The sequence below is a fragment of the Pseudomonas fluorescens genome, from assembly GCF_000968015.1.
In the GTDB taxonomy this organism is placed as follows: Bacteria; Pseudomonadota; Gammaproteobacteria; order Pseudomonadales; family Pseudomonadaceae; genus Aquipseudomonas; species Aquipseudomonas fluorescens_W.
In genome coordinates this window covers 109582-167252 of sequence record NZ_LACH01000014.1, presented here as the reverse complement: position 1 = coordinate 167252, position 57671 = coordinate 109582, and the positions used below count along the sequence as shown (strand labels likewise).

Below are 57671 nucleotides of genomic sequence, written 5' to 3'. Positions count from 1 at the left end.
TCATCATGTCCGTATGGTACGTAGGCTCACAGACAAGTGTTACGTGCATGCGTTGCAACGTTTTACAGCGCAATTCCCGAATTCCCGACGAAACACGCCAGGTAGTGGCGCAAAGCTAGCATTTTACCCGGTTCTGCAAATCATTCCTTTGGCTGATTTGGCTGGCGTCCAAGCGCACTAAAGTGCTTACTTTCAGCCACGACCGTGCAGTCAGAAAAGGGACTCTTATGTTGCAGACTCGCGTTATCCCCCCAGCCGAAGGCGCTTACCAGTATCCGCTGCTGATTAAACGGCTGCTGATGTCCGGCGCTCGTTATGAAAAAACCCGCGAGATCATTTACCGCGACCAGTTGCGCTATAGCTACCCGACCCTGATCGAACGGGTCGCAAGGTTGGCCAACGTGCTGACGGCGGCCGGCGTCAAGGCCGGGGATACCGTGGCGGTGATGGACTGGGACAGCCATCGTTACCTGGAATGCATGTTCGCCATCCCGATGATCGGCGCGGTGATCCACACCATCAACGTGCGCCTGTCACCGGAACAAATTCTCTATACCATGAACCACGCCGAGGACCGTTTTGTGCTGGTCAACAGCGAGTTCGTCGGATTGTACCAGGCCATTGCCGGGCACCTGACCACGGTAGAGAAAACCCTGCTGCTGACTGACCTTCCGGAGAAAACCGCCGACTTGCCGAACCTCATCGGCGAATACGAGCAGTTGCTGGCCGCGGCGAACACTCAGTACGACTTCCAGGATTTCGACGAAAACTCGGTCGCGACCACGTTCTATACCACCGGCACCACCGGTAATCCCAAAGGTGTGTACTTTACCCATCGGCAACTGGTGCTGCACACCATGGGTGTGTCGACCATCATGGGCGCCATCGACAGCGTGCGGTTGCTGGGCACCAACGACGTCTACATGCCGATCACCCCGATGTTCCATGTGCACGCCTGGGGCTTGCCGTATGTGGCGACCATGCTCGGGCTCAAGCAGGTCTATCCCGGTCGCTATGACCCTGAGTACCTGGTGGAGCTGTGGCGCAAGGAGAAGGTCACCTTTTCCCATTGCGTGCCGACCATCCTGCAAATGGTCCTCAATTCCAAAGCTGCGCAAGGCACGGATTTCGGTGGCTGGAAAATCGTCATCGGCGGCAGTGCGCTGAACCGTGCGCTTTACGACGCGGCCAAGGCCAAGGGCATTCAACTGACCGCCGCTTACGGCATGTCGGAAACCGGGCCGTTGGTGTCGTGTGCACACCTCAACGATGAGCTGATGGCCGGCACCGAAGACGAACGCACCACGTACCGGATCAAGGCCGGTGTGCCGGGGCCATTGGTGGAGGCGGCGATCGTCGACACCGACGGCAACTTCCTGCCCGCCGATGGCGAGACTCAAGGCGAACTGGTGCTGCGTGCGCCGTGGCTCACCGAGGGCTATTTCAACGAACCGCAAAAGGGCGCCGAGCTCTGGGCCGGAGGCTGGCTGCACACCGGTGACGTAGCGACCCTGGACAGCATGGGGGTGATCGACATTCGCGACCGGATCAAGGACGTGATCAAGACTGGCGGCGAGTGGATCTCCTCCCTGGACCTTGAAGACTTGATCAGCCGCCACCCTGCGGTACGCGAAGTAGCAGTTGTGGGCATCGCCGATCCGCAGTGGGGCGAACGTCCGTTCGCGCTGCTGGTGATCCGCGAAGGCCATGTGATCGGGGCCAGGGAACTGAAGGAACACCTCAAGCCGTTCGTGGAACTGGGGCACCTGAGCAAGTGGGCCATCCCGAGCCAGATCGCCCTTGTTACTGAAATTCCCAAGACCAGTGTCGGCAAACTCGACAAGAAGCGTATTCGCGTCGACATCACCGAATGGCAAGCCAACAACAGCACCTTCCTCTCGACGCTTTAAGCGTCACTTGGCGTGCCCGAAAGGGCACGCCAGCCCCACCAAGCAAGCGCTTGGCTTGTCAAATCCGAATTTTCAGCCATCCTAGACGGGCCGACGGGTGTCGGCTTGGCAAAGGACTGTTCCAGAGTGGCTGGCAGCTGCAAATCACACTTTAGAGGGATCAAGCAGTACTACCTGCTGGCTATAGTCCGCTCAAGGATTTTTAAGAACGGAGCAAACGCACAAACGGGGGCGATGCAACTTTGGAATGACTTAGGGACTTCTTGGCTCCCAGTCATCCACAGCGTTTTTAGAAGTGCTCACTGCCATAACAATAATGCACATGGAGTAGCGTCGATGACATCAGTAAACCAGTTCTGGCGCCGGGCAAAACTGCCCCTGGCGGTCAGTCTTGCCTCTACGCTCGCCGGGCCAGCATTCGGCGTCAGTTTCAACGTTGGTGAAATCGAAGGTCAGTTCGACTCGTCCCTGTCGATCGGTGCCAGTTGGTCTACTGAAAATGCCAACAAGAATCTCATCGGCGTCAACAACGGCGGCCGTGGCCTGTCCCAGACATCCGACGACGGTCACCTGAACTTCAAGAGCGGCGAAACGTTCTCCAAGATCTTCAAGGGCATCCATGACCTTGAGTTGAAATATGGCGATACCGGCGTTTTCGTCCGTGGCAAATACTGGTACGACTTCGAACTCAAGGACGAAAGCCGTCCGTTCAAGGACATCAGCGACAGCAACCGCAAAGAAGGCGCCAAGTCCTCCGGCGGCCAGATCCTCGACGCCTTCGTCTACCACAACTACTCCGTTGCCGATCAGCCGGGCTCCGTGCGTCTGGGCAAGCAAGTAGTGAGTTGGGGTGAAAGTACTTTCATCGGCGGCGGTATCAACTCGATCAACCCGATCGACGTGTCCGCGTTCCGTCGCCCCGGTGCCGAGATCAAGGAAGGCCTGATCCCGGTCAACATGTTCTACGTGTCCCAGAGCCTCACCGAGAACCTCTCGACCGAAGCCTTCTACCAGCTCGAATGGGACCAGACTGTTGTCGACAACTGCGGCACCTTCTTCTCGCAACCGGACGTGATTGCGGATGGCTGCGATAACAACCTGGCCGTACTGCGCACCCGTAACGGACTCAACAGCGCACTGACGTCTGCAGGGCTGCCGGCTTCGCTGCGTAATGCCACCATCAACACCCTCGCTGCCAGGGGCGTGACCTGGGGTGACCCGGATGAAGGCGTAATCGTTCGTCGCGGTCCGGATCGCGATGCCCGTGACAGCGGTCAATTTGGCGTGTCCTTCAAATACATGTTCGATCCGCTGGACACCGAGTTCGGCGCCTACTTCATGAACTACCACAGCCGTGCGCCGATTTTCAGCGGCAAAGGTGCTCCGGCGAGCGCTTATAGCGCGGCGGGCCTGGTGGGCTCGCTGGTGGCCAGGGGTGTTCCTCTCGCTGTCGCGCGTAACCTGGCACCGACCTTGTTGCCATTGAACGTGGCCGGTAACTCCAGCTACTACGTCGAGTACCCTGAAGATATTCGCCTGTATGGCTTGAGCTTCTCTACCACGTTACCGACAGGTACTGCGTGGAGTGGTGAAGTCAGCTACCGGCCGAATGCTCCGGTTCAGCTCAACACCACCGACATTCTCTTTTCCGGTCTGACACCTCTGAACCCTAACGTTTCCGTACTCCAGGGTACGCCAGGGGCGGATCAAAAAGGCTATCGCCGCAAGGAAGTGACCCAGCTCCAGACGACCCTTACTCACTTCTTCGACCAGGTGATGGGCGCCGAGCGACTGACCCTGGTGGGCGAGGTCGGCTTTACTCACGTTGGTGGTCTGGAAAGCACTAACAAAGCGCGTTACGGCCGTGACCCGAGCTACGGCCCTGGTCCATTGCCAAATGGTCAGTGCGTGGCATTGAACACCTCTACCCTGGCAGGCGGACCGCAAAACAACGTGAGTCGCTACTGCGAAAACGACGGGTTTACCACCGCAAACTCCTGGGGCTACCGCGGTCGTGCCATCTGGGAATACAACGACGTATTCGCCGGTGTGAACCTCAAGCCGAACGTGGCCTGGTCTCATGACGTGGAAGGCTACTCGCCTGGCCCTGGCGGCAACTTCGAGGAAGGTCGCAAAGCAGTGAGCCTGGGCGTCGATGCCGAGTACCAGAACACCTACACCGCGAGCCTGGCTTACACCAACTTCTTTGATGGCAAGTACACCACCGTCGATGACCGCGATTTCGTTGCGCTCAGCTTCGGCGTGAACTTCTAAGCACTGCATTATCAGGACGAACACACCTATGAAAATAACAAAGAGTCTGTTCCACGTCGGTGTTCTGGGGCTTTCGCTGCTGGCGACCGGCGTCATGGCGGCGGTCCCTGCGGCCGAAGCGGACAAACTGGGCAAGAGCCTGACCCCGATGGGCGCCGAGATGGCGGGCAACGCTGACGGTTCGATCCCGGCCTGGAAGCCGATGGCGAAAAACGCCGGCACCGCCGACAGCAAAGGTTTCCTGTCCGACCCGTTCGCCGGTGAAAAACCACTGTTCACCATCACCGCGCAGAACGTCGACCAGTACAAGGACAAACTCGCTCCCGGCCAGTACGCGATGTTCAAGCGCTACCCGGAAACCTTCAAGATGCCGGTCTACCCGTCCCATCGCGGCGCGACCGTGCCGGATGCCGTGTTTGCCTCGATCAAGAAAAACGCCACCGCCACTAACCTGGTGTCCGGCGGCAACGGTCTGGAGAACTTCGAAACCGCAGTGCCATTCCCGATTCCGAAGACCGGCGTCGAAGTCATCTGGAACCACATCACCCGCTATCGCGGTGGCAGCGTGACCCGTCTGGTGACCCAGGCCACGCCGCAGCCGAACGGCTCGTACAGCCTGGTGTACTTCCAGGACCAGTTCGTGTTCCGCGACAAAATGAAGGATTACGATCCGGCGAACCCGGGCAACATCCTGTTCTACTTCAAGCAGAAAGTGACCGCGCCGGCACGTCTGGCCGGTGGTGTGCTGCTGGTGCACGAAACCCTCGACCAGGTGAAAGAGCCACGTTCGGCGTGGGTCTACAACGCCGGTCAGCGTCGTGTGCGTCGCGCACCACAAGTGTCCTATGACGGGCCGGGTACCGCAGCCGATGGCCTGCGTACCTCCGACAACCTGGACATGTACAACGGTGCACCGGATCGTTACGACTGGAAGCTCGAAGGCAAGAAAGAGATGTACATCGCCTCCGACAGCTACAAGCTCGACTCGCCGCAACTCAAGTACGACGACATCATCAAGGCCGGTCACATCAACCAGGACCTGGCTCGTTACGAGCTGCGCCGGGTCTGGCATGTGGTGGCTACCTTGAAGGAAGGTCAGCGTCACATCTACGCCAAGCGTGACTTCTACATCGACGAAGACACCTGGCAAGCGGCCGTGATCGACCACTACGACGGTCGTAATCAACTGTGGCGTGTGGCGGAAGCTCACTCCCAGAACTACTACAACGTTCAAGTGCCGTGGTACACCCTGGAAACCTTGTACGACCTGCAATCGGGCCGCTACCTGGCGCTGGGCATGAAGAACGAAGAGAAATCGGCGTATGACTTCGGCTTCACCGCCACCACCAGCGACTTCACTCCGGCGGCTCTGCGCCAGGATGGTGTTCGCTAAGCTGCCCTGAACAGAGGCCGCATCCTCGAAAAACGCCCCGACTGGTTCGGGGCGTTTTTTTTTGAATTTCATAACGATCGCTGTAGCAGCTGTCGAGCTTGCGAGGCTGCGTTCGGCTGCGCAGCAGTCATAAAACCATGCAACGCGGTCTGTCAGACAAACCGCGTGCACCGAATTTGCGAGGACTTCGTCCTCGAACGCAGCCTCGCAGGCTCGACAGCTGCTACGAGGGCGGTGTGACTGTCGGGTTTGCTCGACACTTCTGCTTGTATTCTTTTTGTAGCCATTTGTAGCAATAACCTTCATTCCCTCTTCGTTTACCGCTAGGCTGCGGACATCTGCAACGCCGCCAACCGCCATTCAAACAAGAGCCGGCCATGACTGATCTGTCCCCACATCCGGGCCCTGCAAACATCGCCGTCGCGGCACTGGACGGGCGTTTTTTTCGGCCTCCGTTGCCCGACGGCCATGTGCTGCGGCCTCGTCTGTGCGAGCGCCTGAGTGCGGGCCTCGGTGGCAGATTGTTGCTGGTCAGCGCACCGGCGGGGTTTGGCAAGAGTTCGTTGGCGGTAGAGTTCTGTCAGGGCTTGCCGGCTCACTGGCAAAGTCTGTGGCTGGGGTTGAGTCCGCGAGACAGCGATCCCGGACGTTTTCTTGAGCGATTGCTCGAAGGCCTCCAGGACTTTTTTCCGCAACTGGGCAGCCAGTCCCTGGGCCTGCTGAAAATGCGCCAGCGGCACCAGCCGTTTGCCTTTGAAGAATGGCTGGACGGTTTGCTCGATGAGTTGGCCGTGCACCTGTCTGCGAGTACGCCGCTGCTGTTGGTGCTGGATGACTACCATCTGGCGCAGGGCCCGGTACTCGATCGCTGCCTGCAATTTTTCCTCAATCACCTGCCTGACGGCTTGCTGGTCATGGTCACCAGTCGGCAGCGGCCGGACTGGCATCTGGCGCGCCTGCGGCTGTCGCGGCAACTGCTCGAGTTGAATGAGCAGGACTTGCGCCTGACTCACGATGAAGCCCTGACCCTGCTTGATCGGCACAGCAGCTCCTTGCGCGGCGAAGCGCTGGAGAACCTGATCCAGCGCAGCGAAGGTTGGGTCGCCGGGCTGCGTTTCTGGCTGCTGGCGGCGTCTGAAGCGGGCTCCCAGGGTGCTTTGCCGCAGGCCTTGCATGGCGGGGAAGGGCTGATCCGCGATTATCTGCTCGAAGAAGTTATCGATTGTCTGCCCGCCGAGGTGCAGTCATTCCTTTACGACACAGCACCTCAGGAACGCTTTTGCAGCGAACTGTGCGACGCCGTTCGCGAAGCCCATGACAGTGCCGAGATCCTGCGTTTTCTGTTGGCCCACCAGGTGTTCCTGGTGCCACTGGATGAGAACGGTCACTGGTATCGCTACCACCATTTGTTTTCCGATCTGTTGCGCACCCGGCCTACCGCGCAAGCGATGGTGCCGGCGGCCAGCCTGCACTTGCGCGCCTGTCGCTGGTTCAATGCCCAGGGGCTGCTCGATGAAGCGGTTGAGCAGGCGTTGCGCGCCGGGCACCTGGACGTCGCGGCGAACCTGGTGCAGAACCTCTCCGAAGAACAACTGCTGGCCGAACAGAATGTCGGCATGTTGCTGCGCTGGAAAATGGATTTGCCCGACAGCCTGCTGATCAGCACGCCACGGCTGATCGTGCTGTACAGCTGGGCGTTGGGGCTGGCGTGTCAGCTGGACGCCGCCGAGGAGCTGGCCAGTCATTTGAGCCGCTTCCTGCCGGCCCCATCGGCCACTGCGCAGAAATCCATGCTGGCGCAATGGCTGGCCCTGAGCGGGATCATCGCCCGCGGGCGCGGCAATCGTGAGCTGACGCTGCTCTACTGCACCGAAGCGCAGGAGAGCTTGCCCGCCAAACGCTACGGGCAACGCCTGATGTGCCTCTCGACCCTGTCCAACCTGGCCATTGCCGACGGCGATTTGTGGCGTGCGCGCGGGTTGAACCGTGAGTCTCTGGAGTTGGCGCAACGGGTCGGCAACCCGCTGTTCGAAGCGCTGGCCCATTACGACCGCGCTCGTGTGCTGCAAGCTCGAGGGGAAATCCTTCGTGCGCTGGATGAAGTGCGTCAGGGGTTGCAACGCCTGCAACGGTTATCCTCGCAACGGCTGTATGCCGTACGCGCCCGTCTGACTTTGTACGAAGGCTTTTTGTTAGCCCTGCGCTTGCAGCCCCAAGCCGCGCGGGCACGCTTGCAAGCCGGTTTGAATGAAGCGCGCGCCTGTCGCGATATCAGCGTATTGATCGGTCATTGCGTGATCGCCAGGCTTGAGGGCAACAGCGGCGAATTCGCTAAAGCCTTCGCTGAACTTGCCGAAGCTGAGCGCCTGATGCACATCTGGGACGTGCCACCGATCTACTACCTGGCGATGATCACCCTGGTCAAATGCGAACTTTGGCTGGCTCAGGGGCGTACCGATCTGGCCGAAGCCTGGCTCGCTCGCTTGGGCCAGACCTACAACGGCGAACACGCCGCAGCCCCTCCGGAGTTCCATCCGCAACTGCCGCTGCATATCGAGTTGCAGCAAGCCTTGCTGGAGGTCATTCAGGGGCAGCCGATGCTGGCCGAAGGGCGATTGAATGCATTGCTGGAGCATGGGCAGCAAACCGGCAGGCAGTTGCTCAGCGTGATGGCACTGACTCAGAAAGTGACGTTATTGCTGGGGGGCGGACGCGAACCCGAAGCCCGAAAGGCCCTGAGTCAGGCACTGGACGCGGCGGCGGGTGGAGTGCTGCAACCGTTTGACAGGTTGTTGGCTGAGCATTCGGACTGGCTGCGCGGACAACTTCAACTCGGTGCGCCGACGCCCGTTTCACAGAGCCTTTCAGAACAACTTCCGACAGTGACAGCACGTCTCGCAGTGGAGTCATCCACCGCGGCGGAGCAACTCAGTACGCGGGAAATGGCTGTCCTGCGATTGATCGCCCAAGGCTGTTCGAATCAGGAGATCAGCGATCAGTTGTTTATTTCGCTGCACACGGTGAAAACCCATGCCAGCCATATCAACAGCAAGCTTGGGGTTGAACGGCGCACGCAGGCGGTCGCCAGGGCGAAAGAGTTGGGTGTATTGCAGTAATCGCCGTTTGAAGACCTCCGAAACAAGTTGGGCCTTGCGATCAGAGGTTTTCGGTCATTTTTCCTCTGAGACAGTCACTCCGGAGGTCTGCCCCACGTCGATGGAGTGCTTCAGGATCGACAGTAAGCCGATGGAGCAGTCATCTTCGGTTTTACTGGCAATGGACTGTTGCAAGTTGTCACCCAACACGTCCCTCATTTTTTTTCTGGGCAACGTTGCATTCCACTCCAGCAGCTCTTGGATCGCCGGGGCGGGGACGCCGCTGGATTTGTCATAGAGGCTTTCTGCGGTGCCGTCGCTCATGATCGCGAAGCCAGTCGTGGCTTCGATTTGCCCACGGTACAACTTGAGCTGCGACGCTGCTTTATGGTCAGTCAGAAACAGGGGGGTATTGGCGAGCTCGCCATTTTCTGGATAAGAAAGGGCCTGAAGTTGTCCGTCCGCATCAACGCTTGCGATGACACCATTGCCCAATTGGCCTGCCAGGTAACGGCCTCGTGAGTAAGCGACGAACGACAAGGAACAAGCCAGGTCGTTGATATCGCCGCCAAGCTTTGCAGATTTGCGTCTGAACGCGTCCAGGCAGCGATTAACCAGTCGCTGAGCTGCCTTCGCGTTGTGTTTGTCCATGTTTTGCCAGAGGCTTTCAAAGTTTTTGCAGACAAAGGCCAGGGTGGCCGTGACCGCTACTTGGGCGCCGATGTCGGATCTGGCTCTGGAGTCAGCCCCGTCGGCCAATGAAATGCACGTCACTTCGTTGGACTCTCTGGCCGCGACGTAGTCCTGGCTAGGCGTTTGAGTCTTGAGGTGCGAGCGTCCTGCCACAAACGCGCAGGCCGTTTTACAGCTGAGGTCTTCTGGCATGGGATTATCCTTGTTGGGAATAGGGTGGTTTGCCTGGCAGCCCGGTGGTGCCGTCGTTTGCTTGAGCGCGAAGATCGGTGTGGGCGATAAAGAGCAGACCATTCTTGCCGCGAATGCGGTTGATAATGCCCGGTCCAGAAAAAGGACGCTTTTATCGACGAGGGGGGCGTCGGCTTCCTTCCGTCTTGGTTCAAAATAGGCGCGGCGCGAGGATAACCTATCAATTTTGCGCATCACAACCGCAGTACCCAGCCTTGGCACCAGGATTAAACCCATGCAAACCCCGAATACAGCCCTCATCCGCGAAACCTTCCCCGTCGGACCCTTGCAGTGCAACTGCACGATCATCGGCGATCCGATCACCAAAAAAGCCATCGTGGTCGATCCGGGCGGTAATCACGAACTGATTCTCGCGCGACTCGACGCACTGGGCCTGAAGGTGGTCAGCATCATTCATACCCATGCGCACCTCGATCACTTCCTGGCGTCCGGTCAGTTGAAGGAGAAAACCGGCGCAACCCTGCATTTGCACAAAGAAGATCAATTTCTGTGGGACAACCTGGAGATGCAGTGCCAGATGTTCGGTGTGCCCTACACGCCGGTGCCGCCGCCGGATCGCTGGTTGGCCGATGATGAAGAACTGGCCTGCGGATGCGGCGTGGCATTGCACACGCCGGGTCATACACCGGGTTCCATGAGCTTTTGGTTTTCAGAGGCTAAGCTGCTGATTGCCGGTGACACGTTGTTTCGTCGCGGGGTAGGGCGCACGGATTTGTGGGGTGGCGATCAGGCGACCATCGTGCGGTCGATCAAGCAGCGGCTGTACACCCTCGACGAAGAAGCGACGGTAGTCACCGGGCATGGTCCGGACACACGTCTGGGCGATGAAATGCGCGAGAACCCTTTTGTGCGGGCGTGATTTCTAACGTTGTGAGGGGCGTGGCGGAATTATTTTTATCCGCAATGATCCAACGCCCGCTAAGGTTTAATGCCTTGTCCGTTGCACCACAGAATGCAAAAAGTAGGAGCTCTACATGTTCACCAAGCAGCGTTTGATTATTGTCGCTACGGCTGTGGCCTTGCTGTCTGGCTGCGCCTCGCCTAACCCTTACGACAACCAGGGCCAGGCCGACGGTGGTTCCACGGGCATGAGCAAAACCGCTAAATACGGTGGCCTCGGCGCTCTGGCCGGTGCTCTGGCCGGTGCCGCCATCAGTCACGATAACCGTGGCAAGGGCGCGCTGATTGGCGCTGCGGTGGTGGGTGCTTCCGCTGCCGGTTACGGTTATTACGCCGACCAGCAAGAGAAAAAGCTGCGCGCCAGCATGGCCAACACCGGAGTGGAAGTGCAGCGCCAGGGTGACCAGATCAAACTGATCATGCCGGGTAACATCACCTTCGCCACCGATTCGGCGAACATCGCGTCGGGCTTCTATCAACCGCTGAACAATCTGGCGGGCTCGCTCAAGGAGTTCAACCAGAACCAGATCGAGATCGTCGGCTACACCGACAGCACCGGCAGCCGCCAGCACAACATGGACCTGTCCCAGCGTCGCGCCCAGAGCGTGGCGACTTACCTGACGTCTCAGGGCGTTAGTGGTGCCAACCTGTCGGCTCGCGGTGCCGGGCCGGATAACCCGATTGCCAGCAACGGTGATGCCAATGGCCGGGCGCAGAACCGCCGGGTCGAGGTCAACCTGAAGGCGATTCCGGGTCAGGAGTATCCGCAGCAGTAAGCGTGTTCCCTTTACTCACCTGACTGAACCCCAGGCGTAAAAAAAAGCCCGCCCGATCCTCAACAGATCGGGCGGGCTTTTTTGTATCGCCAGTTCGGTCCCCTTCGCGAGCAAGCTCGCTCCCACAGGGATTTGTGTGCTGCCACTTTCTTGTGATCGACACAAAACACTGTGGGAGCGAGCTTGCTCGCGATGGGGCCAGAACTGGCAACTAAGCAATCAGCGACAAAAAAGCCCCCGGACAATCACTCATCCGGAGGCTTTTTGTGTCGCGCGAAACCTGATTACTTCTTCAGGCCGTAATGCTCATCGAGCATGCCCGGCGCGTTCGGGGCTTTGGGGGCGTAGTCGCGAGGCGGCTCCTGATTGCGCGGTGGCGTCAGGCGTTCACGTGGGGCAGCTGCCGCATCCGCGTGCAGCGAGGCTAGCAAGCGTTGACGAGTCTGCTCGTCCAGGGCCAGACGGTTGGCACCCTCGGCGAGATGATCCTGCACTTCCTGATAGCTCGCAGTCAGTTTCTTGACCAGCGTTGCAGTGCTGTTGAAGTGGGTGACCACCTCGTTCTGATAACTGTCGAAACGTTCCTGAATGTCATCCAGCTGACGTTGAGTGCTGCTAGGCGCGGCATTCGGCACCAGGCGAGCGATCAGGAATCCAATGGCGACACCCACAACCAGGGCAAGAGTCGGTAACAACCAAACTAAGAGCGAGTGTTCCACGAGTCCTTCCTCTATAAACGGCTTTGCTTTACGTTAACGGCTCGAACCTGCGCTGTATACCGCGATTCACTCGCAATAGATTGGCACAGACAATTTGCTAGACGAGTCGACCCGATTCGAGGTCACGGAGTTCCTTCCTTGCTTATGCGCGAAACCCCTGTAGTGATTGATGGCCCGGTCGGCCAACTGGAAGCCCTGTATTTGGAAAACAAAGGGCTTGATAGCGAGCAGCCCCGCGGCCTGGCGCTGATCTGCCATCCGAACCCGGTGCAGGGCGGCACCATGCTCAACAAAGTAGTCTCGACCTTGCAGCGCACCGCGCGCGACGCCGGTTTGATTACTTTGCGTTTCAACTATCGCGGCGTCGGTGCCAGTGAAGGCACGCACGACATGGGCACGGGAGAAGTCGACGATGCTCAAGCGGTCGCCGAATGGCTGCGGGCCAAGCATCCAGACTTGCCGTTGACCCTGTTCGGTTTCTCCTTCGGCGGTTTTGTTGCCGCCAGTCTCGGCGGACGCCTGGAAGCGAAGGGTGAACAGCTGAAACATTTGTTCATGGTCGCGCCCGCTGTCATGCGCCTGGGCGATCAGGATCAACTGCCGCAACACGGCGAGCTGACCCTGATTCAGCCTGAAACCGACGAGGTCATTGATCCGCAGCTCGTTTACGAATGGTCCGACAAGCTCGAACTCCCCCATGAGCTGCTGAAAGTGGCAGAATGCGGACACTTTTTTCATGGCAAGCTGACCGATCTCAAGGATCTGATCCTGCCGCGTCTTTCGAATTGATTGCAGTCTGACAAGCGATTACCCATGACGACTCGTACCCGTATCCTCACCGGCATCACCACCACCGGCACGCCGCACCTGGGCAACTACGCCGGTGCCATCCGCCCGGCGATCGTCGCCAGTCGCGACAGCAATGCCGATTCGTTCTACTTCCTGGCCGACTACCACGCCCTGATCAAGTGCGATGACCCGCTGCGCATCCAGCGCTCGCGTCTGGAAATCGCCGCGACCTGGCTGGCCGGTGGCCTGGATGTGGACCGCGTGACCTTCTACCGTCAGTCCGACATCCCGGAAATCCCAGAGCTGACCTGGCTGCTGACCTGCGTTGCCGCCAAGGGCCTGCTCAACCGTGCCCATGCCTACAAGGCCTCGGTGGACAAGAACGTCGAAACCGGCGAAGACCCGGACGCCGGCATCACCATGGGCTTGTACAGCTACCCGGTGCTGATGGCCGCGGACATTCTGATGTTCAATGCCCACAAGGTGCCGGTCGGTCGTGACCAGATCCAGCACGTGGAAATGGCCCGTGACATCGGCCAGCGCTTCAACCATCTGTTCGGTCAGGGCAAAGAATTCTTCACCATGCCCGAGGCGCTGATCGAAGAAAGCGTCGCCACGCTGCCAGGCCTCGACGGCCGCAAGATGTCGAAGAGCTACGACAACACCATTCCGTTGTTCAGCAGCGCCAAGGAAATGAAAGACGCGATTTCGCGGATCGTCACTGACTCCCGCGCACCGGGCGAAGCGAAAGATCCAGACAACTCGCACCTGTTCACCTTGTTCCAGGCGTTCGCCACCCCGGCGCAGTCCGACGAGTTCCGCAGCGAACTGCTGCAAGGCCTGGGTTGGGGCGAGGCGAAGAATCGTCTGTTCCAGCTGCTGGACAATGAGTTGGGCGAGTCCCGCGAGCGTTATCACCAGCTGATCGAACGCCCGGCAGACCTGGAAGACATCCTGCAGATCGGCGCCAAAAAGGCCCGTTCTGTGGCGACACCGTTCCTTCACGAACTGCGTGAAGCGGTTGGCCTGCGCTCTTTCGTCGCTCAGACCCAGGTCGCGACCACCACCAAGAAGAAAGCCGCGAAAGCCGCGCGTTTTGTCAGTTTCCGCGAAGACGACGGCAGTTTCCGCTTCCGTCTGCTGGCGGCCGACGGCGAGCAACTGCTGTTGTCGCGCAACTTCGCCGACGGCAAAACCGCAGGTCAGGTGACCAAGCAGCTGCAATCCGGCCAGCCTCTGGATGTGCGCAGTGAAGACTTGAGCTTCAGCGTCTGGCTGGAAGGCGAGTGCGTTGCCGACAGCCCGGCCTTTGCTGACAGCGCCGCTCGCGACGTCGCCATCGACACCTTGCGAGTTGCTCTGACGCCGGTTCAGGAATAAATCAGCGGCTCGGCCCGACCAAGGGCCGATTGCCATTCCCACGGGCCGTCGCTACAGTGTCGGCCCGTTTTTGTTGCCTTGCTAACGAATTATGACGCCCCTAGAACGATATCAAGCTGATCTGAAACGCCCGGAATTCTTCCATGACGCCGCGCAGGAAACTGCGGTGCGCCACTTGCAGCGCCTGTACGACGATCTGGTCGCGGCCTCGCACAGCAAACCGGGTCTGTTCGGCAAACTGTTTGGCAAGAAAGACGCGGCACCGGTCAAGGGTCTGTACTTCTGGGGCGGCGTTGGCCGTGGCAAGACCTATCTGGTCGACACCTTCTTCGAAGCACTGCCGTTCAAGGAAAAGGTCCGCACTCACTTCCACCGCTTCATGAAGCGCGTGCACGAAGAGATGAAGACCCTTGGCGGTGAGAAAAACCCGCTGACCATCATCGCCAAGCGCTTCTCTGACGAAGCCCGGGTGATTTGTTTCGATGAATTCTTCGTGTCCGACATCACTGACGCGATGATCCTCGGCACGCTGATGGAAGAGCTGTTCAAGAACGGCGTGACCCTGGTTGCGACCTCGAACATCGTGCCGGACGGTTTGTACAAGGACGGCCTGCAACGTGCGCGCTTCCTGCCGGCCATTGCGTTGATCAAGCAGAACACCGAGATCGTCAACGTCGACAGCGGTGTCGATTACCGTCTGCGTCACCTTGAGCAAGCTGAGCTGTTCCACTTTCCGCTGGATGAAGCGTCCCACGAAAGCCTGCGCAAGAGCTTCCGCGCCCTGACGCCGGAATGCACGGCAGCCATCGAAAACGACGTGCTGATGATCGAGAACCGCGAAATCCGTGCCTTGCGTACGTGCGATGACGTGGCCTGGTTCGACTTCCGCGAACTCTGCGACGGCCCGCGCAGCCAGAACGATTACATCGAACTGGGCAAGATCTTCCACGCCGTGTTGCTCAGCGGTGTCGAGCAGATGAGCGTCACCACCGACGACATCGCCCGACGCTTTATCAACATGGTCGACGAGTTCTACGACCGCAACGTGAAGCTGATCATTTCCGCCGAGGTCGAGCTCAAAGACCTCTACACCGGCGGTCGCCTGAACTTCGAGTTCCAGCGCACGCTCAGCCGTCTGCTGGAAATGCAGTCCCACGAATTCCTGTCCCGGGCGCATAAGCCGTAGGACGTTCCGGAAATGAAAAAGGGCCTGCAAATGCAGGCCCTTTTTTACATCCAGAATTCACCGCAAACCCTGTAGGAGTGAGCCTGCTCGCGATAGCGTCCGTCCATACAGCATTGATGTGGCTGACACACCGCTATCGCGAGCAGGCTCACTCCTACATGGGTTTTGTGTGTGGATAGAGAACTACGCAGCTTGTTGGAATTGCTGTCGATACTGGTTCGGCGACAGTTCAGTGTGCTGGCGGAACAGCCGAGCGAAGAAACTCGCATCGTCGTAACCGACTTCATAACTGATGGTCTTGATGCTCTTGCGGCTGCCGGACAGCAAGCCCTTGGCCGTCTCGATGCGCAGGCGTTGCAGGTAATGCAGCGGCTTGTCGCCGGTGGCGGTCTGGAAGCGCCGCATGAAATTACGAATGCTCATGCCGTGTTCGCGAGCCACGTCTTCGAAGCGGAATTTGTCGGCGAAGTGTTCTTCGAGCCAGTGCTGGATCTGCAGGATGATCACATCCTGGTGCAGCTTCTGACCGCCGAAACCGATCCGTCCCGGCGAGTAGCTGCGCTGCACTTCATAAAGAATGTCTCGCGCCACGGCCTGGGACACGTTGGCGCCGCAGAAGCGTTCGATCAGGTAAATGTAAAGGTCGCAGGCCGACGTGGTGCCGCCCGCGCAATACAGGTTGTCGGCGTCGGTCAGGTGTTTGTCCTGATTGAGCTGAACCCGTGGGAAGCGTTCGGCAAACGCATTGAAGAAGCGCCAGTAAGTGGTCGCTTCCTTGCCGTCGAGCAACCCTGCCTCGGCCAGCCAGAACACCCCGGTGGCCTCGCCGCACAGTACCGCGCCGCGAGCATGTTGCTGACGCAGCCAGGGCAGGACCTGTGGATAACGTTGGCAAAGGGTGTCGAAATCGTCCCAGAAGGCTGGAAGGACAATGATGTCGGCGTTTTCCAGGCCGCCGTCCACCGGCATGATCACGTCACTGAAGCTGTTCACCGGTTTGCCGTCGGGGCTGACCAGACGGGTTTCGAACGCCGGAGTCAGGCCTTGGCCCAGTTGTTTACCGTAACGCAGGCTGGCCAGGTGAAAGAAATCCTTGGCTTGCATGAGGGTGGAAGCGAAAACCCGGTCGATAGCCAGGATGCTGACGCGCCGCAAGGGCGTGGAGACTTGGTTAGACATAATTCAACTTTATTCTTATAGGGGAAAGTGGTCACCAGACGGCTGGATCGTCTTATTTTTTGTCGGATGTGTCCAGTGTCCTGTATCAGATGCAGGGCATAGTCTCTGAAGGTCAATTCCGGCTAACAATAACGACAGGTGCCGCATGATCCCCAGAACCTTGTTCAGTTCAGAGCACGAACTTTTTCGCGACAGCGTACGAACGTTCCTCGAAAAAGAGGCCGTACCGTTCCATGGTCAGTGGGAAAAACAAGGCTATATCGACCGCAAACTCTGGAACAAGGCAGGGGAGGCGGGCATGCTCTGTTCGCATCTGCCAGAAGAGTACGGCGGTCTGGGGGCGGACTTTCTCTACAGCGCGGTGGTGATCGAAGAGGTCGGTCGTCTCGGCCTGACCGGTATCGGTTTTTCCCTGCATTCGGACATCGTCGCACCTTACATCCTGCATTACGGCAGTGAAGCGCTGAAACACAAATACCTGCCGAAACTGGTGTCTGGCGAGATGGTCACGGCGATTGCCATGACCGAGCCGGGTGCCGGTTCCGACCTGCAAGGGGTAAAAACCACCGCGGTGCTCGATGGCGACGAGTATGTGATCAACGGTTCGAAGACGTTCATCACCAACGGCTATCTGGCGGACCTGGTGATTGTTGTGGCCAAGACCGATCCGAAGGCCGGCGCGAAAGGCACCAGCCTGTTTCTGGTGGAGGCCAACACCCCAGGCTTCGCCAAGGGCAAGCGTCTGGAAAAAGTCGGCATGAAGGCTCAGGACACCTCGGAACTGTTCTTCCAGGACGTGCGGGTGCCCAAGGAAAACCTGTTGGGGCAGGCCGGGATGGGCTTTGCGTACCTGATGCAGGAATTGCCTCAAGAGCGTCTTACCGTTGCCATCGGCGGGCTGGCTTCGGCTGAAGCTGCGTTGCAATGGACGCTGGAGTACACCCGCGAGCGCAAGGCTTTCGGCAAGGCGATCGCCGACTTCCAGAACACCCGCTTCAAACTGGCGGAGATGGCGACCGAGATTCAGATCGGTCGGGTCTTCGTCGATCGCTGTCTGGAACTGCACCTGCAAGGCAAGCTGGATGTGCCGACGGCGGCGATGGCCAAGTACTGGGGCACTGACCTGCAATGCAAGGTGCTCGATGAGTGCGTGCAGTTGCATGGCGGTTACGGTTTCATGTGGGAATACCCGATCGCCCGGGCGTGGGCGGATGCGCGGGTGCAGCGGATTTATGCGGGGACCAATGAAATCATGAAGGAGATTATTGCGCGGTCGCTTTGACCTTGCGGTGACTGTTAGGCCGCCATCGCGAGCAAGCTCGCTCCCACAGGGATTGCGCAAAACCTGTGGGAGCGAGCTTGCTCGCGATGGGGTCTATGAATCAATCAAGGTGCCGGGTTCGGGTGATCCTTGTGAATCGCCTCGATGCCCTCCAGTACTTCATCCGACAGCTTCAGCTCGAAGCTGGCGATGTTGCTCTCCAATTGTTCCATGGTTGTCGCGCCAATGATGTTGCTGGTCACAAATGGCTGCTGAGTGACAAACGCCAGCGCCATTTGTGCCGGGTCCAGGCCGTGTTCACGCGCCAGTGCCACATAACGGCTGCACGCTGCTTCCGACTGCGGGTTGAAATAGCGGCTGAAGCGGCTGTAGAGGCTCAGGCGGCCTTTAGGCGGACGCGCGCCACCTTCGTACTTGCCCGACAGGAAACCGAACGCCAGCGGCGAATAGGCGAGCAGACCGCACTGTTCGCGGATGGCGATTTCCGCCAGGCCGACTTCGAAGCTGCGATTGAGCAGGTTGTACGGGTTCTGGATCGACACCGCGCGCGGCCAGCCACGGGCTTCCGCAATGGCGAGGAAGCGCATGGTTCCCCATGGCGTTTCATTGGACAGGCCGATGTGGCGGATCTTGCCGGCCTTGACCTGTTCGTCCAGCGCTTCGAGGGTGTCCTCCAGTGGCGTGAGGTTGGCTTCGGTCTGGTGTTTGTAACCGAGCTGACCGAAGAAATTGGTGCTGCGCTCCGGCCAATGCAACTGGTAGAGGTCGATGTAGTCGGTCTGCAAGCGCTTGAGGCTGGCGTCCACGGCTTCGGTGATGTGCTGGCGGTTGTGTCGCAGGTTTTTGTCGCGGATGTAGTCGATGGTGTTGCCGGGGCCGGCGATCTTGCTGGCCAGGATCCAATCGGCGCGATCACCACGGCTTTTGAAGTAATTGCCGATGTAGCGCTCGGTGGTGGCGTAGGTTTCGGCCTTGGGCGGCACCGGGTACATCTCGGCGGTATCGATGAAATTGATCCCGGCACTCTTGGCCCGTTCAATCTGGGCGAAGGCTTCAGCCTCGCTGTTTTGCTCGCCCCAGGTCATGGTTCCGAGGCAGATGGCGCTCACGTTCAGATTGGTTCGGCCTAGCTGTCGATAGTCCATCGGATGCTCCTTGGGCAAAACAATCATAAAAGCAGGTTGAATTATTTTTCGCAATCTGCATAATTGCGCACCTCTTTCTGCAGTGGAAGTGATGCGCCGCCGCCGAAGAATCTTGCCGTTGAACGGACGCGCCGACCCGAGCCCCCGAAAGCGTCTGTATCCGGCTGCCTTTGACTTGTCAAAGTACGCACTATTCAGTAAGATCCGCCGTCTAATTTACAGGGCGGCCCCTGAGGCTATAAAGAATGAAAACTTTTACTGCTAAACCGGAAACAGTACAGCGCGACTGGTTTGTCGTCGACGCTGCAGGTCAGACCCTGGGTCGTCTGGCCACCGAAATCGCGAGCCGTCTGCGTGGCAAGCATAAAGCTGAGTACACTCCTCACGTTGACACCGGCGATTACATCGTCGTTATCAATGCCGAGCAGATTCGTGTAACCGGTGCTAAAACCACCGACAAAATCTACTACTCCCACTCCGGTTTCCCGGGCGGCATCAAGTCGATCAACTTCGAAAAGCTGATCGCTAAAGCCCCTGAGCGCGTGATCGAGACCGCGGTCAAAGGCATGCTGCCTAAGAACCCGCTGGGTCGCGACATGTATCGTAAGCTGAAAGTCTATGCGGGCGCTGTACACCCTCATACTGCTCAGCAGCCCCAAGAACTGAAGTTTTAACGGAATAGTTCATTATGTCGGCGACTCAAAATTACGGCACTGGCCGTCGCAAGACCGCAACCGCACGCGTTTTCCTGCGTCCGGGTACTGGTAACATCTCCATCAACAACCGCACCCTGGAAAATTTCTTCGGCCGCGAAACTGCCCGCATGGTAGTTCGTCAGCCGCTGGAACTGACTGAGACTGTCGAGAAATTCGACATCTACGTCACCGTGATCGGTGGTGGTGTAAGTGGTCAAGCTGGCGCAATCCGCCACGGTATCACTCGCGCACTGATGCAGTACGACGAAACCCTGCGTGGCGCTCTGCGCAAAGCTGGCTTCGTTACCCGCGATGCACGTGAAGTTGAACGTAAGAAAGTTGGTCTGCGTAAAGCGCGTAAGCGTCCGCAGTACTCGAAGCGTTAATTCGCTTTTACGTTCAAAAAGAACGCCCAGTTTCCTCGCGAAGCTGGGCGTTTTTTTATGGGTGCGATTTATCAAAGAATTGCTCTGTGACAACTTGCCACAGCCGTAGAAGCCCTATACTGCAAGGCTTGGCAGTGGAGCCCCTCGGTAATTACCTTGTCAGAATTGGGGCTTTTCATTACCATTCGGCAAAATTTTTATAAGTTCAGATTTTTACTTAGTAGACGCCTGATTTAACAGGCCACAAAGCTGATGGGAGAGGACTGAATGAGCAATGACGGCGTGAATGCAGGCCGGCGTCGCTTCTTGGTAGCAGCCACATCCGTGGTGGGTGCTGCAGGAGCGGTGGGGGCTGCGGTCCCGTTCGTGGGGTCATGGTTTCCCAGTGCCAAGGCGAAAGCCGCAGGTGCACCGGTGAAGGTGAATGTCAGCAAAATCGAACCAGGCCAGCAGATGATTGCTGAGTGGCGCGGTCAGCCGGTGTTCATTGTCCGCCGTACCGAGGAAATCCTGGGGAATCTGAAAAAGATCGAGGGCCAGCTGTCTGACCCGACCTCCAAGAACTCGACACAACCGACCTATGTCGACCCGCAAACGCGGTCGATCAAGCCAGAGGTTCTGCTGCTGATCGGTATCTGCACGCACCTGGGTTGCTCGCCGACCTTCCGTCCAGAAGTGGCACCTGCGGATCTGGGCAAGGACTGGGTAGGTGGTTATTTCTGCCCTTGCCACGGTTCCCACTACGATCTGGCTGGCCGCGTCTACAAGTCGCAACCTGCGCCTTTGAACCTGCCAGTTCCCCCGCATTCCTATGAGACCGATGACATCATTGTCATTGGCGTCGATACGGAGAAAGCGTGATGAGCAAGTTCATGGATTGGGTTGATGCGCGCTTTCCCGCGACCAAAATGTGGGAAGACCATCTCAGCAAGTACTACGCCCCGAAGAACTTCAACTTCTTCTACTTCTTTGGCTCCCTGGCACTGCTCGTTCTGGTCAACCAGATCGTTACCGGTGTCTGGCTGACCATGAGCTACACCCCGTCGGCGGAAGAAGCGTTTGCTTCCGTCGAATACATCATGCGCGACGTCGAGTACGGCTCGATCCTGCGTCTGCTGCACTCCACTGGCGCTTCGGCGTTCTTCATCGTGGTCTATCTGCACATGTTCCGTGGCTTGCTCTACGGTTCGTACCAGAAGCCGCGTGAGCTGGTGTGGGTCTTCGGCATGCTGATCTATCTGGCGCTGATGGCTGAAGCCTTCATGGGTTACCTGCTGCCGTGGGGTCAGATGTCCTACTGGGGTGCCCAGGTGATCATCTCGCTGTTCGGTGCGATCCCGGTCATCGGCAACGACCTGACTCAGTGGATCCGTGGTGACTACCTGATTTCCGGTATCACCCTGAACCGCTTCTTCGCCCTGCACGTTGTTGCCTTGCCGATCGTGATCCTCGGTCTGGTGGTGCTGCACGTTCTGGCGCTGCACGAAGTCGGTTCGAACAACCCGGACGGCGTGGACATCAAGAAATTCAAAGACGAAAACGGCGTACCGCTGGACGGCATTGCCTTCCACCCGTACTACACCGTGAAAGATATCGTCGGCGTGGTGGTGTTCCTGTTCATCTTCTGCTCGATCGTGTTCTTCTTCCCGGAAATGGGTGGTTATTTCCTCGAGAAGCCGAATTTTGAAGTGGCGAACGCCTTCAAGACTCCAGAGCACATCGCTCCGGTTTGGTACTTCACCCCGTTCTACGCGATTCTGCGGGCGATTCCGGACAAGCTCCTGGGCGTTATCGCCATGGGCGCGGCCATCGCTGTGCTGTTCGTCCTGCCATGGCTCGATCGTAGCCCGGTCAAGTCGATGCGCTACAAAGGCTGGCTGAGCAAGATCTGGCTCTGGGTGTTCTGCATCTCGTTCGTGATTCTGGGCGTGCTGGGCGTACTGGCCCCAACCCCTGAGCGGACGTTGCTGTCGCAGGTATGTACTTTCCTGTACTTCGCCTACTTCATTCTGATGCCGTTCTACACCAGGCTCGAGAAGACCAAACCGGTTCCGGAAAGGGTGACTGGCTGATGAAAAAGCTATTTGCTGTACTGATTCTTGCTGCTTTGCCTGTACTGTCCTTCGCGGCCGAACACGGTGGTCCTGAGCTGGAAAAGGTCGATATCGACGTTTCCGACAAGGCTGCCATGCAGGATGGCGCACGTACATTCGCCAACTACTGCATGGGCTGTCACAGCGCCAAGTTCCAGCGGTACGAGCGTGTCGCCGATGACTTGGGCATTCCGCACGACCTGATGCTCTCGAAGCTGGTGTTCACCGGCGCCAAGATTGGCGACCACATGAGCATCGGCATGCAGCCGGCTGACGCCAAGACCTGGTTCGGTGCGGCGCCGCCCGACCTGACCCTGGTCGCCCGCGTTCGTGGTACTGACTGGCTCTACGGTTACCTGAAATCTTTCTACGAAGACCCATCGCGCCCTTGGGGCGTGAACAACAAGGTGTTCCCGAACGTCGGGATGCCTAACGTTCTGGTCGGCCTGCAGGGTCGTCAGGTGGTAGGCTGTAAACAAGTTCAAATCGTCGAAGACGGCAAGAAGCAATACGATCCGCTGACCGGCACCGCTTTGACGCATGAAGCCTGCGACCAACTGACCATACTGCCGAAAACCGGCACGCTGAACGAAGAGCAGTTCGACGAGAAGGTCAAGAATCTGGTGACCTTCCTGGCCTACTCGGCCAACCCGGTGAAGCTGCAGCATCAGCGCATCGGTACCTATGTGTTGCTGTACCTGGCGTTCTTCTTCGTATTCGCATACTTGCTCAAGCGTGAATACTGGAAAGACGTCCATTGATATTGCTGTAAAATTGCTGTCAATCGCGCGCGCCCAAGGGCGTCTCTGAAGGTGTAACGAGCCTGGTGATCCAGGCGTTACGGGAGGCGCCCTCTGGGCGCGCGCGTTTTTCCGTTTCCGATAATTTCAACAAGCGAGGAGGACCGCCATGGGCGTGACCAATCGGTTGGCCTGTTACTCCGACCCCGCCGACCACTATTCCCACCGAGTGCGTATCGTACTTGCAGAGAAGGGTGTCAGCGCCGAGATCATTTACGTGGAAGCTGGTCGCCAGCCGCCTAAACTGATTGAAGTGAACCCTTACGGCAGCTTGCCCACCCTGGTCGATCGTGACCTGGCGTTGTGGGAGTCGACCGTGGTGATGGAATATCTGGATGAGCGTTACCCGCACCCGCCCTTACTGCCGGTTTATCCAGTGGCGCGTGCCAACAGCCGTCTGCTGATTCATCGTATTCAGCGTGACTGGTGTGGTCTGGTGGATCTGATCCTGGATTCCCGGTCCAAGGAAGCAGCCCGTGTCGTTGCTCGCAAAGAGCTGCGCGAAAGCCTGACCGGCGTGTCGCCGTTGTTCGCCGACAAGCCGTTTTTCCTCAGTGAGGAACAAAGTCTGGTGGATTGCTGCCTATTACCAATACTCTGGCGATTGCCGATTCTGGGTATAGAACTGCCGCGGCCTGCCAAGCCGCTGCTTGATTACATGGAGCGCTCGTTTGCGCGTGAGGCTTTCCAGGCGAGTCTGTCTGGTGTCGAACGCGATATGCGCTAAGGCTTAAGGAGCCGCTATGAACTCCAGTCGACCTTATCTGGTCCGCGCGCTCTACGAGTGGATTGTGGACAACGATTGCACCCCGCACATGCTGGTCAATTCCGAGTATCCGTCGGTGCAAGTGCCTCAGGGTTTTGCCAGTGACGGACAGATTGTCCTGAACGTATCGCCGGCAGCCGTGCGTCATCTGCACATGGACAACGAAGCGGTCAGCTTCGAAGGGCGCTTCGGTGGCGTACCGCACACCCTGTACGTGCCTATCGCATCGATCCTGGGTATTTATGCTCGGGAGAACGGTCAGGGCATGGTGTTCGATCTGGAATCGCCTATGGAAGACGAGGAAGAGATCGAGCCGGATGACGATATTCCGCCACCCGACAGCGAGCCGCCGCGTCCCAGCGGTCGACCGAGTTTGAAGGTGGTGAAGTAATAAAAAAGGCGATCCGGATGGATCGCCTTTTTTATTACTGTAGGAGTGAGCCTGCTCGCGATGGCGGTCTCAAGGACACCATCGCAAGCAGTGCTCATACAGGATCAGTCAATGTACTCAAACAACTTCACAATCTTCTGCACACCGGAAACGCCTTGCACCAGGTTGGTCGCTTGGGCAGCTTCCTGTTTGGTCAGCAGGCCCAGCAGGTAGACGATGCCGTTCTCGGTGACAACCTTGATGCGCGAGCCCGGAATGTTCGGGTCGGTGAGCATCTGGGTCTTGATCTTGGAGGTCAGCCAGGTGTCGTTCTGGCGGGCAAGGAAGCCGGAAGGTGGCAGGACTTGCAGTTCGTTGTGGACTGTCTTCACCCGCTGAACAGCCGCAGCGGCCTGTTCGGCCTTGGCCTTGAGGTCGGCGCGCGGGGTTTGTCCGGCGAGCAGCACGACGCCATTGAAGCTGGTGACGACGATGTGCGAGTCGTTGTCCAGGGCTGGATCGGCCTTGGCAATGTTCACGCCGACCTTGGTATCGATCAGAGAGTCGTCGATCTTGCTGCCGAAGGTGCGGGTGCCGCGGTCATCTTCAATCGGCGCTTCACGGCTGGCGTTAACCACCGAGGTGCAGCCGCTGATGCCGAGGCACAGGGTCAAGGCCAGAAGGCCTAGGCGATTAGGGGTCATTCTTCACTCCCGAACAGTTGGCTGTCGATCAAATCGCAAAGGCAATGGATCGCCAGCAGGTGGACTTCCTGAATACGTGCGGTGACGTTGGCCGGTACGCGAATCTCGACGTCCTCGGGCAATAGCAGCGACGCCATGCCGCCGCCATCGCGACCGGTCAATGCTACGACAATCATTTCGCGATCATGTGCGGCCTGGATCGCTTGAATAATGTTTGCCGAGTTGCCGCTGGTGGAAATCGCCAGCAATACGTCACCCGGCTGGCCGAGGGCGCGGATCTGTTTGGAGAAGATTTCGTTGTAGCTGTAGTCGTTGGCGATCGAGGTGATCGTCGAGCTGTCGGTGGTCAGCGCGATGGCTGGGAGGCTCGGACGCTCGCGCTCGAAACGGTTGAGCAGCTCGGACGAGAAGTGCTGGGCATCACCGGCAGAGCCGCCGTTGCCGCAGGACAGCATTTTGCCTTCGTTGAGCAGGGCGTTGACCATCACCTGGCTGGCTTGCTCGATGTGCGGTGCAAGTACGTCCATCGCCATTTGCTTGGTATCGATACTGGCCTGAAAAAGCTGGCGAATTCGGGATTGCATGTCCATCTGTGTGACCTTAATTAGCGCGGCTACTCGGCACATGAATGTGCAGCCCGCAAAGCAAAGAGCAAAAGTGTTGGGTGAAAGTGTCCGGTTCGGGGTGTTCGCGATCAGCTGTCGAAGGCATTCTGCAACCAGTTCAACTGATCGAGGTTGCTGTCGATGGCAACCACGTCGAAACGGCAAGGGAAATTGGCCCAGCGCGACTCGCGCTGAAGAAAATACTGCGCGGCAAAAATCAGTTTTTGCCGTTTGCGCTCATCAATGCTATCGAGCGCGCCACCCCATTGAGTGTTTTTTCTGTAGCGGACTTCAACGAATACTACTGTATCGCCATCAAGCATGACCAGATCAAGCTCACCGCGTTTACACAACCAGTTCTGCGCCAGCAGGCGCAGACCCTGTTGTTGAAGATGCTCGAGCGCATGGCGCTCGGCATCTTTACCACTTTGCTGGCGTGACCTGTCGGGCATCAGCGCGGGGTATCCGGCAGGCGTTGAACCTGACCGCTCACGAACTGTGCCCACGGCAACTGACGAACGACTCGCTGGTTTGCAGTCATGCCCAGGCTGCCCGATTGACCTTCGATGCGGCTCTCCGGCAAGGCCTTGAGTTGCCCCAGACGCGGAGCCAGACGATAGGCGTCAACGCCCATCGCGTACAGACGACCCAGGCTGCCAGCAGCTTGTGGCCATTGAGCGGTCACTTGTTTGCGCAGTGGATCGTTGGCCTCCAGCAACCATGGGGTTTCGCAGAAGCGAATGCCGTTCATGTCGTTGTACTGATTCACATCGCCGCTGGCGCTGAACACGTGGGAGGTGGCGTAAACCGGCACGTCGCCGGCGTACTGGAAGTTCAGGGTCGGCTTGATCTGCTGGGCTTGCTGAGGCGTTGCAGCCAGGAAGATGAACTCGATGTCCTGGCGACGCGAAGGCTGGGCGGCTACCTGCCCGCCAACGGTGCTTTGCAGGCTCTTGGCACGACCTTCGCTCTGACGCAGCTGGAACATGTCGGCAATCTGCTGGGCCAGTTGAACTGGTTGGTCGACACGTTCGGTAGCGACGATGCTGCCACCATTAGCCTGCCAATCCTGGCTGAACGCTCTCAACACGCGATCGCCCCATTCGCCTTTCGGCACCATGATGGCTGCGCGATGCAGGCCATCGGCGCGAGCGCGACGCGAGACTTCGCGAGCTTCGTCTTCAGCAGCAAGACCAAACTGAAACAGTTGGGCCGGGCCTTGTTCGCCTTCGCTGTAATTCAGCGCCAGGGTGGTAATCGGCAGTTGCGGGCGAGCGCTGAGCTGTTTGACCAGCGGCTTCTCCAGCGGACCGACGACCAGTTGCACGCCATCGGCCTGGGCTTTGCGGTAGAACTCGTCCACCGAAGTGAGTTTCGAGCTGTCATAGAACTCGATGGCCGGCGGCTTCTGCCCGGCTTGTTGGGCCTGGTAGTGAGCAGCCATGAAACCTTCGCGCAGTGCTTTGCCGACCGACGCCAGCGGGCCGTCTTGTGGCAGCAACAGGGCAATTTTGCTCAGGGACTGGCTGGCCAGTTCCTTGAGCTTGGTCAGTGGCAACGGCAATTGAATGGCGGCCGGGTGCTTTGGATTCTGTGCGCGCCAGTTGTCGATCGCGGCTTGTTGCTGTTCCAGGGTGCCGGCAGTTTTCACCGCCAGCGCCAGGCCCATCCATCCGCCGAGGTCGTCAGTGGCGCTCGGCTGCAGTTGATCAGTCGGCAGCGAGGCGATCAGGGTCCAGATCGCTTCGTGGTTTTTGCTTGCCGCTTCACCTTCGAGCATTGGTGCAATGAAGATGCGTTCCCGCGCGGCAGCCAGCGTCTGGCCATCGGCTTCAAGGGCGCGGGCATGGACGGTGCCGGTGCGAACCTGTTGCTCGGCCGGCAGTTCGCTCAGGCGTTGCAGGCTCGGATGACTCAAGGCTGTCAGCGCCGCTTTGGGCTGATTGCGAACCATGGCCAGTTCTGCCGCCAGGGTACTGGCGAAAACCTGTTGGCCAGGCTTGAGTGTTTCGACGGGGACTTGTTGCAGGATTTGCGCGGACTGGCCGGCATTCCCCTGACGATAGGCCAGGTCTGCCGCGCTCAGGCGCAACAGGGAGGCTTTTTCCGGGTCTTTGCTTTGAGCGGCCTGTGCGAGCAATTGCTCGATACTGGCATCCGGGGTGCGTGGAAGTTCGCCAAGGCTGGAGGAGGGCGAGCTGGCGCAAGCCGCCAGCAAGGCAGCGAGGCAGAGGGCAGTGAACAGCCGCAGGCAAGCGATCATGTAGTGTTCCTGATACTCGATCAAATTAGCGTGGAATTGTACCCAAGCGCTGGCCGGGGCGCGATGTTACTGGTGTGAATCGATCAATTTAGCTCGTGCAAATGTTGCGGCACTGCACAAAAGGCTGCAAAACCGAGGGTTGCTTGCGCGTATCGCGAACGTCGCGACGCGCTACAATGGCGGCTTTTACCGATCATGAGGTGTGCGCTTTGACTGCTCCAGGTGCTTTGAATTCCGCTGCTGGCTCGCTTTATGTGGTGGCGACGCCCATCGGCAACCTGGACGACATCAGTGCGCGTGCGCTGAAAATCCTGCGCGAGGTCGCCCTGATCGCCGCCGAAGATACCCGTCACTCTCAGCGCTTGATGCAGCATTTCGGCATTCCTACACCGCTGGCAGCCTGTCATGAACACAATGAGCGGGATGAAGGTAGCCGCTTTATCACCCGCTTGCTCGCCGGCGACGATGTGGCGTTGATTTCCGATGCCGGCACGCCGTTGATTTCCGATCCGGGTTATCACCTCGTGCGCCAGGCCCGTGCTGCGGGTATCAATGTGGTGCCGGTCCCGGGTGCCTGCGCGTTGATCGCAGCGTTGTCGGCGGCGGGGTTGCCGTCGGACCGTTTCATCTTCGAAGGCTTCCTGCCGGCCAAGGCTGTCGGTCGGCGCGCTCGTCTTGAGTTGGTAAAGGAAGAACCGCGCACGCTGATTTTTTATGAGGCGCCACACCGCATCCTTGAATGTCTGCAAGACATGGAGCTGGTGTTCGGTGGGGAGCGCCCGGCTTTGCTGGCCCGTGAAATCACTAAAACCTTTGAAACCCTTAAGGGCTTGCCGCTGGCCGAGTTACGCGAGTTCGTCGAGTCAGACAGCAATCAGCAACGCGGCGAGTGCGTGGTGTTGGTGGCGGGTTGGTCTGCCCCCGAGGCCGAGGACGCCGTCAGCAGTGAAGCGATGCGCATTCTGAATTTGTTGCTTGAAGAAATGCCGCTCAAGCGAGCTGCGGCGTTGGCGGCGCAAATTACCGGCGAGCGCAAGAATGTGCTTTATCAGGTCGCGCTGGATAAACAGAAGGGCGAGTAAAAACCGACGTGCAGGCGCGGCCCAAGGCGTTTAGCGCTTGTCCTTCGGCCGCTCTGCCGTTAATCTTCGCGGCGGAGAGTCGATCGGACAGTCGCTGCCCTCTATGAGAATTAGGGGGGGGAGGAAAGTCCGGGCTCCATAGGGCGAAGTGCCAGGTAATGCCTGGGAGGCGTGAGCCTACGGAAAGTGCCACAGAAAATAACCGCCTAAGCGCTTCGGCGCCGGTAAGGGTGAAAAGGTGCGGTAAGAGCGCACCGCGCGACTGGCAACAGTTCGTGGCTAGGTAAACCCCACTTGGAGCAAGACCAAATAGGGTCCCAAGGCGTGGCCCGCGCTGGGACCGGGTAGGTTGCTAAAGATGTCCAGTGATGGCCATCGTAGACGAATGACTGTTCAAGACAGAACCCGGCTTACAGATCGACTCTCCACCTTTTTTCTCTCCTCTGCTTAAATCATTGAGCAGGGCGTTGGTGATGGCAATTTCCCTCCTTACACAATCGTCGGCAGAAGCACTTTCGTAATACCGAAAAAATCTTACTCTTAATAAACTACTTTAACTTTCGAGCGCAGCCATCAGTGCTGGTTCAAGTTATTGAGCGGGATGACACGTCTGATTCTCCTTGCCCCTCCTAATACGCTCCTAAATCTCAGTTCTGTAAGGGTTTTCCTTTAAACCGCGCCTTGACGGTGCGGTGGCCGCATTCCTATAGTGTGCACAAGTGGCGGGAAGTGGCATGAAGTGGGTTTTTTGAGCTCAAAACGCTAATATTTGGAGAAACGCTGTCGTGTTTCGCGGAGCTAACGCTATCAGTCTCGACGCAAAGGGCCGTCTCGCTATGCCGAGCCGGTACCGTGACGAGCTCGTTTCGCGTAGTTCCGGGCAGTTAATCGTCACAATTGATGCCGTTGATCCGTGTTTGTGTGTTTACCCCCTCGATGAGTGGGAAATTATTGAAACCAAACTGCGCGCACTGCCTTCGCTTCGCGAAGAGAACCGCCGCCTGCAACGCTTACTGATTGGTAATGCCGTCGACCTTGAGCTCGATGGCAGTGGTCGTTTTCTGGTTCCGCCGCGTCTTCGTGAATATGCCAAGTTGGATAAGCGCGCGATGTTGGTAGGCCAACTGAACAAGTTCCAATTGTGGGACGAGGATGCCTGGGATGCGGTTTCTGCCGCTGACCTGGCTGCCATTCAACAACCGGGCGCCATGCCTGATGAACTGCGTGATTTGATCCTGTGACTATTGATAGCGGCTTTAACCACATCACCGTACTGCTTGACGAAGCCGTGGAGGCTCTCGCCGTACGTCCTGATGGCTGCTATCTGGACGGTACGTTCGGGCGCGGCGGACACAGTCGGTTGATCCTCAGCCAGCTCGGCCCCGATGGTCGGGTACTCGGATTCGACAAAGATCCTCAAGCGATTGCCACCGGGCAAACGCTAGCGGCCGAAGACGGCCGCTTTGTCGTTGTACAGCGCAGCTTTGCCGAGCTCGGCTCGGAAGTCGCCGAGCGTGGTCTGGACGGCAAGGTCAGCGGCGTCTTGCTCGACCTCGGCGTGTCCTCGCCGCAGCTCGACGACCCTGAGCGCGGCTTCAGTTTCCTCAATGATGGCCCGCTGGACATGCGCATGGATCCGTCCCGTGGGATCAGCGCTGCCGAATTCGTCAACACCGCCCCCGTGGAAGAAATCGCCCGGGTGTTCAAGCAATACGGCGAAGAACGTTTCTCCGGCCGTATGGCCCGTGCCGTGGCCGAACGTCGCGACATCAAGCCGTTCGAGCGCACTGCCGATCTGGCTGAAGTCCTGAAAGTCGCCAACCCTGCGTGGGAAAAGGGCAAAAACCCGGCGACCCGTGCGTTCCAGGGCTTGCGCATTCACGTCAACAACGAACTGGGCGATCTGGAAGCCGGCCTCGAAGCCGCGCTGGAATGCCTGGAAGTCGGCGGCCGTCTGGTCGTCATCAGCTTCCACTCGCTGGAAGACCGCATCGTCAAGCTGTTCATGCGCAAACTGGTGAAAGGCGAAGCCGACAACCTGCCGCGCAACCTGCCGGTACGTCACGTCGCCTTCGAACCCATAATCAAAATCCATGGCAAAGCGCAGTCCGCCTCCGAGGCCGAACTCAAAGCCAACCCACGTTCCCGTAGCGCCGTCATGCGCGTCGCGGAGAAGCTGCGGTGAGCAAGCTTTTCGCCAAGCCACTTCCTGGCGGAAGCTTTTTTATGCTTCTGCTGTTTATTGGCGTGCTCGTGTCGGCCATCGGCGTCTCCTATAGCGCCCACTGGAACCGTCAACTGTTGAACTCGTTGTACAACGAGCTGAGCGTGCGCGACAAGGCGCAAGCGGAGTGGGGCCGTTTGATTCTCGAACAGAGCACCTGGACCGCCCACAGCCGTATCGAAGTCCTGGCGGCCGAGCAACTGAAGATGCGCATTCCTGGCGCCGCTGAAGTGCAGATGGTGGCGCCATGATGAAACTCGAGGGCGCACTCTTTCCATGGCGGTTCCGCCTGGTCCTGGGTTTGCTCGGCGTCATGGTCGTGGCAATTGCCTGGCGCATTATCGATCTGCAGGTCGTCGACCGTGCCTTTCTTAAAGGTCAGGGCGATGCGCGCAGCGTTCGTCATATCCCGATTCCGGCTCACCGTGGTCTGATCACCGACCGTAACGGCGAGCCTTTGGCCGTGAGTACCCCAGTCACCACCCTTTGGGCCAATGCCAAGGAAATGCAAACGGCCAAAGAGAAGTGGCCTGCACTGGCGGCTGCCTTGGGGCAGGACCCGAAAGCCCTGGCCGAACGTCTCGAGGCCCAGGCCAATAAAGAATTCATCTACCTGGTGCGCGGGCTGACCCCCGAACAGGGCCAGTCCGTGCTCGATCTGAAAGTGCCGGGCGTTTATGGCATCGAAGAATTCCGTCGTTTCTATCCGGCCGGTGAAGTCACTGCCCATATGGTCGGTTTTACCGACATCGATGACCACGGTCGTGAAGGCGTCGAGCTGGCCTACGACGAATGGCTGGCTGGGGTCCCCGGCAAGCGACAGGTGATCAAGGATCGGCGTGGCCGACTTATCAAGGATGTTCAGGTCACCAAAAACGCCAAGGCCGGAAAGCCCTTGGCGTTGTCCATTGACTTGCGCCTGCAATATCTGGCCAACCGTGAACTGCGTAACGCGATCATCGAGAACGGCGCCAAGGCCGGCAGCCTGGTGATCATGGACGTGAAGAGCGGCGAGATCCTCGCCATGGTCAACCAGCCGACCTACAACCCGAACAACCGTCGCAACCTGCAACCGGCGATGATGCGTAACCGCGCGATGATCGACGTGTTCGAGCCGGGTTCGACCATGAAAGCGATTTCCATGAGCGCCGCGATTGAAACCGGGCGCTGGAAGCCGACCGATACCGTCGAGGTGTACCCGGGCACCTTGCAGATTGGTAAATACACCATCAAGGACGTCTCCAAGAGCGAAGGTCCGGTGCTCGACCTGACTGGCATCCTGATCAACTCCAGTAACGTCGGCATGAGCAAGGTCGCCTTCGATATTGGCGGCGAAACGATTTTCCGTCTGGCGCAAAAAGTCGGCCTCGGCCAGGACACCGGCCTGGGCTTCCCGGGCGAGCGCGTCGGCAACCTGCCGAACTACCGCGAATGGCGCAAGGCCGAAACTGCCACGCTGTCGTACGGCTACGGTATCTCGGTGACCGCGATCCAGTTGGTCCACGCCTTTTCGGCCCTGGCCAACAATGGTCGCCTCGCGCCGCTGACCCTGATCAAAACCGACAAGGCGCCGCAAACCACACAGGTATTGCCGGAAGCTGTCGCGAAAACCATGCAAACCATGCTGCAACAAGTGATCGAAGCGCCGCGCGGTGTATTCCGTGCGCAAGTGCCGGCCTATCACGTGGGCGGCAAGTCGGGTACCGCGCGTAAAACGTCGGTCGGCACCAAAGGCTACGCCGAGAATTCCTACCGCTCGCTGTTCGCCGGCTTCGGCCCGATGAACGATCCGCGCTACGCCATTGTGGTGGTGATCGATGAACCGACCAAAGCCGGTTACTTCGGTGGTCTGGTATCGGCGCCGGTGTTCAGCAAAGTGATGTCCGGGACCTTGCGCCTGATGAACATCACCCCGGACAACCTGCCACCTACTCAACAAGCGAACGCAGCACCGGTCGTTCCGCTGAAAGCCAATGGAGGGCGAGGCTGATGTCTCTGAGTCTGAACAAGATTTTCGCCCACGCCGGCCGCGATCTGTTAATCCGCGAACTGACCCTGGACAGCCGCAACGTGCGGGCTGGCGATCTGTTTCTCGCCGTCCCAGGCGGCAAGTTCGACGGCCGCGCGCACATCGCCGACGCCCTGCAACGCGGCGCTGCCGCTGTGGCGTATGAAGTCGAAGGCGCGACTGTATTGCCGATTACCGATGTGCCGCTGATTCCTGTCAAAGGCCTGGCGGCGCAGCTGTCGGACATCGCCGGTCGTTTTTACGGTGACCCTAGTCGTCACCTGAACCTGATCGGCGTGACCGGCACCAACGGCAAAACCAGCGTGACGCAGTTGGTTGCACAAGCCTTGGATTTGCTCGGCCAGCACTGCGGCATCGTCGGCACGTTGGGCACCGGTTTTTACGGCGCGCTCGAAAGCGGCTTGCACACCACGCCGAATCCGATCGCGGTGCAAGCGACCCTCGCTGACCTGAAAAAGGCCGGCGCCAAAGCGGTCGCCATGGAAGTTTCTTCCCACGGTCTGGATCAGGGTCGCGTGACCGCTCTGGCGTTCGATGTGGCGGTGATGACCAACCTGTCCCGCGATCACCTGGATTACCACGGCACCATGCAAGCCTACGGCGAAGCCAAGGCCAAGCTGTTTGCCTGGAATGATTTGAAGTGCCGGGTGGTCAACCTCGACGACGAATTCGGTCGCCAACTGGCTGCGGACAAACGTGAATCGCGCCTGATCACCTACAGCCTGGAAGATGCCAGCGCTTACCTCTATTGCCGTGAAGCGCAGTTCGATGACGAAGGCGTGCGCGCCACGCTGGTCACGCCGCAGGGTGAGCATCACTTGCGCAGCACCTTGCTCGGTCGTTTCAACCTGAGCAACGTACTGGCCGCGGTCGGCGCCTTGCTGGGTCTGGACTACGCGCTGGACGAAATCCTCAATGTGCTGCCGAAACTAGAAGGCCCGGCCGGACGCATGCAGCGCCTCGGCGGCGGTACTCAGCCGCTGGTCGTGGTCGATTACGCCCACACACCGGATGCGCTGGAAAAGGTCTTGATGGCCCTGCGTCCTCACGCCAAAGGCCGTTTGCTGTGCCTGTTCGGTTGCGGTGGTGATCGCGATCGCGGCAAACGTCCGCTCATGGCTGAAGTGGTCGAGCGTCTGGCTGACGGCGTGCTGGTGACCGATGACAACCCGCGCACCGAAGACCCGGCAGTGATCTTCAACGACATCCGCGCCGGTTTTACCGCTGTGGATAAAGTCACCTTCGTCGCTGGCCGTGGCCAGGCGATTGCCCAATTGATCGCCAGCGCTTCGGCGGATGACGTGATTGTCCTGGCCGGTAAAGGTCACGAGGACTATCAGGAAATCAACGGCCAGCGTCACGCGTTCTCCGATCTGGTCGAGGCCGATCACGCCTTGACCGCGTGGGAGGTGGCCCATGCTTAAAGCCTTGAAACTGAGCGAACTGACCGGCGCGCTGAATGCCCGCTTGGTCACTGCCGATGCCAGCTTCGACGGCGTCAGCATTGACAGCCGCGCGATCAAGCCAGGCCAACTCTTTATCGCCCTGACCGGCCCGCGCTTCGATGGTCATGATTATCTCAATGACGTCGCCGCAAAAGGCGCCGTAGCGGCGTTGGTCGAGCGCGAAGTCGCCGACAGCACGCTGCCGCAATTGCTGGTGAAAGATGCTCGTCAGGCGCTGGGGCAACTGGGCGCGTTGAATCGTGCGGCTTATACCCATCCCGTTGCGGCCATCACCGGTTCCAGCGGCAAGACCACGGTCAAGGAAATGCTCGCCAGCATCCTGCGCACGCGCGGTCCGGTGTTGGCGACCCGTGGCAACCTGAACAATGATCTCGGCGTTCCGCTTACCCTGCTCGAGCTCGCACCGGAACATACCGCTGCGGTGATCGAACTGGGTGCTTCGCGGCTCGGCGAAATTGCCTACACCGTCGGCATGACCAAGCCTCATGTGGCCGTGCTCAACAACGCCGGGACCGCCCATGTCGGCGAGTTCGGTGGGCCGGAAAAAATCGTCGAAGCCAAGGGCGAGATTATTGAAGGGCTGGATGCCGATGGCGTCGCCGTTCTCAATCTTGACGACAAGGCGTTCGACATCTGGAAGACCCGCGCTGCCGGTCGCAAAGTGCTGACCTTTGCCTTGAGCAATGTCAGCGCCGATTTCTACGCCAGCGACCTGGACCGCGACGCTCGCGGTTGCCCGGCCTTCAACCTGCACACGCCTGAAGGTATGGAGCGCGTTCAACTGAACCTGCTCGGCACCCATAACGTCGCCAATGCCATGGCCGCCGCCGCCGCCGCCCATGCTCTGGGCGTGTCGCTGTTCGGCATTGCCACCGGCCTCGGCGCAGTACAACCGGTAAAAGGTCGCACCGTCGCGCAACTGGCCAGCAATGGCATGCGCGTCATCGATGACACCTACAACGCGAACCCCACCTCCATGTGCGCCGCCGTTGATATACTCGCCGGCTTTTCCGGCCGCACCGTTCTGGTGCTCGGGGATATCGGCGAGTTGGGCGATTGGGCGGAGCAGGGGCACCGCGATGTGGGCGAGTACGCTTGCGGCAAGGTTTCCGCGCTTTACGCTGTCGGGCCAATGATGGCTCACGCCGTGAACGCTTTCGGCGAGCAGGCCTATCACTTCACCACTCAGGCTGAACTGATCAAGGCCCTCGGCGCCGAGCAAGACACAAACACCACCATTTTGATCAAGGGCTCGCGCAGCGCTGCGATGGAAAACATCGTCGCCGCTTTGTGCGGGACCAGCCTGGAGAAACATTAATGCTGCTGCTGCTAGCGGAGTATCTGCAACAGTTCTACAAAGGCTTCGCGGTCTTTCAGTACCTGACCCTGCGCGGGATTCTCGGTGTGCTGACCGCGTTGGTTTTGTCGCTGTGCTATGGCCCGTGGATGATCCGCACTTTACAGAACCGTCAGATCGGTCAATCCGTTCGTAACGACGGTCCACAATCGCACTTGTCCAAATCCGGCACCCCGACCATGGGCGGCGCGCTGATCCTGTCGTCCATCGGCGTCAGCACGTTGCTTTGGGCTGACTTGACCAACCGTTATGTCTGGACCGTGCTGCTGGTGACCTTGTTGTTTGGCGCGATCGGCTGGGTCGACGATTACCGCAAAGTGATCGAGAAGAACTCCCGTGGCTTGCCAAGTCGCTGGAAGTACTTCTGGCAATCGGTGTTCGGCCTGGGCGCGGCGATCTTCCTTTATATGACCGCAGCGACACCGGTGGAAACCACCCTGATCCTGCCGATGCTCAAGGACCACAGCATTCCGCTGGGCATAGGCTTCGTCGTCCTGACCTACTTCGTGATCGTCGGCTCGAGCAACGCGGTCAACCTGACCGACGGCCTCGACGGTCTGGCGATCATGCCCACCGTAATGGTCGGCGGCGGGTTGGGGATTTTCTGCTACCTGTCGGGTAACGTGAAATTCGCTGAATACCTGCTGATCCCGTATGTGCCGGGCGCAGGCGAGTTGATCGTGTTCTGCGGCGCCTTGATCGGTGCGGGTCTCGGGTTCCTCTGGTTCAACACGTATCCGGCCCAGGTGTTCATGGGCGACGTCGGCGCACTGGCGCTGGGCGCGGCGCTGGGCACCATCGCGGTGATCGTCCGTCAGGAAATCGTCCTGTTCATCATGGGCGGCGTGTTCGTGATGGAGACCCTGTCAGTCGTCATTCAGGTTGCGTCCTTTAAGCTCACCGGTCGCCGTGTGTTCCGCATGGCACCGATACACCACCACTTTGAACTCAAGGGCTGGCCCGAGCCACGCGTGATTGTCCGTTTCTGGATCATCACCGTGATTCTCGTGCTGGTTGGCCTTGCCACCCTGAAGCTGAGGTAGAACGAGTGTCTCTGATCGCTTCTGACCACTTCCGCATCGTTGTCGGCCTCGGCAAGAGCGGCATGTCCCTGGTTCGCTTCCTGGCGAACCGGGGCACGTCGTTTGCTGTCGCCGATACGCGGGAAAATCCACCGGAACTGGCCACGCTCAAGCGTGACTATCCGCACGTGGAAGTGCGTTGTGGCGAGCTGGACGTCGAATTCCTGTGCCGCGCCGACGAGCTCTACGTGAGCCCCGGCCTGGCGCTGGCGACCCCGGCCCTGCAGGCTGCCGCCGCCCGTGGCGTGAAATTGTCCGGCGACATCGAGCTATTCGCGCGTAACGCGAAGGCGCCGATTGTCGCCATCAGCGGTTCCAACGCGAAAAGCACCGTCACCACACTGGTCGGCGAGATGGCTGCGGCGGCCGGCAAGCGCGTCGCCGTTGGCGGCAATCTTGGCACGCCGGCGCTGGACCTGCTCAGCGACGACGTCGAGCTGTACGTGATGGAACTGTCGAGCTTCCAGCTCGAAACCACCGATCAACTCAACGCCGAAGTGGCGACTGTGCTCAACGTCAGTGAAGACCACATGGACCGCTATAGCGGTCTGCCGGCCTATCACCTGGCCAAGCACCGGATCTTCCGGGGTGCCAGGCAGTTTGTGGTCAACCGTCAGGATGCCCTGAGCCGTCCGCTGATTGGCGAAGGTCAGCCATGCTGGACCTTCGGTTTGAGCAAGCCCGATTTCAAGGCATTCGGTATCCGCGAAGAAGACGGCGAGAAGTACCTGGCCTTCGAATTCCAGAACCTGATGCCAGTGCGCGAGTTGAAAGTTCGCGGCGCCCACAACCAGTCCAATGCCCTGGCGGCATTGGCGCTGGGCCACGCGGTCGGCTTGCCGTTCGATGCCATGCTCTCGAGCCTGCGCACCTTCGCCGGGCTTGAGCATCGCTGCCAGTGGGTTCGTGACCTGGACGGCGTGGGTTACTACAACGATTCCAAAGCCACCAACGTTGGCGCCGCACTGGCTGCCATCGAAGGCCTGGGTGCGGACATCGACGGCAAAGTCGTGTTGATCGCTGGCGGCGACGGCAAGGGTGCCGAGTTCAAGGACTTGCGTGATCCGGTAGCAGCCAACTGCCGCGCCGTCATTTTGATGGGCCGCGACTCCGACAAGATCGGTGAAGCTATCGGCGACGCGGTGCCGTTGATCCGGGTCGGTTCGCTGGTTGAAGCGGTAGAGCAATGCCGCGCCGCTGCCCAACCGGGCGATGTGGTGCTGTTGTCCCCGGCCTGCGCCAGTTTCGACATGTTCAAGAATTACGAAGACCGTGGTCACCAGTTCGTCCGCGCTGTGGAGGATCTGGCATGAGCCTGCGAAATATCATCAAGCCGTATCCGTCGCCGTTGATCACCGGGCGTGGTATCGACCTCGACTTCCCGATGCTCGCCGGTTGCCTGGCCTTGATCGGTCTCGGGCTGGTCATGATTGCATCGGCATCGACCGAAGTGGGGGCTGTGCAGTCGGGCAGCGCCCTGTATTACATGATTCGCCACCTAATCTACATTGTGCTGGGCCTGGGTGCCTGCGTCGTCACGCTGATGATTCCGATTGCCACCTGGCAACGCCTGGGCTGGCTGATGTTGATTGGTGCGTTCGGTTTGCTGGTGATGGTGATCATTCCGGGGATCGGCCGGGAAGTGAACGGTTCGATGCGCTGGATCGGTTTCAGCTTCTTTAACGTCCAGCCTTCCGAAATCGCCAAGGTGTTCGTGGTGATTTACCTCGCCGGTTATCTGGTGCGCCGTCAGAAAGAAGTGCGTGAAAGCTGGATGGGCTTCTTCAAGCCGTTCATCGTGCTGTTGCCAATGGCAGGCCTGTTGCTGATGGAACCGGACTTCGGCGCCACCGTCGTGATGATGGGCGCCGCTGCGGCGATGCTGTTCCTTGGCGGCGTCGGGCTGTTCCGGTTTTCCTTGATGGTAGTGCTGGCGGTCGCGGCGGTGGTGTTGCTGATTCAAGTGCAGCCCTATCGAATGGCGCGCCTGACCAACTTTGCGGATCCGTGGGCCGACCAGTTCGGTGCCGGCTATCAGTTGTCGCAAGCCTTGATTGCTTTTGGTCGCGGCGAATGGCTCGGCGTCGGCCTGGGCAACAGCGTGCAGAAACAGTTCTACCTGCCGGAAGCCCACACTGACTTCGTGTTCTCGGTGCTGGCCGAAGAACTGGGTGCCGTGGGCTCCTTGTGTACGGTCGCGCTGTTCGTGTTCGTTTGCGTTCGTGGCATGTACATCGGTTATTGGGCCGAGAAGGCCAAGCAATTCTTCGCCGCCTACATCGCGTACGGCCTGTCGTTCCTGTGGATCGGCCAGTTCCTGATCAACATCGGGGTGAACGTCGGCCTGTTGCCGACCAAAGGCCTGACCCTGCCGTTCCTCAGTTACGGCGGCAGTTCGTTGGTGATCTGCGGTGGGTGTCTGGGCTTGTTGCTGCGCATCGAGTGGGAGAGTCGAACCCACTTGGGCAGCGAAGAGATGGAGTTCCATGAGAGCGACTTCGCCGAGGAGCCGACCCATGGGCGCTAACGTATTGATCATGGCCGGCGGCACCGGTGGCCACGTGTTCCCGGCGCTGGCGTGTGCTCGCGAATTCCAGGCCCGTGGTTACACCGTGCATTGGCTCGGGACACCGCGTGGCATCGAGAACGATCTGGTCCCGGTGGCCGGCATCGAACTGCATCGGATCAATGCCAGCGGATTGCGTGGCAAGGGCAAATTGTCCCTGCTCAAGGCGCCGTTCATGTTGCTCAAGTCGATCTGGCAGGCGCGGGCGATCATTCGTCAGCTGCGGCCGGTGTGTGTCGTCGGCTTTGGTGGTTATGTGACCGGTCCTGGTGGCGTTGCAGCCAAACTGGCCGGCGTGCCGGTGATCGTTCACGAACAGAACGCCGTGGCGGGTACCGCCAATCGGTTGCTGGTGCCGTTGGCCGCCCGAGTCTGTGAAGCGTTCCCCGACACCTTTACCCTGTCGGGCAGCCGTCGGACCACCGGTAACCCGGTGCGCACCGAGCTGTTCCTCGAAACACCGCGACAGGCTCTGGCCGGTCGCAAGGCGCGATTGCTGATCCTGGGTGGAAGCCTGGGCGCAGAACCGTTGAACAAGTTGCTGCCTGAAGCCCTGTCGCAAGTCGCCCCCGACCTGCGCCCGGAAGTGTTTCATCAGGCCGGCAAAAACCACGATGAAGTGACTGCAGAGCGCTATCGCGCGGCTGGCGTCGAGGCGCAAGTGCAGCCTTTCATCAAAGACATGGCCCAAGCCTATGGCTGGGCCGACCTGGTGGTGTGCCGCGCAGGCGCGCTGACCATCAGTGAACTGGCCGCCGCCGGTCTGCCCTCGATGCTGGTGCCTTTGCCCCACGCGATCGACGATCACCAGACCCGCAACGCCGATTATTTGGCCCGTGAAGGCGCTGCCTTCCTGATGCCGCAAAGAACGACTGGCGCAGCGGATCTTGCCGCACGCCTGACAGAGGTCCTGATGCAACCACAACGACTCACCGACATGGCCACCGCGGCACGCCGCCTGGCCAAACCCGATGCAACCCGTAACGTGGTCGATACCTGCCTGGAGGTGGCCCATGGTTGAGAATCAGAAAGCCATGCCGCAACCGGAAATGCGCCGCATCCGTCGCATCCACTTCGTCGGTATCGGCGGCGTGGGCATGTGCGGTATTGCCGAAGTGTTGTTGAACCTGGGCTATGAAGTGTCCGGTTCCGACCTGAAAGCTTCGCCGGTGACCGAGCGTCTCGAGTCCTTCGGCGCCCAGATCTTTATCGGCCACCGTGCCGAGAACGCCGCGACCGCCGATGTACTGGTCACCTCAAGTGCCGTGAACACCTCCAACCCGGAAGTCGCCACCGCCCTGGAACGCCGCATTCCGGTGGTGCCTCGCGCTGAAATGCTGGCTGAGCTGATGCGCTACCGCCACGGCATCGCCGTCGCCGGTACCCATGGCAAAACCACCACCACCAGCCTGATCGCTTCGGTGTTTGCCGCCGGTGGCCTGGACCCGACATTCGTGATCGGTGGCCGTCTGAATGCCGCGGGCACTAATGCCCAGCTGGGTACCAGCCGTTACCTGATCGCTGAAGCTGACGAAAGCGACGCCAGCTTCCTGCACTTGCAGCCGCTGGTGGCCGTGGTCACCAACATCGACGCCGACCACATGGCGACCTACGACGGTGACTTCAACAAACTGAAGAAAACTTTCGTCGAGTTCCTGCACAACCTGCCGTTCTACGGTCTGGCGGTGGTGTGCCTGGACGATCCGGTGGTGCGTGAAATCCTGCCGCAGGTGAAACGTCCGGCCGTCACTTATGGCTTCGGCGACGACTGCGACGTGCGCGCGATCAATGTGCGTCAGCAGGGCATGCAGACCTTCTTCACCGTGCTGCGTCCTGATCGCGATCCGCTGGATGTCTCGGTGAACATGCCGGGCAACCACAACGTGCTGAACGCGCTGGCCACCATCTGCATCGCCACTGACGAGGGCGTCAGCGATGAAGCCATCGTCCAGGGCCTGTCCGGGTTCCAGGGTGTCGGCCGACGCTTCCAGGTCTACGGCGAACTGCCGGTAGAAGGCGGCAACGTGATGCTGGTCGACGACTACGGTCACCACCCGACTGAAGTCGCTGCGGTGATCAAAGCCGTGCGCGGTGGCTGGCCGGAACGCCGTCTGGTGATGGTCTACCAGCCGCACCGTTACAGCCGCACCCGCGACCTGTACGACGATTTCGTCAATGTATTGGCCGACGCCAACGTCCTGTTGCTGATGGAAGTCTACCCGGCCGGTGAAGAACCGATCCCGGGCGCTGACAGCCGCAAGCTGTGCAACAGCATCCGGCAGCGCGGTCAGCTTGACCCGATCTACATCGAGCGCGGTGTTGACCTCGCGCCCATCGTCAAGCCGCTGCTGCGTGCTGGCGACATCCTGCTGTGCCAGGGCGCCGGTGACATCGGTGGTCTTGCACCGAAACTGTTGAAAAGTCCGTTGTTCGCAGGCGCCGTTGCCGCGCCGAGTGTGGGGAAGTTGAAATGACTGCTGCTTACGCCAACCTCGTCTCCACTATTGCGCCGAAAGATTTCGGCCGCGTCGCCGTGCTCTTCGGCGGCAAGAGTGCCGAGCGTGAGGTTTCCCTGAAGTCGGGTAACGCGGTTCTCGACGCGCTGCTAAGCGCCGGTGTGGACGCGTTTGGTCTCGACGTGGGCGATGATCTTTTGCAGCGTCTGCTGAACGAAAAAATCGATCGCGCCTTCATCATTCTCCACGGTCGTGGCGGTGAAGACGGCAGCATGCAGGGCCTGCTGGAATGCCTGGGAATTCCGTACACCGGCAGCGGCATTCTTGCTTCCGCGCTGGCCATGGACAAGCTGCGAACCAAACAGGTCTGGCACAGCTTGGGTATTCCTACGCCACGTCATGCGGTACTGAGTTGCGAGACCGATTGTATTTCGGCGGCGACGGAACTGGGCTTCCCTTTGATCGTCAAACCGGCCCATGAAGGTTCAAGTATCGGTATGGCCAAAGTGACTTCCGCATCCGAGTTGATCGATGCGTGGAAAGCGGCCAGTACCTACGATTCGCAAGTGTTGGTCGAGCAATGGATTCAAGGTCCGGAGTTCACCATCGCCACTCTGCGTGACCAGGTGTTGCCACCGATTGCCCTGGGTACGACGCACAGCTTTTACGACTACGACGCCAAGTACGTGGCTTCCGATACTCAGTACCGGATTCCGTGTGGCCTGGACAGCAGCAAAGAAAAAGAACTGATGGACCTCACGGCGAAAGCCTGTGAGGCGCTGGGTATCGCCGGTTGGGGCAGGGCTGACGTGATGCAGGACGCCGACGGGCAGTTCTGGTTCCTGGAAGTCAATACCGCACCGGGCATGACCGATCACAGTCTGGTGCCGATGGCGGCTCGTGCTGCCGGTCTGGATTTCCAGCAACTGGTTCTGGCGATTCTGGCCGCAAGTATCGAGCCGCGAGGTTAAGACCATGCAAGGCGCACAGCTGAGACATCAGCCCTCCGCACCACCCGGCCGCAAGCCGGTACCGCGGGGTGCCAGCCGAATGGTGGCCAAAGAGCCGATGTCTGCGCGCCTGCCGAAAGCCAATTTTGGTTTTCTGAAAAGCCTGTTCTGGCCGGTGTTGTTGGTCGCACTGGGTTTCGGTACTTACGAAGGCGCACAGCGTTTGCTGCCGTACGCCGACCGGCCGATCACCAAGATCAACGTGCAGGGCGATTTGAGTTACATCAGCCAGCAAGCGGTGCAGCAGCGGATCGCCCCGTACGTGGCGTCGAGCTTCTTCACCATCGACCTGGAGAGCATGCGCACCGAGCTTGAAACGATGCCATGGATTGCCCACGCCGAAGTGCGTCGGGTGTGGCCGGATCAAGTGGTGATCCGCCTGGAAGAACAACTGCCGGTGGCCCGTTGGGGCGATGAGTCGCTGTTGAACAACCAGGGTCAGGCGTTCACCCCGAGAGAGCTGGCGAACTACGAACACTTGCCACAGCTGTTCGGCCCACAACGGGCCCAACAACAAGTGATGCAGCAATACCAGGTGCTGAGCCAGATGCTCAGGCCGTTGGGCTTCTCGATTGCGCGCCTGGAGTTGCGTGAACGAGGCAGCTGGTTCCTGACCACCGGCGCCGGCAGCGCAGGCCCGGGAATCGAACTGTTGCTGGGACGCGGCAACCTGCTGGAAAAGATGCGCCGCTTCATTGCCATCTATGACAAGACGCTTAAAGAACAGATTACGAACATTGCGCGCATCGATCTGCGCTACGCCAACGGCCTCGCTGTTGGCTGGCGGGAACCTGTAGCGCCCACGGCAGCCCAACCCGCTGTCGCGAAGAATTGAGAAGAGGCAGGACCATGGCAAACGTGCAAAGCGGCAAAATGATCGTCGGTCTCGATATCGGCACCTCCAAGGTGGTGGCGCTGGTCGGCGAGGTCTCGGACGACGGCACGCTGGAAATCGTCGGGATCGGTACCCATCCGTCCCGTGGCCTGAAGAAAGGCGTGGTGGTGAACATTGAGTCCACCGTGCAATCGATCCAGCGCGCGATCGAAGAGGCGCAGCTGATGGCTGGTTGCCGCATTCACTCGGCGTTTGTCGGCGTGGCTGGCAATCATATCCGCAGCCTGAACTCTCACGGCATCGTGGCGATTCGTGATCGCGAAGTCAGCTCCGCCGACCTCGAGCGTGTGCTCGACGCTGCTCAGGCTGTAGCGATCCCGGCTGACCAGCGCGTGCTGCACACCCTGCCGCAGGATTACGTGATCGATAACCAGGAGGGCGTTCGCGAGCCTTTGGGCATGTCGGGCGTACGTCTGGAAGCCAAGGTTCACGTGGTCACCTGCGCCGTCAACGCCGCACAGAACATTGAAAAATGCGTGCGTCGCTGCGGCCTGGAAATCGACGACATCATTCTCGAGCAACTGGCCTCGGCCTACTCGGTCCTGACCGACGACGAGAAAGAGCTGGGCGTGTGCCTGGTCGACATCGGTGGTGGCACCACCGACATCGCGATCTTCACCGAAGGCGCGATCCGTCACACCGCGGTGATCCCGATTGCGGGCGATCAGGTGACCAACGACATCGCCATGGCGTTGCGCACTCCGACCCAGTACGCCGAAGAAATCAAGATTCGCTACGCCTGCGCCCTGGCCAAACTGGCCGGTGCCGGTGAAACCATCAAGGTCCCAAGCGTCGGTGACCGTCCACCGCGCGAGCTGTCCCGTCAGGCCCTGGCCGAAGTGGTCGAGCCGCGTTACGACGAGCTGTTCACGCTGATCCAGGCCGAACTGCGTCGCAGTGGCTACGAAGACCTGATCCCGGCCGGCATCGTGCTGACCGGTGGTACGTCGAAGATGGAAGGCGCGGTCGAACTGGCCGAAGAAATCTTCCACATGCCGGTCCGCCTGGGCGTGCCGCATGGCGTCAAGGGCCTGGACGATGTGGTCCGCAACCCGATTTATTCCACTGGCGTTGGCCTGTTGATGTACGGCCTGCAGAAGCAGTCCGACGGGATTTCGTTCTCGGGCATCAGCAGCCGCGACAGCTACAGCAATGAAGAACCGAAAGTCGCCTTGCTCGATCGCTTCAAGAGCTGGGTACAAGGCAACTTCTAAAGATTTACCGCAGCACCGTTGTAGATACAGGCAGTAGGCGAAAAAACTAGAGAATTGAAAGGAGAGGGAAAATGTTCGAACTCGTAGACAACATCCCCGCAAGCCCGGTTATTAAAGTTATCGGTGTTGGCGGAGGCGGCGGCAACGCCGTCAACCACATGGTCAAGAGCAACATTGAAGGCGTTGAGTTCATCTGCGCCAACACTGATGCCCAGGCGCTGAAAAGCATCGGCGCGCGGACCATCCTGCAACTGGGCACCGGCGTGACCAAAGGTCTCGGCGCTGGCGCCAACCCTGAAGTAGGTCGTCAGGCCGCTCTCGAAGACCGTGAGCGCATTGCCGAAGTCCTGCAGGGCACCAATATGGTGTTCATCACCACTGGCATGGGCGGTGGTACCGGTACCGGTGCTGCGCCGATCATTGCTGAAGTGGCCAAGGAAATGGGGATTCTCACCGTTGCGGTGGTGACTCGTCCGTTCCCGTTCGAAGGCCGCAAGCGCATGCAGATCGCCGACGAAGGTATCCGTCTGCTGTCTGAAAGCGTCGACTCGTTGATCACCATTCCCAACGAGAAGCTGCTGACCATCCTTGGCAAGGACGCAAGCCTGCTGTCCGCATTCGCCAAGGCCGACGATGTACTGGCCGGTGCCGTTCGCGGTATTTCCGACATCATCAAGCGTCCGGGCATGATCAACGTCGACTTTGCCGACGTACGGACCGTGATGAGCGAAATGGGCATGGCGATGATGGGCACTGGCTGCGCCAGCGGTCCGAACCGTGCACGTGAGGCCACCGAAGCGGCCATTCGCAACCCGTTGCTGGAAGACGTGAACCTGCAAGGTGCACGCGGCATCCTGGTGAACATCACCGCCGGTCCTGACCTGTCCCTGGGTGAGTACTCCGACGTGGGTAGCATCATCGAAGCCTTTGCTTCCGAACACGCAATGGTCAAGGTCGGTACCGTTATCGATCCAGACATGCGCGACGAGCTGCACGTGACCGTGGTTGCCACCGGTCTGGGCGCGAAAATCGAGAAGCCTGTGAAGGTTATCGACAACACCATGCACACGTCCGTGGCATCGCAGCCGCAGCAACAAGCGCCTTCGCGTCAGGAAGCGCCTGCAGTAAACTACCGTGACCTGGACCGTCCGACCGTCATGCGCAACCAGGCTCAGGCCGGTGCTGCAACTGCCGCGAAGATGAATCCGCAAGATGATCTGGATTACCTGGACATCCCGGCTTTCCTGCGTCGTCAGGCCGATTAATGGAATGTATCAGGGCTATGAAGGTGATTGGTGTTCAGCAAAGGTCTGGTCTGCTATCATCGCCAGCCTTTGTTGATACCAGTTCGCAATTTGCGCTGAAGCGGCCCAAGCCATGATTAAACAACGCACACTGAAAAATATTATCCGTGCTACAGGTGTAGGCCTGCACTCCGGGGAGAAGGTATACCTGACCCTCAAGCCCGCACCTATCGACACCGGCATTGTGTTTGTTCGTGCCGATCTCGACCCTGTGGTGCAGATTCCTGCCCGCGCGGAAAACGTTGGTGAAACCACGATGTCGACCACATTGGTCAGTGGTGACACCAAAGTGGATACGGTGGAGCACTTGCTCTCGGCCATGGCTGGCCTGGGCATCGATAACGCCTACGTCGAGCTCTCCGCGTCTGAAGTTCCGATCATGGATGGTAGCGCTGGACCTTTCGTATTCCTGATTCAATCGGCCGGCCTGGAAGAACAGGACGCACCGAAGAAGTTCATCCGGATCCTGCGGGAAGTGACAGTGGAAGACGGCGACAAGCGCGCCACTTTCGTCCCTTTCGAAGGCTTCAAGGTGAGTTTCGAGATCGATTTCGATCACCCGGTTTTCCGTAACCGCACACAAAGTGCAAGCGTGGATTTTTCCAGTACTTCGTTTGTAAAAGAAGTCAGCCGCGCCCGTACCTTTGGTTTCATGAGTGATATCGAGTACCTGCGCAAGCACAACCTCGCACTCGGCGGCAGCGTTGAAAACGCTATTGTGGTCGACGCGGATGGTGTACTGAACGAAGACGGCCTTCGCTATGAAGACGAATTCGTGAAGCACAAGATCCTCGATGCAATTGGTGACCTCTACCTGCTGGGCAATAGCCTGATTGGTGAGTTCAAGGGCTTCAAGTCCGGACATGCATTGAACAACCAGCTGCTGCGCAAGTTGATTGAGCAGACAGATGCTTGGGAAGTCGTGACTTTCGAAGACGCCAGCACTGCACCGATCTCTTACATGCGTCCCGTTGCGGCCGTGTAAGTAAAAAACCTCTCTAGTTTTTTAAAGGCTACCTTCGGGTGGCCTTTTTTTATGCCTGCGGGAAAGGCCTCAGTCCGCAGTGACCACCCGATTACGCCCACTTTCCTTGGCCTGATACAGCGCCTTGTCCGCTGCAAACAATAGCTGTTCCAGACTGATCTCGGCGGAGGTGGTCCAGGTACTGATACCGATACTGACAGTAATCGGCGACTCGGCACCTGGCACCAGCGGCAATTGCTCCACTGTCGCGCGGATGTGTTCGGCAATCTGTTGCGCGCCCTGGCTGTCGGTTTCCGCGAGAATCACCGAAAACTCTTCACCGCCGTAACGGGCGACCAGATCAGCGGGTCGCCTCACATTGTCGGAGATCACCTTGGCCACCGAGCGCAACGCATCATCGCCCCCCTGATGCCCATGACGATCGTTGTAGGCCTTGAAGTGGTCGGCATCAATCATCAGCAGCGACAATGGCTGGCCGGAACGTTGAGCGCGGAACCACTCATGACGCAGGACCTGATCCAGCGTTCGGCGGTTGGCCAGGCCGGTCAACGCATCGGTGGCCGCCAGTTGTGCCAGTTCCTGTTCGGCGTTGTGGCGCAGGCGCAGTTCCCGGCTGAGCAGCCAAGTCAGCCAGAGCAAGCCGATGCACAGCGCAATAGTCGCAACGCTGACCACAACCGTCGTGCGCTTCCACGAGGCAAACACTTCATCACTGGACAGTGCAACGATGACGATCAACGGCAAGTTGCCTACCTTGGAGAACGTGTACAGGCGTTTGTCCTTATAGCGGCTTGAAACACCGGTGAAGCTGCCGTTGCCTTCTTTGACGATGCGCTGGAAGTTGGGACGGTCGCTGAAGTCCTTGCCAATCAGCTCTTCGGCCAGGCGGGGTTCCTGAGCCAGAAGAAACCCGTCCGAGCTGATCAGGTTGACCGAACTGTCACGACCGATGCTCAAGCTGTTGAACAGCTGGTCGAAATAACTCAAGCGCATAGCGGCTTCGGCCACGCCAAGAAATTCGCCCTGTGAGCCACTGACCCGGCGACTGAAGCTGATTCGCCATTCATGTTCAGCCTGTCTGGACCGGAAGGGACGGCTGATGAGCATGCTCGGGTCGCGATTGGTCACGTGCGACTGAAAATACTCGCGGTCAGCATAATTGCCCTTTCTGGGCTCTACCGAGGCCGAGTCGGCGATCACGTCGCCCTTGTTGTCCAGCAACAAAATGTCGCCCTTGTACGGCGCGGCAGTGGCACGGTCAAACAAGGCCAGATGCCGGATAGTCGGGGAGACGTACTTGAGGTCTTCTCGCTGCGAGGCCGCGATCAAGCCGAGCAAGGACAGGTCATAGAGTTCGACGTTGCGCAGCACGTCGGCGTCAATCAACTGCACGATGTTGGATGCTGCACGAGTGGCAGACTGTTCAGCATTGGCGTGTTCGCGAATGAGCAGGAACGCCACGATGCTCAAAATCGCAATCACTAGCAGAAAACTGCCGAGAACCAGAAGCCGCTCCGATCGCGTCGACCGGATCGGATGGTGAGATGTCGCACTGCTCACACTCATGGTTCTGACTTCTGCTAATGAGGCGTTATGAAAGTGTTTTGCAAGACTCAGGCAGAATCCCAGAAACGGTTTGCGATCGGAGCGCCTGTATAAATCCCGGATAAAAAAAAGGCCAGCAAAACATGCTGGCCTTTTGCTTATTGAAGCTTAGAAGACATTGAGCGGGTAGTCGACGATCACCCGGTATTCATCGGTGTCCTGATCCAGCACACCGTAGCCGTTGCCGCCACGGTTGGTCGCCCATTGCAGACGCAGCGCCAGGTTTTTGGCCTTGCCGCCCTGAACCACATACTTGAGATCAATGTCGCGTTCCCAGTGCTTGGCGTTTTTGCCGTCAGCGCTGAACCACGAGGCATAACCGGGGCTGTCCGGATCGACCTTGGTCAGGTCCAGTTCCCCTCGGGAGTAAGACACCGCCGAGGTCAGGCCGGGCAGGCCGAGCCCGACAAAGTCGTAGGCGTACTTGAGTTTCCATGAGCGTTCGTTTGGGCCGTTGAAGTCCGAATACTGCTGGGAATTGTCGAGGTAGACACTGTCGCCCTGGCTGATGTAGTCGAACGGCGTGTTGCCGTTGACCCGCTGATACGCGGCGGTAACGCTGTGATTGCCCACGCCGACGGTGAAATGCAGGCTGTAGGTGTTGTTGTCGATGTTGCCCAGTAGCGCATTGCCGGAGTCTTGCGTGTGATAGAAGTGCAGCCCCGGGTTGAGGCTGACCAGATCATTCAGCGCGTAGGTGTAGTCCAGATCGTAGTAATACTGGTTCCAGATGTCCTTGAGCTCGGAGGCATAGAGGCTGCTGGTCAACCCCGGCAGACCGCTCCAGGCGACACCGGCCCAGTTCACGTGCCGGCTTTCGTCACCATCGGCCAGGCTTCCGTAGGACGTGCCGATTCGGGTGTGTCCGCTCTGGTTGTATGGCTTGGTGAAACTTGCCTGGCCACCTTCAATCATCCAGCCGTCGAAACTGTGGTTGGTCAGGCTGACGCCGCGAAAGGTCTGGGGCAGCATGCGGGTTTCTCCGCCGGCGATCACCGGGGTGGTGAGAAACAAGTCACCGGCCTTCAGCTCGGTATCGAAGGCACGCATTTTCAACGTACCGCCCGCCGTCGAGAACGAGCCCGGCGCTTTTCCGTTGCCATCGCTGATCGGCAGGATGCTCGACCCATCAGTGCCGCCACCGCCGTCGAGTTTGAGCCCGAGCATGGCATGGGCATCAACGCCGAAACCGACGGTGCCTTGGGTGTAACCCGATTCGAAGAGGCCGAGGAAACCCTGGCCCCATTCAATGTTGTCGTCCGTCTGCTGCAGGCGGTTGCGGTTCATGTAGTAGTTGCGGGCGTTGAAGTTGAGGCTTGAGCCTTCAACGAAACCTTCGGCGTTTGAGTCGTCTGCGGCGTGAGCGGCAGGCGCCACCGTTGCAGCGATTGCAATGAATAACGGGTTGAATCTAAGAGGGAAACGCACTAGCGGTAAAGCTCCTTGGGTCAACTAAGAGCCTCATTGTTTCGAGACTCCGGATGTTTCTTGTTAGGGAAGACGAACTGAAGCTGTTTAAAACCACAACGAAAAAAAGCCGCTGATAGCAGCGGCTTTGAAGACAACTTTTCAAAGGGAAGAGCCGATGAAAAGTGTCGAGGGAAACAAAGCGATACTTAATAATCAGCTGTCTTTCTCAACCCGTGGCTGGGCTTGAGTGCTCGACGCTTGAGGGGTTTGCGCAGCTTCCTGGGCCTTGGCCGTCATTTCGCTCTGATGCTGTTCGAATGCAGCTGCGCGTGCGGAATTTTGCGCGACGAACGTCTGCGACTCTTCAGCGATGGCGAACGGAGACAGAAACAAAGAGGACAAAACGAAAGCGCTGGCAATACCCATAGTGTTGGACATCTTTAAAACCTTCTTGCTTGGCAAGTGCTGTTTGGTGCGGCAAAGATAAGGGGGATTGGAGAGGGGAAAAAGAGCGGATTCATGAAAGGACTGTTGCGTGGGAGGTAAGAGTCGAGTTTTGCGTTGTAGCTAAGGGCCACCCCTCACCCCAGCCCTCTCCCCACGGGGGAGAGGGGAAAGGGAGCAGATCGCACGCTTTTCAAAACCTGAGTTCGACTCGATATTTCAGGTCGATGTCACTCGAAAAAACACCTCGGTCAGTCCCCTCTACCTCTGGGCGGTCCGACGTTTCGGGAGGGTTAGGGTGAGGGGGGATCTTGAGTCGAACTCTGTCAGACGGGAAGATGAATCCCAAACGTATTCATCCCATGATCACTGCGCACAAACACATCCCCCCCATGCATCAACGCAATCGCCTTGACGATCGCCAACCCCAGCCCATGGTTGTTGCCACTGTTGCTGCGCGACGCATCGACCCGATAAAAACGCTCAAACAGCCGCGACAAATGCTCGCTGGCAATCGGCGACCCAGGGTTCGCAACCCCGATGCTGACCTGATGCTCCTCAACCTCGATCCGCACCTCAATCACCTGCCCGGGTTCAGTGTGTTGCACTGCGTTACTGAGCAAGTTGATCAACGCCCGACGCAGATGAGCAATCTCGATCCGCACCTGCGCATCACCACTGACCTGCACCTGTACCTGCGCGTCTTCAAGAATGAAATCCAGATACTCCAGCGTTGTCGCCACTTCGTCGGCCAGCGAGGTTGAGGTCAGTTTGGTGGCTTTGCTGCCCTGATCCGCGCTGGCGAGGAACAGCATGTCGTTAATGATCGAGCGCAGTCGTTCAAGCTCTTCAAGGTTCGATTGCAGCACTTCAAAATAGTGTTCGGCGGATCGCCCGCGGGTCAGCGCGACTTGGGTCTGGCCGATCAGGTTGGTCAGTGGCGAGCGCAGTTCGTGGGCGACGTCAGCGTTGAACGACTCAAGGCGCGAGTAAGCCTGTTCGACCCGCTCCAGTGTCGAGTTGAACGAATTGACGAACTGATTCAATTCCGGCGGCAGAGGCGACAATTGCAGGCGACCGGACAACAACGGCGGGGCCAATCGCTGGGCTTCCTGGGACAACTTGATCAGCGGCTTGAGGCCGATTCGCGCCACCCAATAACCGAGGGCCGACGCCAACAACACGCCGATGATCGCCAGGCTGATCAGGGCAATCAGTAGATGATGCTGAGTCTGCAGAAACGTCTCGGTGTCGATGCCGATCATGAAGCGCAACGGCGGGCGTTGATCCTTGGCCGGGAATTGGCTGACCAGCACTTTCAACGGAGAAGGATGATCCGGCAGGTTCAAGTCGCGCATGCCCAGTGGCCCTTCCGCAAAGGCGCGGATCTGCGGCGTCAGGTTGCCGTATTCGTAGTTTGGATCGCCACTGATGATCCAGAAACTGATGCGCTTGTCTTCTTCGCCGAGCAGCTTGAGCTTGTTGTTGATTTTCACCCAATGCTCGGGTGTGCCGTAGCGCCCGACCGTGGATTCGAGCACGCTGTAGCGCGCGTCCAGCTCCGCCTCGGGCAGCAAACCCAAGCCTTTATCGACCTGCTGGTACAAGGCCCAGCCGATCAACAGAAACACCAACAGTGCCACCAGCGTGAACATTCCACTGAGGCGCAGGGCAATCGAGTTACTGGACACCACGGCTCTCCAGCACATAACCCATGCCACGAATCGTGTGCAGTAGCTTCTCGTCGAACGGCCCGTCGAGCTTCGCTCGCAAGCGTTTGATCGCGACTTCGACGACGTTGGCGTCGCTGTCGAAATTGATGTCCCATACCATTTCGGCGATGGCGGTTTTCGACAGGATTTCACCCTGACGGCGGGCCAGTACGCTCAGCAGCGAGAACTCCTTGGCGGTCAGGTCCAGGCGTGTGCCGGCGCGGGTGGCTTTGCGGCTGATCAAATCTATCCACAGGTCGGCGATGCTCACCTGCACCGGTTCATGGCCACCGCTGCGGCGGGTCAACGCTTGCAGGCGCGCCACCAGTTCGAGGAAGGAAAACGGTTTGCCGAGGTAATCGTCGGCACCGTCGCGCAGGCCTTTGATCCGGTCTTCCACACGCTCGCGGGCGGTGAGCATGATCACCGGGGTTTGCTTGCGCGCACGCAACGCGCGCAGTACGCCGAAGCCGTCGAGGCCCGGCAGCATGACGTCGAGGACGATCACCGCGTAGTCGCTTTCCAGCGCCAGGTGCAGGCCTTCGACGCCGTCGCGCGCCAGGTCCACGGTGTAACCCTGTTCCGTCAGACCGCGGTGCAGATAATCCGCGGTTTTTTCCTCGTCTTCGATAATCAGAACGCGCATGACCCCGCCTCAGTCTGTGGTTGCCAGCGCCGGCATCGGTGCGGGTTTGGGCTTATGGAAAAGCCGCTCCAGCCACAAGTATATGACCGGAGTGGTGAACAACGTCAGCGCCTGGCTCACCAGCAAGCCGCCAACGACCGCGATCCCCAATGGCTGGCGCAATTCGGCGCCGGTGCCGTAGCCGAGCATCAGCGGCAGCGCGCCAAGCAGTGCGGCGAGGGTGGTCATGATGATCGGCCGGAACCGCGTGATACAGGCCTGGTAGATCGCTTCTTCCGGCGGCAGCCCGCCCTTGCGTTGGGCTTCGAGGGCGAAGTCGATCATCAGGATGCCGTTCTTCTTCACGATCCCGATCAGCAATACCAGCCCGATCAGCGCCATGATCGAAAAGTCCTGCCCGCAAATCCACAGCATGATCACCGCGCCGAGCCCCGCCGACGGCAGCGTCGAGATGATCGTCAGCGGATGCACGAAGCTCTCGTAGAGCACGCCGAGAATGATGTACACCGCCACCAGTGCCGCCAGGATCAGCCAAGGCTGGCTGGCCAGCGAACTCTGGAACGCCTGGGCCGCGCCCTGGAAGTTGCCGCTCATGGCGGCCGGCATGCCGATTTCGGCCTTGGCCTGGTTGAGCATGATCACCGCATCGCCCAACGCCACACCGGGCGCGAGGTTGAACGACAAATTGGCAGCCGGGAACATGCCGTCATGGGCGATGGACAGCGGGCCAACCGTTGGCGCGTCGAATTTCGCCAGCGCTGACAGCGGCACCATTTCCCCGCTCAGCGGCGAGCGCAGGTAGAAATAGTTGAGGCTTTCGGCCTTGCCGCGCTGCTTGGTGTCCAGTTCCAGAATCACGTTGTACTGGTTGATCTGAGTCTGGAATTCGTTGATCTGCCGCTGACCGAAGGCGTCGTACAACGCTTCATCGACATCACTGGCGGTCAGGCCGAAACGCGCGGCGGCGCTGCGGTCGATGCTGATGTGGGTGATGCTGCCGCCCAGTTGCAGGTCGTTGGAAATGTCGCGGAACGCCGGGTTGGCGCGCAGTTTTTCCGTGAGGCGCTGGGTCCAGGTGCTGAGGGTCGCGCCGTCGTTGCTCTTGAGCACGTATTGGTACTGCGCGCGGCTCGGACCGGAACTGAGGTTGATGTCCTGCCCGGCGCGCAGGTACAGCACGATGCCCGGGACTTTCATCAGTTGCGGACGAATCCGGTCGATGAACTGGCTGGCGGAGACGTCGCGGTCGCCGCGCTTTTTCAAGGAGATCCAGAAGCGACCGTTGGCGATGGTCTGGTTACTGCCAGAGACGCCCACGGAGTGGGAAAACGCTTGAACCGCCGGATCCGCCGCGACGATTTCGGCCATCGCCAAGTGTTTTTTCACCATGTCGCCGTAGGAAATATCAGCGGCGGCTTCGGTGGTGCCGAGGACGAAACCGGTGTCCTGCACCGGGAAGAAACCTTTGGGGATAAAGATGTAACCGGCGATGGCCAGACCGAGGGACAGGCCGAATACGCCGATCATCAGTTTCTGGTGGGCGAGGGCCCGGCGCAGAAGTTTTTCATAGCCTGCCAGCAAGCGTTCGCCAAAGGTTTTTTTACCGTGGGCGTGATGCACTGGCGCACGCATGAACAGCGCGGCGAGCGTCGGCGCCAAGGTTAGCGAGACCACCACCGAAATCATGATCGTCGAAGTGGCCGTCAGGGCGAATTCCTTGAACAGCCGCCCGACCACACCGCCCATGAACAGCAGCGGAATGAACGCCGCCACCAGCGAGAAACTGATCGAGACCACGGTAAAACCAATCTCGCCGGCACCCTTGATCGCCGCCTCGCGCATGCCGTCGCCAGCCTCCAGGTGGCGGTGAATGTTCTCCACCACCACAATCGCATCGTCGACCACAAACCCCACGGCCACCACGATCGCCACCAGCGTCAGGTTGTTCAGGCTGAAACCCATGATGTACATCAGGGCGAAACTGGCGATCAGCGAAACACCCAACACGGCGGACACGATCAGGGTCGCCGACCATTGGCGCAGGAACAGCGCCATCACCGCCACCACCAGCATGATTGCGATCAGCAGGGTGACTTCCACTTCGTGCAGCGAGGCGCGGATGGTTTGGGTGCGGTCGACCAGCACTTTGACCTGCACCGAGGCCGGCAGCATGGCTTCGAGACCGGGCAAGGCGGCCTGAATGCGATCCACGGTTTCGACGATGTTGGCGCCCGGTTGCCGGGAGATGACCAGGTTCACCCCCGGCTTATCACCGGCCCAGGCTTGCACGTAGGCATCTTCCGAACCGTTGACGACTTTCGCCACATCCTTGAGGTGAACCGGTGCACCGTCCTTGTAGGAAACGATGAGTTGGCTGTATTCCTCGGGGTGGAACAACTGGTCGTTGGTCGACAGCGTCGAAATGCTCGACTCGCCATACAACGCACCTTTGGCCAGGTTGAGGCTGGTGTTCTGGATCGCCAGGCGAATGTCTGCCAGGGTCAGGCCGATGGCTGCGAGTTTGTCGGCCGAGGCCTGTACGCGGATCGCCGGACGTTGCTGACCGGTGATGTTGATTTGTCCTACGCCGTCGATCTGGCTGATCTGACGCGAGAGCAGGGTTTCCACCAGGTCGCTGAGTTCGGTACCGGGCATTTGCGTCGAGTTGACGCTGAGGATCAGCACCGGGCTGTCGGCCGGGTTGACCTTGCGCCACGTCGGTAAGGTTGGCATGTCTTTGGGTAGTTTGCCGGCTGCGGTGTTGATCGCGGCCTGAACTTCCTGAGCGGCGGTGTCGATGCTTTTGTCGAGGGTGAATTGCAGGGTCAGGTTGGTCGAGCCCAGCGCGCTGCTCGAGGTCATCTGGGTCACGCCCGGGATGGCGCTGAATTGCACTTCAAGCGGCGTGGCCACCGACGAAGCCATGGTCTCCGGGCTGGCACCGGGCAATTGCGCCGCCACCTGGATGGTAGGGAATTCGGCTTCCGGCAACGGCGCGATGGGCAGGCGCGGGAAGGCGATGACACCGAGCAGCACCAGCGCAAAGGTCAGCAGAATCGTCGCAACCGGATGGTCGATGCACCAGGCAGAGACCGAGCCATGGCCCTTCATGGTTTCGGCTCCGATTGGACCACTTGCGGTGGATCACTCAGGACCTGGACCGTCGACCCGGGCTTGAGCCGCGACTGGCCGTCGCTGACCAATATGTCGCCGGGTTTCACGCCTTTGATGATGTCCTGGCCGCTGCCTTGGTGGACCATCTGCACTTGAACGGTCTCGACTTTGTCACCGTTGACCCGGTAGACGAAATGTTGATCAAGGCCGCGTTGTACGACAGTGGGCGGCACCACCAGCGCATCTTTATCCAGCGCTGTCTGAATTTTTACCGTCACCAGCAACCCCGGCCAGAGCTTCTGCCCAGGGTTGTCGAATTCAGCCTTGGCGCGGATGGTCCCGGTGTTGGCGTTGATCTGGTTGTCGATCAGGGTCAAATGACCCTCGCCCAGTAGATTGCCGGTTTCGCCGTCGGTGTCGGCGCCGATGTAGGCCTTCACCTGAGCATGTTCCGGATCGTTGATCAGGCCCTGCAGGGTCGGCAGCATTTGCTGTGGCAGGGAGAACTCCACGGCGATCGGGTCGATCTGGGTCACCGTGAACAGGCCTTGAGCGTCGGTCATGCGCAGGAAGTTGCCTTCGTCCACCGTGCGAATACCAACGCGACCGGTCACCGGGGAGCGAATCTGTGTGTAGGAGAGCTGCACTTGAGCGGCGTCGATCGAGGCCTGGTTACCTTGGGCGGTGGCTTTGAGTTGGTTGACCAACGCCTGTTGCTGGTCATAAGTCTGTTTGGATACGCCGTCGTCCACGCTCAATAGCTTGTAGCGTTTGAGGTTGACCAGCGCGACTTGCAGTTGCGCCTGGCTTTCGCCGAGTTGTGCCCGGGCCTGATCGAGGCTGGCGCGGATCGAGCGGTCATCGATGGTGGCCAGCAGGTCGCCTCTGTTCACCAGTTGGCCTTCTTTAACCAGGATTTTGGTGAGGATGCCGTCGATTTGCGGGCGCACCACAACGCTATGCAGGGACAGCACCGAGCCGATGCCGCTGACGTAGCGGGGGACGTCTTTTTCGACGACGTTCACGACCCGAACAGGGATCGCAGAGGGTGCGGTCAGTTTGGTGGTAGCAGGCTTGATGGCGTACCACAGCCCCAGCGCTGCCAGAACGATCAGAAGGGCTGCGAGCAGGACGGGTTTTTTCTGAATTCGCATGCGAGTGGGGCGCCGGGGCTGGGTGGTCGGAGTTTTTTCAGGTTTATACCTCCCTTTATAAACCTGTTCGCCCGTCAGGAAGGTGACTGCTAACTGACGGCGCTGTCAGTTTGGACCTCTGCGGATCGACGCCGATCCCCCGTAGGAGCTGACGGAGGCTGCGATCTTTTGATCTTGGCGGCCAGGTAGCCGACCAAGCTCTTGTGGACTGAGTACATATCCATTCCTGCAGTACCGGCAGCTGGCGGGTTCGCCCTTACG

At 59.2% G+C, this 57671-nt stretch carries 49 protein-coding genes and 1 other RNA gene; 35 read left to right on the top strand and 15 right to left on the bottom strand.

Annotation, left to right across the window (positions count from 1 at the left end; all coding sequences use genetic code 11):
• Positions 1 to 227 precede the first annotated feature (227 nt).
• The 4 genes from VD17_RS08290 to VD17_RS08275 all read left to right on the top strand — a co-directional run bounded on the left by VD17_RS08290 (position 228) and on the right by VD17_RS08275 (position 8693).
• Positions 228 to 1910 carry a fatty acid--CoA ligase gene (locus VD17_RS08290; protein WP_046053414.1) on the top strand — a complete coding sequence of 561 codons (1683 nt, stop codon included), beginning with the start codon at positions 228 to 230 and terminating at the stop codon, positions 1908 to 1910.
• Positions 1911 to 2246: 336 nt separating this feature from the next.
• Complete coding sequence (locus VD17_RS08285) at positions 2247 to 4184, top strand: DUF1302 domain-containing protein (protein ID WP_046053413.1); 1938 nt, start codon at positions 2247 to 2249, stop codon at positions 4182 to 4184.
• Between the two features lie 28 nt (positions 4185 to 4212).
• On the top strand, positions 4213 to 5577 hold the full coding sequence (locus VD17_RS08280) for a DUF1329 domain-containing protein (protein ID WP_046053412.1): 1365 nt from the start codon (positions 4213 to 4215) through the stop codon (positions 5575 to 5577).
• Between the two features lie 377 nt (positions 5578 to 5954).
• Positions 5955 to 8693 carry a LuxR C-terminal-related transcriptional regulator gene (locus VD17_RS08275; protein WP_046053411.1) on the top strand — a complete coding sequence of 913 codons (2739 nt, stop codon included), beginning with the start codon at positions 5955 to 5957 and terminating at the stop codon, positions 8691 to 8693.
• Positions 8694 to 8747: 54 nt separating this feature from the next.
• Here the strand turns inward: VD17_RS08275 and VD17_RS08270 are convergent, their stop codons facing one another.
• The gene (locus VD17_RS08270) at positions 8748 to 9833 is read right to left on the bottom strand and encodes a PP2C family serine/threonine-protein phosphatase (RefSeq protein WP_185753117.1); all 1086 of its coding nucleotides are present in this window, start codon (positions 9831 to 9833) and stop codon (positions 8748 to 8750) included.
• Between VD17_RS08270 and VD17_RS08265 the strand changes: the two genes are divergently transcribed.
• Complete coding sequence (locus VD17_RS08265; protein ID WP_046048274.1) at positions 9832 to 10476, top strand: MBL fold metallo-hydrolase; 645 nt, start codon at positions 9832 to 9834, stop codon at positions 10474 to 10476. The two genes, VD17_RS08270 and VD17_RS08265, sit on opposite strands and share 2 nt — an antisense overlap.
• Before the next feature lie 115 nt (positions 10477 to 10591).
• Complete coding sequence (locus VD17_RS08260; protein WP_046053409.1) at positions 10592 to 11293, top strand: OmpA family protein; 702 nt, start codon at positions 10592 to 10594, stop codon at positions 11291 to 11293.
• Between the two features lie 284 nt (positions 11294 to 11577).
• Here VD17_RS08260 and VD17_RS08255 read toward each other — a convergent pair whose 3' ends face one another.
• On the bottom strand, positions 11578 to 12012 hold the full coding sequence (locus tag VD17_RS08255; RefSeq protein WP_046053408.1) for a YhcB family protein: 435 nt from the start codon (positions 12010 to 12012) through the stop codon (positions 11578 to 11580).
• A 144-nt stretch (positions 12013 to 12156) separates the two neighbouring features.
• On the opposite strand from VD17_RS08255, the gene VD17_RS08250 reads away from it, so the two are divergent.
• The 3 genes from VD17_RS08250 to zapE all read left to right on the top strand — a co-directional run bounded on the left by VD17_RS08250 (position 12157) and on the right by zapE (position 15367).
• Complete coding sequence (locus tag VD17_RS08250; RefSeq protein ID WP_046053407.1) at positions 12157 to 12801, top strand: alpha/beta hydrolase; 645 nt, start codon at positions 12157 to 12159, stop codon at positions 12799 to 12801.
• A 24-nt stretch (positions 12802 to 12825) separates the two neighbouring features.
• Entirely contained in the window at positions 12826 to 14181 is a 1356-nt protein-coding gene (locus tag VD17_RS08245; RefSeq protein ID WP_046053406.1) for a tryptophan--tRNA ligase, read from the top strand.
• 91 nt (positions 14182 to 14272) lie between these two features.
• Positions 14273 to 15367, top strand: a complete 1095-nt coding sequence (gene zapE / locus VD17_RS08240; RefSeq protein WP_046053405.1) for a cell division protein ZapE — start codon at positions 14273 to 14275, stop codon at positions 15365 to 15367.
• A 183-nt stretch (positions 15368 to 15550) separates the two neighbouring features.
• Here the strand turns inward: zapE and VD17_RS08235 are convergent, their stop codons facing one another.
• Positions 15551 to 16447, bottom strand: a complete 897-nt coding sequence (locus VD17_RS08235; protein WP_173860460.1) for a GlxA family transcriptional regulator — start codon at positions 16445 to 16447, stop codon at positions 15551 to 15553.
• Between the two features lie 244 nt (positions 16448 to 16691).
• Here VD17_RS08235 and VD17_RS08230 point away from each other — a divergent pair, with 244 nt between their 5' ends.
• Positions 16692 to 17828: an acyl-CoA dehydrogenase family protein gene (locus VD17_RS08230; protein WP_046053404.1), complete on the top strand. Its 1137-nt coding sequence runs from the start codon at positions 16692 to 16694 to the stop codon at positions 17826 to 17828.
• A 104-nt stretch (positions 17829 to 17932) separates the two neighbouring features.
• Here the strand turns inward: VD17_RS08230 and VD17_RS08225 are convergent, their stop codons facing one another.
• The gene (locus VD17_RS08225) at positions 17933 to 18973 is read right to left on the bottom strand and encodes an NADP(H)-dependent aldo-keto reductase (RefSeq protein WP_046053403.1); all 1041 of its coding nucleotides are present in this window, start codon (positions 18971 to 18973) and stop codon (positions 17933 to 17935) included.
• Positions 18974 to 19218: 245 nt separating this feature from the next.
• On the opposite strand from VD17_RS08225, the gene rplM reads away from it, so the two are divergent.
• The 7 genes from rplM (at position 19219) to VD17_RS08190 (ending at position 24104) form a co-directional block, all read left to right on the top strand.
• The gene (gene rplM / locus VD17_RS08220; protein WP_007905295.1) at positions 19219 to 19647 is read left to right on the top strand and encodes a 50S ribosomal protein L13; all 429 of its coding nucleotides are present in this window, start codon (positions 19219 to 19221) and stop codon (positions 19645 to 19647) included.
• Between the two features lie 14 nt (positions 19648 to 19661).
• Positions 19662 to 20054, top strand: a complete 393-nt coding sequence (gene rpsI / locus VD17_RS08215) for a 30S ribosomal protein S9 (protein WP_003216038.1) — start codon at positions 19662 to 19664, stop codon at positions 20052 to 20054.
• A 267-nt stretch (positions 20055 to 20321) separates the two neighbouring features.
• Positions 20322 to 20915: a ubiquinol-cytochrome c reductase iron-sulfur subunit gene (gene petA, locus VD17_RS08210; RefSeq protein WP_046053402.1), complete on the top strand. Its 594-nt coding sequence runs from the start codon at positions 20322 to 20324 to the stop codon at positions 20913 to 20915.
• On the top strand, positions 20915 to 22126 hold the full coding sequence (locus VD17_RS08205; RefSeq protein ID WP_008155974.1) for a cytochrome b: 1212 nt from the start codon (positions 20915 to 20917) through the stop codon (positions 22124 to 22126). Before petA ends, VD17_RS08205 begins: the two co-directional genes overlap by 1 nt.
• Entirely contained in the window at positions 22126 to 22908 is a 783-nt protein-coding gene (locus VD17_RS08200) for a cytochrome c1 (RefSeq protein ID WP_033061320.1), read from the top strand. The genes VD17_RS08205 and VD17_RS08200 overlap by 1 nt, the downstream gene beginning before the upstream one ends.
• A 148-nt stretch (positions 22909 to 23056) precedes the next feature.
• Entirely contained in the window at positions 23057 to 23674 is a 618-nt protein-coding gene (locus VD17_RS08195) for a glutathione S-transferase N-terminal domain-containing protein (RefSeq protein ID WP_008155978.1), read from the top strand.
• A 16-nt stretch (positions 23675 to 23690) separates the two neighbouring features.
• A complete protein-coding gene (locus tag VD17_RS08190; protein WP_008155980.1) occupies positions 23691 to 24104 on the top strand; it encodes a ClpXP protease specificity-enhancing factor in 414 nt (137 codons plus the stop codon).
• Positions 24105 to 24208: 104 nt separating this feature from the next.
• On the opposite strand, the gene VD17_RS08185 is transcribed toward VD17_RS08190, so the two are convergent.
• The 4 genes from VD17_RS08185 to VD17_RS08170 form a co-directional block, all read right to left on the bottom strand.
• Entirely contained in the window at positions 24209 to 24787 is a 579-nt protein-coding gene (locus VD17_RS08185) for a BON domain-containing protein (protein ID WP_008147477.1), read from the bottom strand.
• On the bottom strand, positions 24784 to 25377 hold the full coding sequence (locus tag VD17_RS08180) for a phosphoheptose isomerase (RefSeq protein ID WP_008025961.1): 594 nt from the start codon (positions 25375 to 25377) through the stop codon (positions 24784 to 24786). The genes VD17_RS08185 and VD17_RS08180 overlap by 4 nt, the downstream gene beginning before the upstream one ends.
• A 104-nt stretch (positions 25378 to 25481) precedes the next feature.
• A complete protein-coding gene (locus tag VD17_RS31495) occupies positions 25482 to 25844 on the bottom strand; it encodes a YraN family protein (RefSeq protein WP_080931983.1) in 363 nt (120 codons plus the stop codon).
• On the bottom strand, positions 25844 to 27655 hold the full coding sequence (locus VD17_RS08170) for a penicillin-binding protein activator (RefSeq protein WP_046053400.1): 1812 nt from the start codon (positions 27653 to 27655) through the stop codon (positions 25844 to 25846). The genes VD17_RS31495 and VD17_RS08170 overlap by 1 nt, the downstream gene beginning before the upstream one ends.
• 176 nt (positions 27656 to 27831) lie before the next feature.
• Here VD17_RS08170 and rsmI point away from each other — a divergent pair, with 176 nt between their 5' ends.
• The 18 genes from rsmI to lpxC all read left to right on the top strand — a co-directional run bounded on the left by rsmI (position 27832) and on the right by lpxC (position 47325).
• Positions 27832 to 28737, top strand: coding sequence for a 16S rRNA (cytidine(1402)-2'-O)-methyltransferase (gene rsmI / locus VD17_RS08165; protein ID WP_185753116.1), 906 nt, complete (start codon positions 27832 to 27834; stop codon positions 28735 to 28737).
• Positions 28738 to 28812: 75 nt separating this feature from the next.
• Positions 28813 to 29166: RNase P RNA component class A (gene rnpB, locus VD17_RS31205), an RNA gene on the top strand.
• Positions 29167 to 29522: 356 nt separating this feature from the next.
• On the top strand, positions 29523 to 29978 hold the full coding sequence (gene mraZ / locus VD17_RS08160) for a division/cell wall cluster transcriptional repressor MraZ (protein ID WP_008147486.1): 456 nt from the start codon (positions 29523 to 29525) through the stop codon (positions 29976 to 29978).
• A complete protein-coding gene (gene rsmH / locus VD17_RS08155) occupies positions 29975 to 30922 on the top strand; it encodes a 16S rRNA (cytosine(1402)-N(4))-methyltransferase RsmH (RefSeq protein ID WP_046048256.1) in 948 nt (315 codons plus the stop codon). Before mraZ ends, rsmH begins: the two co-directional genes overlap by 4 nt.
• On the top strand, positions 30919 to 31212 hold the full coding sequence (gene ftsL, locus VD17_RS08150) for a cell division protein FtsL (protein ID WP_046053399.1): 294 nt from the start codon (positions 30919 to 30921) through the stop codon (positions 31210 to 31212). The genes rsmH and ftsL overlap by 4 nt, the downstream gene beginning before the upstream one ends.
• Positions 31212 to 32951 carry a peptidoglycan D,D-transpeptidase FtsI family protein gene (locus VD17_RS08145; protein ID WP_185753120.1) on the top strand — a complete coding sequence of 580 codons (1740 nt, stop codon included), beginning with the start codon at positions 31212 to 31214 and terminating at the stop codon, positions 32949 to 32951. Before ftsL ends, VD17_RS08145 begins: the two co-directional genes overlap by 1 nt.
• Positions 32951 to 34414, top strand: a complete 1464-nt coding sequence (locus tag VD17_RS08140; protein WP_046053398.1) for a UDP-N-acetylmuramoyl-L-alanyl-D-glutamate--2,6-diaminopimelate ligase — start codon at positions 32951 to 32953, stop codon at positions 34412 to 34414. Before VD17_RS08145 ends, VD17_RS08140 begins: the two co-directional genes overlap by 1 nt.
• Complete coding sequence (locus tag VD17_RS08135) at positions 34407 to 35774, top strand: UDP-N-acetylmuramoyl-tripeptide--D-alanyl-D-alanine ligase (RefSeq protein WP_046053397.1); 1368 nt, start codon at positions 34407 to 34409, stop codon at positions 35772 to 35774. Before VD17_RS08140 ends, VD17_RS08135 begins: the two co-directional genes overlap by 8 nt.
• Positions 35774 to 36856, top strand: coding sequence for a phospho-N-acetylmuramoyl-pentapeptide-transferase (gene mraY / locus VD17_RS08130; protein WP_033061333.1), 1083 nt, complete (start codon positions 35774 to 35776; stop codon positions 36854 to 36856). The genes VD17_RS08135 and mraY overlap by 1 nt, the downstream gene beginning before the upstream one ends.
• A 5-nt stretch (positions 36857 to 36861) precedes the next feature.
• A complete protein-coding gene (gene murD / locus VD17_RS08125; RefSeq protein WP_046053396.1) occupies positions 36862 to 38208 on the top strand; it encodes a UDP-N-acetylmuramoyl-L-alanine--D-glutamate ligase in 1347 nt (448 codons plus the stop codon).
• Positions 38205 to 39422, top strand: coding sequence for a putative lipid II flippase FtsW (gene ftsW / locus VD17_RS08120; RefSeq protein ID WP_046053395.1), 1218 nt, complete (start codon positions 38205 to 38207; stop codon positions 39420 to 39422). Before murD ends, ftsW begins: the two co-directional genes overlap by 4 nt.
• On the top strand, positions 39412 to 40482 hold the full coding sequence (murG, locus tag VD17_RS08115; protein ID WP_046048250.1) for an undecaprenyldiphospho-muramoylpentapeptide beta-N-acetylglucosaminyltransferase: 1071 nt from the start codon (positions 39412 to 39414) through the stop codon (positions 40480 to 40482). Before ftsW ends, murG begins: the two co-directional genes overlap by 11 nt.
• The gene (murC, locus tag VD17_RS08110; RefSeq protein ID WP_046053394.1) at positions 40475 to 41935 is read left to right on the top strand and encodes a UDP-N-acetylmuramate--L-alanine ligase; all 1461 of its coding nucleotides are present in this window, start codon (positions 40475 to 40477) and stop codon (positions 41933 to 41935) included. The genes murG and murC overlap by 8 nt, the downstream gene beginning before the upstream one ends.
• Positions 41932 to 42888 (top strand): D-alanine--D-alanine ligase, encoded by a 957-nt coding sequence (locus VD17_RS08105; RefSeq protein WP_046053393.1) that lies wholly within the window; start codon positions 41932 to 41934, stop codon positions 42886 to 42888. Before murC ends, VD17_RS08105 begins: the two co-directional genes overlap by 4 nt.
• A gap of 4 nt (positions 42889 to 42892) precedes the next feature.
• The gene (locus VD17_RS08100; RefSeq protein ID WP_046053392.1) at positions 42893 to 43762 is read left to right on the top strand and encodes a cell division protein FtsQ/DivIB; all 870 of its coding nucleotides are present in this window, start codon (positions 42893 to 42895) and stop codon (positions 43760 to 43762) included.
• A gap of 14 nt (positions 43763 to 43776) precedes the next feature.
• On the top strand, positions 43777 to 45036 hold the full coding sequence (ftsA, locus tag VD17_RS08095; RefSeq protein WP_033061341.1) for a cell division protein FtsA: 1260 nt from the start codon (positions 43777 to 43779) through the stop codon (positions 45034 to 45036).
• A 71-nt stretch (positions 45037 to 45107) separates the two neighbouring features.
• Positions 45108 to 46301 (top strand): cell division protein FtsZ, encoded by a 1194-nt coding sequence (gene ftsZ / locus VD17_RS08090; protein ID WP_033061342.1) that lies wholly within the window; start codon positions 45108 to 45110, stop codon positions 46299 to 46301.
• Positions 46302 to 46413: 112 nt separating this feature from the next.
• Positions 46414 to 47325, top strand: coding sequence for a UDP-3-O-acyl-N-acetylglucosamine deacetylase (lpxC, locus tag VD17_RS08085; protein ID WP_008147525.1), 912 nt, complete (start codon positions 46414 to 46416; stop codon positions 47323 to 47325).
• A 69-nt stretch (positions 47326 to 47394) separates the two neighbouring features.
• On the opposite strand, the gene VD17_RS08080 is transcribed toward lpxC, so the two are convergent.
• The 7 genes from VD17_RS08080 to VD17_RS08050 form a co-directional block, all read right to left on the bottom strand.
• On the bottom strand, positions 47395 to 48891 hold the full coding sequence (locus tag VD17_RS08080) for a sensor domain-containing diguanylate cyclase (RefSeq protein ID WP_046053391.1): 1497 nt from the start codon (positions 48889 to 48891) through the stop codon (positions 47395 to 47397).
• Positions 48892 to 49038: 147 nt separating this feature from the next.
• The gene (locus VD17_RS08075) at positions 49039 to 50358 is read right to left on the bottom strand and encodes an OprD family porin (RefSeq protein WP_046053390.1); all 1320 of its coding nucleotides are present in this window, start codon (positions 50356 to 50358) and stop codon (positions 49039 to 49041) included.
• 195 nt (positions 50359 to 50553) lie between these two features.
• On the bottom strand, positions 50554 to 50778 hold the full coding sequence (locus VD17_RS08070; RefSeq protein WP_046053389.1) for a hypothetical protein: 225 nt from the start codon (positions 50776 to 50778) through the stop codon (positions 50554 to 50556).
• 332 nt (positions 50779 to 51110) lie between these two features.
• Entirely contained in the window at positions 51111 to 52475 is a 1365-nt protein-coding gene (locus tag VD17_RS08065; protein ID WP_046053388.1) for a heavy metal sensor histidine kinase, read from the bottom strand.
• Positions 52465 to 53142: a heavy metal response regulator transcription factor gene (locus VD17_RS08060; protein WP_007916978.1), complete on the bottom strand. Its 678-nt coding sequence runs from the start codon at positions 53140 to 53142 to the stop codon at positions 52465 to 52467. Before VD17_RS08060 ends, VD17_RS08065 begins: the two co-directional genes overlap by 11 nt.
• Positions 53143 to 53151: 9 nt before the next feature.
• Positions 53152 to 56253, bottom strand: coding sequence for a multidrug efflux RND transporter permease subunit (locus VD17_RS08055; protein ID WP_046053387.1), 3102 nt, complete (start codon positions 56251 to 56253; stop codon positions 53152 to 53154).
• Positions 56250 to 57410, bottom strand: a complete 1161-nt coding sequence (locus tag VD17_RS08050; protein WP_046053386.1) for an efflux RND transporter periplasmic adaptor subunit — start codon at positions 57408 to 57410, stop codon at positions 56250 to 56252. The genes VD17_RS08055 and VD17_RS08050 overlap by 4 nt, the downstream gene beginning before the upstream one ends.
• Between the last annotated feature and the right edge of the window lie 261 nt (positions 57411 to 57671).

Coding starts and splice junctions, on each gene's coding strand:
- VD17_RS08185 (WP_008147477.1), bottom strand. CDS start 24,787: ATGACCCCTAATCGCCTAGGCCTTCTGGCCTTGACCCTGTGCCTCGGC.
- ftsW (WP_046053395.1), top strand. CDS start 38,205: ATGAGCCTGCGAAATATCATCAAGCCGTATCCGTCGCCGTTGATCACC.
- VD17_RS08205 (WP_008155974.1), top strand. CDS start 20,915: ATGAGCAAGTTCATGGATTGGGTTGATGCGCGCTTTCCCGCGACCAAA.
- rsmI (WP_185753116.1), top strand. CDS start 27,832: ATGGCGGCTTTTACCGATCATGAGGTGTGCGCTTTGACTGCTCCAGGT.
- zapE (WP_046053405.1), top strand. CDS start 14,273: ATGACGCCCCTAGAACGATATCAAGCTGATCTGAAACGCCCGGAATTC.
- VD17_RS08290 (WP_046053414.1), top strand. CDS start 228: ATGTTGCAGACTCGCGTTATCCCCCCAGCCGAAGGCGCTTACCAGTAT.
- mraY (WP_033061333.1), top strand. CDS start 35,774: ATGCTGCTGCTGCTAGCGGAGTATCTGCAACAGTTCTACAAAGGCTTC.
- VD17_RS08140 (WP_046053398.1), top strand. CDS start 32,951: ATGTCTCTGAGTCTGAACAAGATTTTCGCCCACGCCGGCCGCGATCTG.
- ftsA (WP_033061341.1), top strand. CDS start 43,777: ATGGCAAACGTGCAAAGCGGCAAAATGATCGTCGGTCTCGATATCGGC.
- rpsI (WP_003216038.1), top strand. CDS start 19,662: ATGTCGGCGACTCAAAATTACGGCACTGGCCGTCGCAAGACCGCAACC.
- VD17_RS08145 (WP_185753120.1), top strand. CDS start 31,212: ATGAAACTCGAGGGCGCACTCTTTCCATGGCGGTTCCGCCTGGTCCTG.
- rplM (WP_007905295.1), top strand. CDS start 19,219: ATGAAAACTTTTACTGCTAAACCGGAAACAGTACAGCGCGACTGGTTT.
- ftsZ (WP_033061342.1), top strand. CDS start 45,108: ATGTTCGAACTCGTAGACAACATCCCCGCAAGCCCGGTTATTAAAGTT.
- VD17_RS08180 (WP_008025961.1), bottom strand. CDS start 25,377: ATGGACATGCAATCCCGAATTCGCCAGCTTTTTCAGGCCAGTATCGAT.
- VD17_RS08260 (WP_046053409.1), top strand. CDS start 10,592: ATGTTCACCAAGCAGCGTTTGATTATTGTCGCTACGGCTGTGGCCTTG.
- VD17_RS08070 (WP_046053389.1), bottom strand. CDS start 50,778: ATGTCCAACACTATGGGTATTGCCAGCGCTTTCGTTTTGTCCTCTTTG.
- lpxC (WP_008147525.1), top strand. CDS start 46,414: ATGATTAAACAACGCACACTGAAAAATATTATCCGTGCTACAGGTGTA.
- VD17_RS08225 (WP_046053403.1), bottom strand. CDS start 18,973: ATGGACTATCGACAGCTAGGCCGAACCAATCTGAACGTGAGCGCCATC.
- VD17_RS08100 (WP_046053392.1), top strand. CDS start 42,893: ATGCAAGGCGCACAGCTGAGACATCAGCCCTCCGCACCACCCGGCCGC.
- VD17_RS08200 (WP_033061320.1), top strand. CDS start 22,126: ATGAAAAAGCTATTTGCTGTACTGATTCTTGCTGCTTTGCCTGTACTG.
- VD17_RS08190 (WP_008155980.1), top strand. CDS start 23,691: ATGAACTCCAGTCGACCTTATCTGGTCCGCGCGCTCTACGAGTGGATT.
- VD17_RS08230 (WP_046053404.1), top strand. CDS start 16,692: ATGATCCCCAGAACCTTGTTCAGTTCAGAGCACGAACTTTTTCGCGAC.
- VD17_RS08275 (WP_046053411.1), top strand. CDS start 5,955: ATGACTGATCTGTCCCCACATCCGGGCCCTGCAAACATCGCCGTCGCG.
- petA (WP_046053402.1), top strand. CDS start 20,322: ATGAGCAATGACGGCGTGAATGCAGGCCGGCGTCGCTTCTTGGTAGCA.
- VD17_RS08250 (WP_046053407.1), top strand. CDS start 12,157: ATGCGCGAAACCCCTGTAGTGATTGATGGCCCGGTCGGCCAACTGGAA.
- VD17_RS08135 (WP_046053397.1), top strand. CDS start 34,407: ATGCTTAAAGCCTTGAAACTGAGCGAACTGACCGGCGCGCTGAATGCC.
- VD17_RS08080 (WP_046053391.1), bottom strand. CDS start 48,891: ATGAGTGTGAGCAGTGCGACATCTCACCATCCGATCCGGTCGACGCGA.
- VD17_RS08265 (WP_046048274.1), top strand. CDS start 9,832: ATGCAAACCCCGAATACAGCCCTCATCCGCGAAACCTTCCCCGTCGGA.
- murG (WP_046048250.1), top strand. CDS start 39,412: ATGGGCGCTAACGTATTGATCATGGCCGGCGGCACCGGTGGCCACGTG.
- VD17_RS08245 (WP_046053406.1), top strand. CDS start 12,826: ATGACGACTCGTACCCGTATCCTCACCGGCATCACCACCACCGGCACG.
- VD17_RS08285 (WP_046053413.1), top strand. CDS start 2,247: ATGACATCAGTAAACCAGTTCTGGCGCCGGGCAAAACTGCCCCTGGCG.
- VD17_RS08170 (WP_046053400.1), bottom strand. CDS start 27,655: ATGATCGCTTGCCTGCGGCTGTTCACTGCCCTCTGCCTCGCTGCCTTG.
- VD17_RS08105 (WP_046053393.1), top strand. CDS start 41,932: ATGACTGCTGCTTACGCCAACCTCGTCTCCACTATTGCGCCGAAAGAT.
- murC (WP_046053394.1), top strand. CDS start 40,475: ATGGTTGAGAATCAGAAAGCCATGCCGCAACCGGAAATGCGCCGCATC.
- VD17_RS08050 (WP_046053386.1), bottom strand. CDS start 57,410: ATGCGAATTCAGAAAAAACCCGTCCTGCTCGCAGCCCTTCTGATCGTT.
- VD17_RS08280 (WP_046053412.1), top strand. CDS start 4,213: ATGAAAATAACAAAGAGTCTGTTCCACGTCGGTGTTCTGGGGCTTTCG.
- VD17_RS08055 (WP_046053387.1), bottom strand. CDS start 56,253: ATGAAGGGCCATGGCTCGGTCTCTGCCTGGTGCATCGACCATCCGGTT.
- VD17_RS08060 (WP_007916978.1), bottom strand. CDS start 53,142: ATGCGCGTTCTGATTATCGAAGACGAGGAAAAAACCGCGGATTATCTG.
- VD17_RS08270 (WP_185753117.1), bottom strand. CDS start 9,833: ATGGGTTTAATCCTGGTGCCAAGGCTGGGTACTGCGGTTGTGATGCGC.
- VD17_RS08195 (WP_008155978.1), top strand. CDS start 23,057: ATGGGCGTGACCAATCGGTTGGCCTGTTACTCCGACCCCGCCGACCAC.
- VD17_RS31495 (WP_080931983.1), bottom strand. CDS start 25,844: ATGCCCGACAGGTCACGCCAGCAAAGTGGTAAAGATGCCGAGCGCCAT.